Raw genomic sequence first — 50,307 nt, forward strand, 5'->3', positions numbered from 1 at the left:
GCGAGGCCGGCGAGGCCCGCGCCCGCGCCGCGCGGCTGGCGCTCAAGCACGCCGGCCGCTTCACCCCCGACGGCGCGTCGGTGATCCGCGACGCCGTCGCACTGATGCCGGCCGGAGAAGGGGTGGAGCTCGCCCAGGTGTTCGGCGGGGACCCGGTGCCCGCCTTGCCGGACCCGGCCCGGTTCATCCCACCCTCACTGCCTCCGGCTCCAAGGCCGGCCCGCATGCCGCCGCCGGTGACGGCGCCCGACGCGTTGACCGGCTTCACGTCGAGCGAGTACGACTGGCTCGCGCCGGAGCGCTGGCTGGACGCGTTCGTCCGGCTGGCCGCGAGCGACCGGCGGGGCCTGACCGAGGCCCTCGCCCCCGTGGCCGCCCGCTTCCGCACCCGGGTGCTCTGGGGACGCCCCTGGTGGCACGCCGACGAGTGGGTGATGGCCATGGCGAAGGAGCTGGCCGACCCTGGCACGGAGCGCAGGGCCGCGGAGCGGACCACGAGCTTCGGCGCGCCCGCCACGATCCGGGAGCGCGTCCCCGAGTCCGGGCACGCGAGGCTGAGCCGGCTCATGCCGCTGCGCCGCTACGCCGAGGTCTACGAGGCGCTGACGGCCGGCACTCTGCCGCCGTACCTGCTGGCCACGCCCACCTACGCCAGCGGCGTGCTCGACGCGGCGGAGCTGGTGGAGCGCCTGGAGGGCTACGAGCGCGACGGCGTCGAGCCGCTGCCCGTGGACCTGGAGCAGGCGCTGCTCCGGCTGTCGCGGACCGCGTCCGCCGAGGTCGCCGGGCGGGCCGCGCGACTGACCGGCGCGGCGGGCCGGACGGTCGCCCGCCTGCTGTCCGCCGACCGCGTCGACCCCCGCGTGGAGCTGCGCTGGGAAGACTCCCCGAACGGCCCGCTGATCGTGCCCGTCCTGTTCGCGGGCGGCTCGGGGATCACCGTGCTGGACGGGGAGATGACGCACTCGCGGCGCGACGAGGTGCTCGAACTGCTGCTGCCCGTGCTGGCCTCCCACCGGGATCTGGCCGCGGCCCACGCCGTTCACGGCCTGCTGTCGTACGCCCCGTACAGCAAGCCGGGGCTCGACGCCCTGACCGCGCTGGCCGCCGCCGAGGGCCCCGCCGGGGACGGAGTGGGCTTCCTCGTGGCGTACCACCTGTGCGAGAGCCCGGAGGAGGCGGTGCCGCGCCTGCTGGAGCTGGCCGCCTCCGGCGGGCTGCCGGGCGAGGGGACGGGCCGCGGGCTCGCCGCGCTGCTCCGGTATGACGAGACCCGGTGGGAGTACCGCTGCTACAGCCCCGCCGGGGTGCTGCGGGCCCTGGAGGAGCTGGCCCGGCGCGGCGCGCACCGGGAGGTGTGGGGGGTGCTGGCCGGGCTGCTGACCGGCTACCTGCCGGGGCCGGGCGAGCGGGCCACGAGCACGCACACCCGGATGATGACGCTCGCCGCCGACGTGGCCGGCTGGGCGGGGGCGCGCGGCGCGCTGGCGCCGGTCGCCGAGCTGGCCGCCCGCCCACGCGAGACCGGCCTGGTCCGCCAGGCCCGCCGCCTGCACGCCACTCTCACCGCTTAGCCGCCAGGCCCGCCGGCCCGGCTCACGCACGCTCCTTACGAGTCCGGTTCACCGCTGGGCGAGCTCCCACGGGTCGTGGGCGGAGAACACGTCCACCCCGTGCTCGTGGGCCAGCGTGCGCAGCCGGGCCTGGTTGGCGATCCGGAGCTCGGCGTCCACCTGAGCCAGTTGCTGGACGAGGTCCATCAGCGGGTGCGCGACGGGCTCCGGTTCGAGCTCGCGGTGGTAGAAGTAGGCGTCGCCGGCGTGCAGCAGCCAGCGCTCGCCGTCCCTGACGGCCACGCCCGCGTGTCCCCGCGAGTGCCCGCCGAGCGGCACGAGCAGCAGGTCGTCCAGCCCCTCCAGGGGCCGCGCGCCCTCCATCCCGAACCAGGTCTCGCCGCCCTCGCCGTAGGTGACCCAGCGCGGGCCGTGCGCCCAGTGGCCGGGCCGGTAGCGCCGGCTCGGCGCCTGCTCCGCGGCGGCCTCCAGCTCGGCCGCCATGACGTGGACGGCGGCACCGGGGAAGTCGGGCAGCCCGCCGCTGTGGTCCACGTCCAGGTGGGTGAGCACGATGTGCCGCACGTCCGCGGGGTCGTACCCGAGCGCGGGGAGCCGCCGGGCGGCGGTCTCGGCGGGGGCGAGCGCGGGCGTCACCTGCTCCACCCACTCGGTGTCGAGCAGCTCTCCGGGGCGGGTGATGTCGTCGAGCCCGAGGCCGCTCTCGACGAGCACGAGGCCCGACGCGGGCGTCTCGATGAGCAGGGCGTGGCAGACCGCCGGGGCGGAGGGCAGGCCGGTGGTGGACTCGATCTCACGCATCGAGCCGAGGTTGAGGTGGTGAATCTTCATGCGCCTACAATGCGACTTGAAGCGCGGTTCAAGTCAAGCGCGCGAAATGAAGGGCGTCGTTGATGGAAGAGACACTGCTCGACATCGGTGAGGTGGCGCGGCGGTCCGGCCTGGCCCCGTCGGCGCTGCGGTTCTACGAGCGCAAGGGCCTCATCGAGTCGGCGGCGCGCAACGGCCTGCGCCGCGCGTACCGGCCGGAGACGCTCGACCGGCTGGGGCTGATCGGCTGCGCCCGCGACGCGGGGTTCACGCTGGCGGAGATCGGCGCGTTCCTGGGGGCCCGGCCGTCCGACACGGCGCTGCGCGAGCGCATGGCGGTCAAGGAGCGGGAGGTGGACGCGCGGGTGCGTCAGCTCACCCGGCTGCGCGACAGCCTGCGCCACGCCGCCGTCTGCGCCCACGACCCGCTCGTCGAGTGCCCCGACTTCAAGCGAGCCATCCGGAACGTCAGCGCCCCCTGAGGAGGGTTCAGCCGGCGCTGACGTACTGGCGGGGCCGCAGCGCGTGGCCGCGCAGCGCGGCCAGGGCCGCGAAGTGGCCCACCCGCGACATGCGTACGGCCAGCTCGTCGCCGAACGCGAGCCCGAGCGCCGTGAGCCGCTCCACCAGGTCGTCGACCGGCTTGGCGACGTCGCCCGGCTCCGTGGCCGGATGCCAGCCCTCGTCGCCCACCACCTCGGCCACCCGGCGGCGCAGCTCGGCCGGCGAGATGAGCGACCCGTCGGCCAGCAGCATGAGCGCCGCCTCCCGGGCCGACAGCTCGAACTCCTGCTCGCCCTTCGGCAGCAGCAGCCGCGTGACCGCCTCCCACATGGTGTCGGGGGAGAGCAGCAGCCGCCTGCCCACGGCGGTGATGGACAGCCTGGCGCCGTCGCGGCGCAGCGCGCTCAGCTCCCGCTCGGCCAGGTCGCGCAGCCGCAGCGCCTCCGGCGACGGCGCGAGCCGCATCGGCAGGCTCTCCTCCGAGGCCGCCAGCGACAGCAGCCGGTGGAGCTGGGGGACCGGCTGGGCCGGCACCGGCGCGTGCAGCCGCACCTCGAACGGCTGCGCCAGCTCCCGGCGGGCCGGACCGCGGCCCAGCACCCACCGGTTGAGCCGCTCGCCGTGGACGCGGTTGAGCCAGCTGTCGCCGCCCAGGTCGGCCCGGGGCTCGGTGAGCCAGCGCCGGGTCAGCGCGACCCGGTCGACCTCCTCACCGGCCAGGATGGCCAGCTCCAGCGCAGCGGAGCAGGCCACGTGCGCGCCCAGCTCCTCCGGCCCCATGATCGTGCTCCACTGGAGGTCCGGCACGTCGGGCGGCAGCACCCCCGTGGCCTCCAGGGCCTCCTGGTAGGCGACGGTGCCCGCGTCCTCGCCCTCGCGCGCGTACGTGCGCAGGATGTCCAGGGTGGTCGGGGAGACGCACAGCGCGGCGTAACGCCGCAGGCCGCCGAGGTGGAGCAGGCGGCCGAGCGAGCGGGCCAGCCGCTCGTGGTCGCCGCCGACCTTCAGCGGGAGCGTGTACCAGAGGAACTCGCAGACATCGAGCTGCGTCACCGTCTCCAGCGGCTCGCCGCCGGTCAGCCACTCGACGGCCGTTCTGGCCTCCTCGGCCAGATCCGGCTCGGAGCGCTCCAACTCGGCGAGGAGCGCGGCGACGTCTGGTGCACTCATGCCTCGAAGTTTGCCGTATCGACCCCGGGCCTGACGATGCCCGAAGCCGGTGCGTATTGGGTCGTGCACGGATCTACCCTACGAAACAACTGGTAAGTGGGCCGCCACTGTCAGATCCACCGTTTGTCGAAGAGCATGCGGGCCTTCCATTCGGTGTAGGGGATGAGCTCGCCGGACAGGATCGGGTGCAGCCACCAGAAGTTGATGAGAGCCAGCAGCGCGAACGCCCCGACCACCGCCGCGCCGATCGTGCGCCTCATCGGCAGCGCGCCGGTGGCGGTGCGCGTGGCCGGCCCGATCAGCCACCCCGCGCACAACGTGATGGCCAGCACCATGAACGGCACCATGGGGATCGCGTAGAACAGGAACATCGTCCGGTTCTGGGCGATGGCGAAGTAGAACCAGGGCAGCCAGCCCATGGCGTAGGCCAGCAGCACCGCCCCGGCCCGCCAGTCGCGGGAGGCGACGTACCAGGCGATGAGGGCGACCAGCGCGAGCAGCGCGCCGAACCAGATCACCGGCGTGCCCACGCCCAGCACGGCCTCGGAGCAGTCGCGCGTGCCGCAGACGTTCTGCCTGCCCTCGTAGTAGAAGGCGACCGGGCGCAGCAGCAGCGGCCACTGCCACGGCTCCGACATGTACGGGTGGGACGTCTCCAGCCCGCTGTGGAAGGTGAAGACCTGCCACTGGTACTTCACCCACGACCGCATCGAGTCGAACACGAAGTAGAACGGCCCCGCCGAGGTGGCCTGGTCCCAGTTGCGGCCGTAACCGCCGGCCGTGACGAACCAGCCCGTCCACGTCGCCATGTACGTGACGAACGGCACCACCCCGAAGGCCGCCACCGCGGGCGGCACGTCCTTGGTGAAGGCCCCCGCGTACGGCCGGCGCAGCCCGACCGCCCGGCGCGCCCCGAAGTCCCACAGCACCGCCATGACGGCGAACGCGGCCAGGAAGAAGATCCCCGACCACTTCACCGCGCAGGCGGCCGCCAGGCAGGCGCCCGCGGCGATCCGCCACGGCCGCAGCCCCAGCGACGGGCCCTCCGGCGACAGGGGGCCGTTCTCGTACCACTCGACCAGCCGCCGCCGCGCCCAGTCGCGGTCGGCGACCAGGCAGGCGAACCCGGCCAGCACCCAGAACATCAGGAAGATGTCGAGCAGCGCGGCCCGGGACAGCACGAAGTGCAGCCCGTCCAGCGCGAGCAGCAGACCGGCGAAGCAGCCGAGCAGGGTGGAGCGGGTCATCCGGCGCGCCACCCGGGCCAGCACCAGGATCGACAGCGTGCCGACGACCGCGGCGGCGAAGCGCCAGCCGAACGGCGTCATCCCGAACATGTACTCGCCGGCGCCGATCATCCACTTGCCGAGCGGCGGGTGGACCACGTAGGAGGCGCACTTGTCGAGCTGGTCGGGGGCGCACTTCTGCCAGATGTCGAGATTGCCGGCGAGGATCGCCTTGTCGGCGTCCTTGACCGTGACCCGCTCCACCAGCCACGAGATCAGCGAGTAGGAGTCCTTGGCGTAGTAGGTCTCGTCGAAGACCACGGCCTTCGGATGGGCCAGGCCGATGAAGCGCAGCGCCCCGCCGAAGGCCGCGACGAGCAGCGGCCCGAGCCACCCCCACAGCGGGTTCGAGGGCATGGGCGGGACCATCCGCTCGCGCACGGAACGCGCCGGGGGACTGCTCTCGTCGGCCTTCGGCTCACCAAAGGCGTGGTACGCGAAATCGGTCACCGCCATTCGGACATCGTACGGGCCTCAAGCCGGTGTTTACCCGTGAACACGGTCCGATCGGGAGGTCCTGCCACAATGGCCGGGTGAGAGAAGACGGCAGGCTGGTACTGGCGGGAGCCCCGATAGGCCAGGCGGGCGACGTCTCGCCACGGCTGCGCGACGTGCTGCGGAGCGCCGACGTGGTGGCCGCCGAGGACACCCGGCGGCTGCGCAGGCTGGCCGCCGACCTCGGGGTGGAGATCGGCGGCCGGATCGTCTCCTACTACGACGCCAACGAGGCCGGCCGCGCCCAGGAGCTCATCGAGACGCTCAAGGAGGGCCGCACGGTCGTCGTCATCACCGACGCGGGCATGCCGGGCGTGTCGGACCCCGGCTACCGGCTGACCCGCCTGGCGGTCGAGGAGGGCGTCACGGTCACCGCGCTGCCCGGCCCGAGCGCCGTCACGACCGCCCTGGCCGTCTCCGGGCTGCCCAGCGACCGCTTCTGCTTCGAGGGGTTCCCGCCGCGCAAGCAGGGCGAGCGCGCCCGCCGCCTGACGTCGCTGGCCGGCGAGGAGCGCACGATGGTGTTCTTCGAGGCGCCCCACCGGCTGCGCGAGTCGCTGGAGGCGATGGCCGGGGCGTTCGGCCCCGACCGGAGCGCGGCCGTCTGCCGGGAGCTGACCAAGACCTACGAGGAGGTGCGCCGCGGCGGCCTGGCCGAGCTGGCCGCGTGGGCGGCCGGCGGGGTCAAGGGCGAGATCACCGTCGTGGTCGCGGGCCACGTGCCCGACGAGGGGCCGCCCGACGTGGAGGCGCTGGTCGCGGAGGTCGATCGCCGCGTGGCCGCCGGCGAGCAGCGCAAGGCCGCCGTCGCCGACGTCGCCAAGGCCGCCGGGATGCCCAAGCGGGACCTCTACGACGCGGTACACAAAAGATCTACCACGCCTTAGGGTGCAGTCCGTGAAGGACTGGGGGAGCTCACCGCGCAGGCTCGTGCCGCCGATGCAGGGAGCCCCCCTGTGGGGCTGGCTCGGCCCCGTCCTCGTCGCCGTCTTCGGCGGGATCCTGCGCTTCGTCCGCCTGGGCGAGCCCCGCTCGATCGTCTTCGACGAGACCTACTACATCAAGGACGCCTACTCCCTGCTCACCTTCGGCGTCGAGCGCACCACCCTGGGCGACGCCAAGAACCCCATCGCCGACCGGCGCATCATGACCGGCGACCTGGACATCTGGCAGCACTGCCCGGACCCCGCCGACTGCGCCGCGTTCGTCGCCCACCCGCCGCTCGGCAAGTGGATGATCGGCGCCGGCGAGTGGATGTTCGGGATGACGCCGTTCGGCTGGCGCTTCGCCGCCGCGGTCGTCGGCACGCTGTCGATCCTGGTGCTGGCCCGGGTGGCGCGCCGGATGACCCGCTCCACCCTGCTCGGCTGCCTGGCCGGTCTGCTGCTCGCCCTCGACGGCCTGCACCTCGTGCTCTCCCGCACGGCGCTGCTCGACATCTTCCTCATGTTCTGGGTGCTGGCCGGGTTCGCCTGCCTGGTCGCCGACCGCGACTGGGCGCGCGGCCGGCTCGCCGCCCGGTACGAGACCTCGCCGCTGACCTCGTACGGCCCCCGGCTCGGGTTACGGCCGTGGCGGGTCGCCGCCGGGGTGTGCCTGGGCGCCGCCTGCGCGGTGAAGTGGTCCGGGATCTTCTTCCTGGTCGCGTTCGCCCTGATGAGCTTCGCGTGGGACATGGGCGCCAGGCGCGCCGCCGGGCTTCGCGAGCCGTACAAGGGGGCCTTCTCGCTGGACCTGCCGGCCGCGAGCGCGGCGCTCGGGCTCGCGCCCGCGCTGACCTTCCTCGCCTCGTGGGGGAGCTGGTTCGCCCACGACGGCGGGTACGGGCGCGACTGGGAGCGGGCGACCTCCTCCGGGCCGCTGTTCTTCGTCGTCGACTCGGTGCGGTCGTGGCTGAAGTACCAGCTGCAGGTCCTCGGCTTCCACACCGAGCTCGACGCCTACCACGAGTACATGTCGGAGCCGTGGACGTGGCCGGTGCTGTTCAGGCCCGTCACCTTCCACTACGTGGGCGGCAGGGCCGGCTGCGGCGCCTCCGCGTGCTCCGAGGCCGTGATCGGCGCCGGCACGCCCGCCCTCTGGTTCGCCGCCTGGCTGGCCCTGCTGGGGCTCGTCGTGCGGTACTCCGCGGCCCGCGACTGGCGGGCCGGGGCGGTGCTGCTCGCGGTGGCCGCCGGCTGGCTGCCCTGGTTCTACTACGCGATCGCCGACAACCGCACGATGTACCTGTTCTACATGATCCCCGTCGTGCCGTTCATGGTGCTGGGGCTCACGCTGGTCGCCGGACTGGTGCTCGGCCGGGAGGACGCCCGGCCCGCGCGGCGGGCCGTCGGCGCCGCCGCCGTGGGCGCGCTCGCGCTCGTCGTGCTGATCGACTTCTGGTGGTTGTCGCCCGTGCTGACCGGCGAGCTGCTCACGCAGGCACAGTGGTGGGCTCGGATGCTGACGCGCTCGTGGGTCGAGGTCGCCCCCAAGTGATGCCGCGGCGCAGCGTGATGGCCGCCGCCACGCACGCCAGCGGCACCGCGGGCAGCACGTAGCGGTAGTCGAACTCCGCCGTCGCCGCCGGCGCCAGCAGCAGCCCGAACGCCCCCAGCCACGGCAGCGCCACCGGCCCCCCGAACCTGCGCCAGCGCACCGCCACGCCGTACAGGCCGACCAGCATGATGCCGCCCAGCAGGATGCCCCGCAGGTAGAACACCTTCTGGTAGCCGCTCATGATGTCGGCCCACGGCGAGACGATGCGCGTCTCGGGCGGCCCCTGCTCGTAGGCGAACGCGTCGGTGTCGGTACGCCCCTGGTAGGACGGCCAGTTGGGCAGCCGCTTCGGCCGGCCGTAGGCGTCGAGTTGCCAGTCGGCGAGATAGGGCTGGAACTCGTACATGAGGTACGTCTGCTCGTCCGGGAAGCGCGGCCGGCCCCAGTGGAAGGCGCGGAAGAAGTCGCGCGCCACCACCTCGAGGTAGTCGCCCGGCTGCGACAGGATCGCCCGCGTGGCGAACGCGCTGGCCGCCTCGTTGGTGATCTCGGTGAACTTCTTGCCGGCGCCCCACCGGTGCAGCACCTCACCGGTGCCCGTGCCACCGCCGCCCTGGCCCCACAGGTACCACTGGGCGTACTGCTTGCGCTGATCGACCGGGTCGTTGATGCACAGCAGGAGGAGCTGGAGCTCCTTATATTTGTCGATGTGCATCTTCGAGCAGTCGGCGAAGATGGCCGTGCGCATGTAGAGGATCAGCCCGTCGCTGTTGGTCATGGCGAACTTGCCCATGCTGGCGGAGAACCAGCCCATGTAGCTGAGGATCGGCACCGCGCAGGTCAGCACGACCGCCACGATCGCCTTCCAGCTCGTGCGCTTGACCACCAGGTACGCCACCACGAGCGCGAGGATGGGCAGCCCGATCGAGCGGGTCAGCCAGGTCAGCGCGAGCAGCAGGCCGACCAGCGCCCCGACCTGCCACGACATCCGCCGGTGCCACAGGACCAGCGTCACCACGCCCACGACCAGCAGGATGAACATCGAGTCGGACATGATGAGCTGTTCGAGCTGGATCTGGTAGGCGTCGAAGAGCACCGGCGCCGCCGCGAGCGCCGCTCCCCACTTCGGCAGCGCGAACCTGCACCGCAGCAGCGCGTAGATCAGCACCGCCGTGGCCAGCCCCATCAGGTGCTGCGTGAGCACGACCAGCGTGAAGCTGTGGAACGGCTTGAGCGCGAGCAGCCAGAACCCGTAGCCGTCCGGCCTGATCGGGTGCGGTCGCGGATGCAGCGCCACCGAGACGTACTCGTACGAGTCGTTGAACCACATCGCCGGGCCGTATCCCAGCATGGTGACAATCCGCAGCACTCCACCCAGGGCGAAGGCCACGGCGAACACCCGATGACGGCGGAGAAAGCCCAGCGCACGCGCCGTCCGGCCAGGGGCGGAGTGGTCCACAGGAGTAATCTCCGCGACGCTCACCATGCTGTAAAGAATGCCAGCCGTTTCTAGGACTTGCCCCGACCAAGTCTGGGCAGAGGGCATGATGGTGTGCCTGAAGTGTCCTAACTGAAGGGTTGAGACGTGGAACTGACGGTGGTCATGCCCTGCCTCAACGAGGCCGAGACCGTGGAAGTCTGTGTGCGCAAGGCTTTGGCGTGCATGGAGGAGCACGGCATCGAGGGCGAGGTGCTGATCGCCGACAACGGCAGCACGGACGGCTCCCAGCAACTCGCCCGAGACGCCGGCGCCCGCGTGGTCCACGTCGACGAGAAGGGCTACGGCAACGCCCTCATGGGCGGCATCCGGGCCGCCCGCGGCAAGTACGTCATCATGGGCGACGCCGACGACTCCTATGACTTCACCGCGTTGCTGCCGTTCGTGGAGCAGCTCCGCGACGGAGCCGACCTGGTGATGGGCAACCGGTTCAAGGGCGGCATCTCGCCCGGCGCCATGCCCCCGCTCCACCGCTACCTGGGCAACCCGGTGCTGTCGTTCGTCGGCCGGCTGTTCTTCCCCTCGGCCATCGGCGACTTCCACTGCGGCCTGCGCGGCTTCCGGCGCGACTCGATCCTGCGCCTGCAGCTGCAGACCGGCGGCATGGAGTTCGCCTCCGAGATGGTGGTCCGCTCCACGCTGTCCGGCCTGGACGTGCGCGAGGTGCCCACCACGCTGTCGCCCGACGGCCGCTCCCGCCCGCCGCACCTGCGCTCCTGGCGCGACGGCTGGCGTCACCTGCGGTTCCTGCTGCTCTACAGCCCCAAGTGGCTGTTCTTCTACCCCGGCCTCGTCATGATGGCGATCGGCCTGGTCGCCGGCACCGCGCTGACCTTCGGCCCGGTGGAGATCGGCGAGCTGGCCTTCGACATCGACACCCTGGTCGGCGCGTCGGCGGCGGTGGTGATCGGGTTCCAGGCGGTCCTGTTCGCCGTGTTCACCAAGGTCTACGCGGCCGAGGAGGGATTCCTGCCGGAGTCGCCCCGCATCCGCAAGCTCATCGACATCGTCAGCCTGGAGAAGGGCCTGGTCGTCGGCGGGGCGCTCGCCCTGGCCGGCCTCGTCGGCCTGGTGATGTCGCTGGTGCACTGGCAGGTCCGCAGCTTCGGCGAGCTCGACCCGCGCGAGTCGCTGCGCATCGTCGTGCCCTCGGCGACGGCGCTCATCATGAGCTTCCAGACCATCTTCGCCGCGCTGTTCGTCAGCATCCTCGGCATCCGCCGCACCCGCGAGACCCCCGTCGACGTGGCCGCCAAGGCCGCCGAGGAGGCCGCCGAGGCCGTGTCCCGCGAGCAGGCCGAGAAGGCCGGGAAGGCCGTGGAGAAGACCGTCGAGCAGGCCGCGGACAAGCCGGCCGAGGCGGCGCCGCGCGAGGACACCACCACCCGCTGACCCGAGGGGCGGGGAATCGGTTCGAGCCGCCCGCCCCCGACCCGTAGTCTTGGAACCATGTCCCAGCACATCTTGACCGCCGTCGCGTGGCCGTACGCTAACGGACCTCGCCACATCGGGCACGTCTCCGGATTCGGCGTGCCGTCCGACGTCTTCAGCCGCTACCAGCGGATGGCGGGCAACAAGGTGCTGATGGTCTCCGGCACCGACGAGCACGGCACGCCCATCCAGGTCCAGGCCGACAAGGAGGGCGTGAGCGCCAAGGAGCTCGCCGACCGCTACAACCGCGTCATCGCCGAGGACCTCACCGGGCTGGGCCTGTCCTACGACCTGTTCACGCGCACCTCCACCCGCAACCACTACGCGATCGCGCAGGAGATCTTCAAGGGCCTGTACGACAACGGCTACATCTTCCCCAAGACCACGATGGGGGCGATCTCGCCGACCACCGGGCGCACCCTGCCCGACCGCTACATCGAGGGCACCTGCCCCATCTGCGGCTACGACGGCGCGCGCGGCGACCAGTGCGACAACTGCGGCAACCAGCTCGACCCGATCCAGCTCATCAACCCCAAGAGCCGCATCAACGGCGAGACCCCGGTCTTCACCGAGACCGAGCACTTCATGCTCGACCTGCCCGCCTTCGCCGAGGTGCTCGGCTCCTACCTGCAGGCCAAGCAGGGCGAGTGGCGGCCCAACGTGCTGAAGTTCGCCCTCAACCTGCTCGGCGACCTCCAGCCGCGGGCGATCAGCCGCGACCTCGACTGGGGCGTGCCCATCCCGCTCGACGGCTGGCGCGACCAGCCCAACAAGCGGCTGTACGTGTGGTTCGACGCGGTCGTCGGCTACCTGTCCGCCTCGATCGAGTGGGCCAGGCGCTCCGGCGACCCCGAGGCGTGGCGCCAGTGGTGGCAGAACCCCGACGCCCGCGGCTACTACTTCATGGGCAAGGACAACATCGTCTTCCACGCCGAGATCTGGCCGGCGATGCTGTTCGGCTACAACGGCCAGGGCGCCCGCGACGGCAAGCCCGGGTCGCTGGGCACGCTCGACGTGCCGTCCGAAGTGGTGTCCAGCGAGTTCCTGACCATGGAGGGGCGCAAGTTCTCCTCCTCGCGCCAGGTCGTCATCTACGTGCGCGACTTCCTGGAGCGCTACGACGCCGACGCCCTGCGCTACTACATCGCCGTGGCGGGCCCGGAGAGCCAGGACACCGACTTCACCTGGCAGGAGTTCGTCAACCGCAACAACGGCGAGCTGGTCGCCGCCTGGGGCAACCTCGTCAACCGGTCGATCTCGATGGCCGCCAAGAACTTCGGCCAGGTGCCCGAGGCCGGCGACCTCACCGACGCCGACCGGCGGCTGCTGCAGCGCTCGCGCGAGGCGTTCGGACCCGTGGGCGCCGAGCTCAACCGCTCCCGGTTCAAGAACGCCATCACCGAGGCCCTCGACGTGGTCCGCGACGCCAACCGCTACCTCGCCGAGCAGGAGCCGTGGAAGCTCAAGGACGACCCGGACCGGCAGAAGTCGATCCTGCACGTCGCCCTCCAGGTCGTCGACGACGCCAAGACCATGCTGACGCCGTTCCTGCCCGGCTCGTCCAACAAGGTCCACGCCATGCTCGGCGGCGAGGGCGTGTGGTCCGGCATGCCGGAGATCCGTGAGGTCGACGAGGACGGCGGCGCCCCGTACCCGGTGATCACCGGCGACTACGACGGCGCGGCCCGCTGGGAGCACCAGCCGATCAAGCCGGGCGTCCCGCTGGCGCCGCCGGTGCCGCTGTTCAAGAAGCTCGACCCGAAGGTGGTCGACGAGGAGCTGGCCCGGCTGGGCCAGTGACGGTGAGCACGCCGCCCGCCGCACCGGAGCCGCTGCCCGCTCCGGTGTTCGACAGTCACTGTCACCTCGACATCATGGTGGGCGACCGGCAGGCGTCCTCGGGCGACCCGGTCGCCCAGGCGGCGCAGGCCGCGTCGGCCACCGTGAGCGGCATCCTCGACGACGCCCGCGCCGTCGGGGTGACGCGGCTCGTCACGATCGGCTACGACCTGCCGTCCTCCCGGTGGAACGCCGAGGTGGCGGCCGCCCACGCCGACGTCCACGCCGGGGTGGCGATCCACCCCAACGAGGCGCACGCCGCCACCCCCGAGGCGCTGGCCGAGATCGAGGCGCTGGCCGGGCGGCCGGAGGTGCGCGCGGTCGGCGAGACCGGGCTCGACTACTTCCGTGACTGGGCGAGCCGCGACGACCAGCACGCCTCCTTCCGGGCGCACATCGAGATCGCCAAGCGCACCGGCAAGGCGCTGGTCATCCATGACCGCGAGGCGCACGGCGACGTGCTGAAGGTGCTGGCGGAGGAGGGGGCGCCGCCGGTCGTGGTGTTCCACAGCTTCTCGGGCGACGCCGGGATGGCCGCGGAGTGCGCGGCGGCGGGCTACCACATGTCGTTCTCCGGGCCCGTCACGTACAAGAACGCCGGCTACCTGCGCGAGGCGGCCCGGGTGGCGCCGGTCGAGCTGATGCTCGTCGAGACCGACGCCCCCTACCTGCCGCCGGTGCCGCACCGCGGCAAGCCCAACGCGCCCTACCTGATCCCGCTGACGCTGCGCTGCCTGGCGGAGGTCAGGGGCGTCGACCCGGGCTCGCTGTGCGAGGCCATCAGCGCCAACGGCGTCGCCGTCTTCGGCGCATGGTGACCTGGCTCGAATCTGCTCGGGCCTGGCTCCGGCCTAGCTCCCGAGCGACATCCCGAAGTCGGCCCCCTTGAGGGGCCGCACCTCCTGCGGGTCCTCGGCGTTGCGGCCGGTCACCGCGACCTTCCCGTACGGCGCGGCGTCCGGGCGGCCCACGAACAGCTTGTTGCCGGCGAAGGCCACGGCGTACCCCGTCAGATCGTCGCCCGTGCCGGGCAGCATGCGATCTTCTCCCGGGTTCCTGAACGGCATCACGCGGACGCCGCCGCCGTACGGGGCGCCGATGGCCAGCCGGCCGTCGGCGGAGGCGGCCAGGGCGAAGCCGAACGCCTGCTTGCCGTCCTGCCGTACGGTCCTGAAGGGGGTGAGCTCGGGGTTGAGGAGCTGCACGTAGCCGGCTCCGGGCGCGCCCACCGCGAGGCCCACGCCCTCGGCGTACGCCACCGCGTAGCCGTACCTGTCGCCGTCGGCGTCGGAGGGCGAGTCGATCTTCGCGCCCGACAGGTCGGGCGCGAGCGGGTCGGCGATGGCCACGACCGAGCCCGAGTCGATCTTGCCTGAGCCGACCTGCCGGCCCGCGCCGTCGTCGTTCTCGTACGGCACGCCGACGATCAGCTGGTCGCCCGCCCCGAAGGCCAGCGACCAGCCGAACTGGTCGCCCACCTCGCCGTTGCCCGGGACCTCCGGCGACTCCTGGCTGATCCGGCGCGGCCGGCCTTCGCCCTTGGTCACGTAGACGGCGCCCGTGTCGGTCACCCGCGCCTCGTCCTCGTACGGGGCGCCGATCGCCACCAGGTCACCCCTGCCGGCCACGGACCAGCCGAAGTGGGCGTCACGCTGCGGCTCGGACGCGGTGAGCTGCCTGGGCGGCGCCGCGCCACCGCCGTACACGACGTAGGCGGCGCCGGCGTCCTCGCTGCCGCGCACGTCCGTGAACGGCGCGCCGACGACCAGGTCCGCGCACGAGTCGGCGTTGACCTTGGCCAGCCGCACCGACCAGCCGAACCCGTCACCACGCGCCAGGCCGGGCACCGGGACGGGCACGACCTTCTGCCCGGAGACGACCTGAACGGCACCCTTGTCGTCATCGGCGAACGGGTCACCCACGGCCACGTCGTCCACGCCGTCACCGTCGAAGTCACTCGGACTCGTACAGGCCACTGCCCGTGTCCGGGTGGACAGCGTGGTCGTGTGAGGGGCCGTCGCGGACAGCGCCACCGCCAGGGCGACCGTCGCCCGCAGGATCATCACAGCCTGACCTCCACCTGGCGGCCGCCCTTGAGCAGGGTCGCCGTGAGCCGGACGGGCGTGCGGTAGAGCGGCAGGTCGAAGACGTAGGCCCGGTCCAGCCGGCCACCCGGCGCGATCACGTCAGGAAGCCGGACCGGCACCGGGTCGTGCCGGCCGCCCTTGTCGTCCAGGATCGACACGGCGGGGCTGCCGATCTCCCGCGGCGCACCCCCCGGGTTGATCATCGACCAGCGCACCACGCAGAGCTGCCCCTGGGTCTGCCGCGTGCCCTCGTACTCCTTCAGCCCGCACGTCGGCGCCGTGGCGACCACCAGCACCGGATCGTCGAACGCCGTGCCCAGCGCGAACCTGCGGCCCAGGTCGCCCGGCTCCCATTGCGCCGTGGGGGAGGCGGTGCGCGTCCGGGTGGGGGAGGCGACGTTGCGGCTGGAGGTGACGATGAGGACGGCGGCGGTGACGGCGATGGCCAGGACGGCGGCGGCCGCGGCGATGAGCCACCGGGTGCCACGCGGACGCCGCCCGTGCTGATCCTGCGGCGGGGTCGTGTCGGACGCCTCCACGGGCCGGGCGGCCCGCCCTGGCACCACCCCAGCCCCGATCCCGGCCTGGGCCTGTCGGACCTCCTGGCCCTTCCCCCTGTCCTCGGCCGGGGCCTTCCCGGCCGAGGCCTTCGCCCTGGCCTGGGCCTCGGCCTCCGCGTGGGCCCGCGCCTGGCTTTCGACCTGAGCCTGCGCCTCGGCCTCCCAGCGGGCCAGCTCCTCCCTGGCGGCCAGCTCCTCGCGCCGCGCCAGCTCCTCCTCCGACAGCCCGCCCATCCCCTCCTTGCCCGACCTCTCGGCGTGCGCCGTCGAGGGCGAGGGCGAGGGCGGCACGGTGGGGGCTTCCACCGCCGTTCGGCTCGTCAGGGTGTCGGCGGGCGGGGGAGTGGCGAACGTCGCGGTGACGTCGGGCTCGTCCACCACGTTCTGCGGCGCCTGCCACTCGCTCATCAGCTCGGTCGCCACGAGCGTCGGCGGGTCCACCGCCGGGGCGGCCTTGGCGGTCGCACCGGGAGCGGGCAGCGCGCCGCCGACCAGGGCGATCACCAGATCCTGCGCCGAGGGCCGCTGGGCGGGGTCCATCGAGGTCGCCTGCCGTACGAGATCGTTGAGCGGTGCGGGCAGCGTGCCGAGCTCAGGCGTCGTGTGCAGCACCCGGGAGGCCAGCGTGATGACGTCACCGCGTCCGAACGGGTGACGGCCGTTGCCCGCGTAGGCGACCAGACAGCCCCAGGCGAAGATGTCCACGGCCGGGGTGATCGCCTCACCGCGTACCTGCTCGGGAGCCCACCAGCCCGGGCTGCCGATCAGCTCGCCGGAGAGGGTGAACCCGGTCTCGCGGTCCAGCGCCCGCGCGATGCCGAAGTCGATCACGCGCGGGCCGGACAGCGACAGGATGACGTTCGCCGGCTTGAGGTCGCGGTGGACCAGCCCCGCCACGTGGATGGCGGCCAGCGCCGCCGCGACGCCGAGCGCGACGCCGTGCAGCGGACCGGGGTCGAGCGCGCCGTACTGGGAGATCTGCGCCGACAGGGGGGTGCCCGCGATGTACTCCGTCACCATGTACGGGCGGCCGTCGCCGGTGTTGCCGTTGTCGAGGACCTGGGCGGTGCAGAACGACGCCACCTTGCGCGCGTTCTCCACCTCGGCGTGGAAGCGGACCGCGAACCCCTCCTGGTTGGCGAACTCCACCTTCACCACCTTGACCGCCACGAACCGCCCCGTAGGAGCGCGGGCCAGGAACACCGTGCCCATGCCGCCCTCCCCGAGGCGGCCGAGTAACCGGTATGGACCGATTTCCCGCAGATCCGTCGGGCGGAGCGGCGCGGCGCCCGTTGGCTCCATGAGGGATGTCCCTTCCTGTTCCACGCCATCCTCCCCTGTGGTCCCCCCGTACGCCATCGCACGTTCTTCGATGCGGGAGACTGGTTGGATGATGAGGCTGTTGGGCCCAACAGAGATACGTATTTTGGCGGATAAGCTCGATCTTCGTCCTACGAAAAGGCTAGGACAGAACTTCGTCATCGACGGGGGGACCGTCCGGCGCATCGTACGGGCAGCGGACCTGTCGCCGGAAGACGTGGTGATCGAAGTGGGACCGGGCCTCGGGTCGCTCACGCTGGCGCTGCTGCCCTCGGCCCGGCATGTCGTGGCCGTCGAGATCGACCCCGTGCTGGCCGCCCAGCTCCCCGTCACCGTGGGGGAGCGCGGCCTCGGCGACAAGCTGACCGTGATCCCGGCCGACGCCATGCGCGTCGCCCCCGCCGACCTCGGCGGTCACACTCCTACGGCGCTGGTGGCCAACCTGCCGTACAACGTGGCGGTGCCGGTGGTGCTGCACCTGCTGGAGGCGCTGCCGTCACTGGCCAAGGGCCTGGTCATGGTCCAGTCGGAGGTGGCCGACCGGCTCGCGGCGGGGCCGGGTTCCAAGGTGTACGGGGTGCCGTCGGTGAAGGCCGCCTGGTACGCCGACGTCCGGAGGGCCGGGCCGGTGGGCCGCACGGTCTTCTGGCCGGTACCGAACGTGGACTCGGGCCTCGTCTCGCTGGTCCGGCGTGACCCACCGCCCACCAGCGCGACGCGGCGGGAGGTCTTCGCGGTGATCGACGCCGCGTTCGCCCAGCGCCGCAAGACCCTGCGGGCGGCTCTGTCGTCATGGGCGGGCAGCTCGGCGGCGTCGGAGACGGCACTCAGGGAGGCCGGCGTCGACCCGTCGGCGCGCGGCGAACAACTGGACATCCACGCCTTCGCCCGCATAGCCGAACACAAGCCCCAGCCGTAAGGCGCACCGCAGCCACTTCCGCGGCCACTTTTCCACAGCCACGCCCCCCGGCCGGTCGCTCTTCCACAGAACCCCGCTCGGCTCCCCGCCCCCACGGCCGCCCGGACGATCCTGGGGCCTCCATCCCGCAACGGCACTGGAGGCCTCATGCACCCCCACCCCGTGTCCCTGCTCTGCCGCGCCTCGCTCACGATCGGCGGCGGCCTGTTCGCCGGCCTCACGGTCCTGCCCGGCCCGGCATCCGCCACGGCCCCTGGCCCCTGCTTCGGCACCGTCACCCTCTCCAAGACGTACGCGCGGCTCCTGAACGACGGCCACCTCGCCCACCTCACCGGCGGCCTGGCGCGGAGACCCGGTCGCCCCGGGGGCACCGATCAGCCGATCCTCTTCGCCGCCCGTCCCGGCAGCCCCGCAAGGGCCCAGGTACGCGTCATCGTCGCCCTGCCTCCCCAGGCATGCGCGCGGCGCGCGCCCCTGACGGACGCACTCGCCCACGCGGGCATCACCCTCACGCATCCCCTGTCCACACTCGTCAGGCCCACCTGGTGGCCTCTGTGGCCCTACACCACCCCGTTCGCAAGCCACCCCTCACCCGCCTCGGCCGCCGCCCTCACCACACCGTGGAAGCCCTACGGACAGAGGGGGCAGGAGCCCTTCCCGAGGTCGTCAGCACCCACAGACCCCCTCGGCAGGCCCCACTGGAGCCCCCTCCGGAACCCACGAACCGCCACCCCACCACCCACGCGGCCCAAGACCCATCCCCCCACGCCTCCCATCCCCCCGAACCCCGCCGCAACCGACCCCACCCTGACCCTGCCTCCAGACCCGCCCGCCACCTCCCTGACCCTCCCGCCCCCTCTCGATGAGCCGATCACCACGCCGATCCCTCAACCCCGTACTTCCACAGCCCCGGATCACCGGGGAGACGACAGGAGGGACGGCGCCACCCCCGCGAGCAAGCGGGACGGCGCCTCGCCCACCGACAGCAAGGAGGCCCGAGGGGATCTCGCCGTGGCGGCCGCCCTCGACCAGCTCGGCACCCCGTTCTCCTGGGGCGGAGGCTCCTCCTCAGGCCCGACCAGAGGTGTCGGGAGAGGCGCGGGAACCACGGGCTTCGACTGCAGCGGCCTGACCCTCTACGCCTGGTCCAAGGCGGGGGTGAAGCTGGGTCACTACACCGGCTCCCAGTTCCGCCAGGGCCGCCGCGTCTCCCTCGCCGACCTGCGCAGGGGCGATCTGGTCTTCTTCGGCGGCGGCGCCGGCGACCCCACCCACGTGGGCCTCTACCTGGGCGAGGGCATCATGATCCACGCCCCCAGGACGGGAGACGTGGTACGCAGGACCAGCTTCCTCCAGTCCAGCCACTACCGCCCCCTCTACCGAGGCGCCGTCCGCCCCGGCTGACCACCCCAATGCCGCAAACGTGAGATCGGGTGTCTCCATTCTTGGAGTCTCCTGGCCGGGTTCATGCCAGGGATCCGGAGCGGCCTTCGGTTCCCGGGCTCCGTCGGCCGGTCGATGCGCGCGATCGCCGTTCCCGCGATAATCGGCGGGTGCCCTTGCTCGTCGAACCTTCGTTGCCCCCGGGCAGGATGGCGACGCTCTCGCAGCCCATGCTCGACGCCGACGGCATCCTGCTGCGGCCGTGGCAGCGGTCGGACCGGCCCGCCGTTCTCGCCGGTTACGCCGATCCGGCCATCCAGCGCTGGCACTGCCGGTCCATGACCGCCGACGAGGCCGACGACTGGATCGGTTCCTGGGCCGGGCGGTGGCGTCAGGAGACCGGTGCGGGATGGGCCGTGGTGGACGCGTCGGAGGTGGTCGGCCAGGTCAGCCTGCGCCGGCTGGACTTCCGGGATGGTTGGGCGGAGGTGTCGTACTGGGTGCTGCCCGCCGCGCGGGGTCGTCGCATCGCCACGCGGGCCCTGTCGGCCGTGACAGCGTGGTCGTTCGTCGCGATCGGACTCCACCGTGTGGAGCTGAACCACTCGACGGCCAACATGGCGTCGTGCCGGGTGGCGCAAGCCGCCGGTTTCGCCATGGAGGGAACGAAACGCCGCGAGGCGCTCCACGCCGACGGCTGGCATGACATGCACCTGCACGCCCGCCTCGACACCGACGACTGACCTCGGGTGGCGCGTCCGGAGCCGCACGCGGCGCGGCGCCGCTCTGTGCGGAGGTTGTCCGGCCACGGGAGACGACAAAGGCAAGGAGTTTCCGCACTCCTTGCCACTCTCAATCTATAGCGCCCCCAGGGGCTTGCGGCAAGACCCGGGTCGTGCTGCAGAATCTCCCACCGAAGCCGGCACCTGCGAAATTAAGGGATGTACGACGTAGGCGGGCGTGGTTCTTGTCGACGGCCGCGGCTCGCTGAACGTCGAACCGATGGTGGGACTCGCGATGCGGTTCCGGACATGCAGCCCGAAGGCACGGAGGCGCGCGTCGCCTGGGCGCGCGAGGGCACGGAGGCGCGCGTCGCCGGGCTGCGCGAAGGCACGGAGCGCACGTCGCGGGCTGCGCGGAGGTGCGGAGGTCCGCGCAGTCGGACTGCGCGGAGTGGGTGGCCGAAAATGCGACTTTGTTCAATGGGGGGTTCATGTTCGACGTGATCATTGTCGGCGGCGGACCGACCGGCGTGATGCTGGCCGGCGAGTTGCGGTTGCATGGCGTGCACGCGCTCGTGCTGGAGAAGGAGGCGGAGCCGACCAAGGTCGTCCGCGCGCTCGGCCTGCACGCCCGCAGCATCGAGGTGATGGACCAGCGCGGCCTGCTGGAGCGGTTCCTCGCGCTCGGCAAGCAGTACCCGGTCAGTGGTTTCTTTGCCGGCATCAGCAAGCCGCGGCCGGACCGGCTCGACACCGCGCACCCGTACGTTCTCGGCATCCCGCAGCCCATCACCGAGCGCCTGCTGACCGAGCATGCCACCGGGCTCGGCGCCGAGATCCGGCGCGGCTGCGAAGTGGTCCGGCTGAGCCAGGACGAGGACGGGGTGACCGTCGAGCTGGCCGACGGCACGGAGCTGCGCTCGCGTTACCTCGTCGGCTGCGACGGCGGCCGCAGCACGGTGCGCAAGCTGCTCGGCGTCGGCTTCCCCGGTGAGCCCGCCCGGGTCGAGTGGGTGCTGGGCGAGGTGGAGGTGACGATGCCGCCGGAGGAGTTGGCGGCCCTGGTGGCCGAACTCGGCAAGACCCACAAGGGGTTCGGCGCCGTACCCCTCGGGGACGGGGTGTATCGCGTCCTCGCGCGCGCCCAAGGGGTGGCCGAGGACCGTGCGGTCCCGCCGACCCTGGATGAGCTGAAGCAGGGGGTACGGGCGATCGCCGGCACCGACTTCGGCGTGCACTCACCGCGCTGGCTCTCCCGCTTCGGCGACGCCACCCGGCAGGCCGAGCGCTACCGGGTCGGGCGGGTGCTGCTGGCCGGCGACGCGGCGCACGTCCATCCGCCGACCGGCGGGCAGGGGCTGAACCTCGGCGTCCAGGACGCGTTCAACCTGGGCTGGAAGCTGGCCGCCGAGGTCGGCGGCTGGGCACCGGAGGGGCTGCTGGGCAGCTACCACACCGAACGGCATCCGGTGGCCGCCGACGTGCTGAACACCACCCGCGCGATGGTCGAGTTGACGTCCGTCGAGCCCGGTCCCCAGGCAGTGCGCCGGCTGGTGTCGGAACTGATGGACTTCGAGGACGTGAACCGGCATCTGATCGAGAAGATCACCGCGATCGGCGTCCGCTACGACTTCGGCGAGGGGCACGAACTGCTCGGCCGGCGGCTGCGGGACGTGGGGCTGAAGCGGGGCCGCCTCTACGAGCTGATGCACGGTGGCCGCGGGCTGCTGCTCGACCAGACCGGCCGGCTTTCGGTGGCGGGGTGGGCGGATCGGATCGACCACGTCGTCGACGTCAGCGAGGAGCTGGACGTGCCTGCCGTGCTGCTGCGGCCGGACGGCCACGTGGCGTGGGTCGGCGAAGATCGGACGGATCTGCTCAGCCACCTGCCCAAGTGGTTCGGCGCGCCCGTCAACTGAAGGGCGGTCTGGCCCGAGAGGGCGGGCCGTTGTGACGGGATACGCGACCCGTTGTGACGGGATACGCGACGTCGCGGCGACGATCCGGGCAGAGCAGGGCGAGATCATCCTTCTTCGATCACCTCGGGGTGCTGGTGACCGAGGACGGCCCAGGCGCAGGGAGCAGAGCGAAAGAGGGTTGCACGGGTAGCCCAGGATGAGCCGGCTCCCCGTCCGTGGCCTGGAGTTCGGTGATGGTTTCTTGCCTCAGGGGCGTGCGCACGCCTCCACCAGCGCCTTGACCAGAGGCGCGAGGAGCGCCTGGTCCTCTGGACGGGAGGGTTCGTACTCCGTGATGCCGAGCCCCGCCGTCTCGAAACGATCCGCTGTCGCCCTGACCATGGCGAGAAGCTGGTCCGGCTGAAGTCCGCCGGGGGCAGGCGAGCCGACGCTGGCGAAGGTCTCGGGGTCGAGCACGTCCAGGTCGATGTGGATGTACACGGCCGCGCGCTCACCCGGATCGCCCTCGTCGCGGACGGCTGACGCGATCGCCGCCGTCAGCGCCTCCGGGGCTGCCAGCGAAGCCGGGACCGCCGCCGAGGCTGCGGCCGTCAGGTCGGCCGGGACTGCGGGGGAGATTGCGGTGGTCAGGGGAGCTGGGACGGTGGGAGAGGTTGCGGTGCTCGGGGGAGCTGGGACGGTGGGAGAGGTTGCGGTGCTCGGGGGAGCTGGGACGGTCGGCGAGGTTGCGGTGGTCGGGGGAACCGGGATCGTCGGCGAGGTTGCGGTCGTTGGCGGCGCTGAGGACGTCGGTCCTGCCGGGGTAGGGGGCGGTGCGCCGACGTGCTGGATGCCGCTGCTCCGGATGAAGACCGTCTCGCCCGGGTCGAGATCCCGGGCTCCGGCGAGGACGATGCGGCGTGGGTCCAGCGGGCGGTCCGGTACCAGGCCCGTGGGGCCCTCGCCGGTCAGGGCGCGGAGGACCATGCCGTGGAAGGCGCCTGAGGGTGACGTGGCCGGGGTGTTGAGGTCTCCGTGCGCGTCGAACCAGACGACCACCAACCGGTCCCCGTACCGGCGCAGCGCCTCTGCCACGGGTTCCAGCTCGACCCCGCAGTCGCCTCCGGCCGTGACCACGAACCCACTGGCCTCCGACACCGCCGACCGCACCCGCGCCGCCGTCGCCGGCAGGTCGTCGTCATCGACGTCGACGCGTACGCGGTGGGTCGCGGGCACCATGCCGGCCAGCAGCCGCGCCCCTTCGCGCAGCCGCTCGGCCGTGGGCGCCCCGGAGCCACGCCACTGCGGCACTTCCACCACCGTGACCTCGGTGCTCGCCGCGATGGTCGCACCGGCCTTTGCGACGGCCCTCGCGTCGAGGGTCGCCCTGGCCGGAGCTGCGGATTCATCGGCGGTGTTCGTCGTCGCCCTGGCCGTCTCGTCCACTCTGCCCCCTCGCCGATCCGAGCGACATGATTGCACGGTCACAGGCATTGCCGGCGTGCCGGGTCACCACTCCCATGGGCGTCCGCCCCGTCAGCCCGACCGGTGTCCACGCCGTACGACCGGCAGGCGTCCGCCCCGTCAGGTGGACCGGTGTCCACGCGTACGACCGGCAGGCGTCCGCCCCGTCAGCCCGACCGGTGTCCACGCCGTACGACCGGCAGGCGTTCACGTGGTCAGCCGGACAGATCGGCCGCGCGTACGGTCAGTAGGCGTCCAAGCCGTACGACCGGTGGGCGTCTACCCCGTAACCGGGTCAGGCGGGGCGGGGCATCGCTGCCGTTCGGGTGACAAAAGGCCAGGCCAGTCCAGAACCGTGCATTGCCGCACCCTCATAAGGGATGACCCCGGCCACTTCCCGGAGAACCGCGTGACAGGGCTACGGGCCGTATACCATCGGGTGTCCTTCCCGGCAGGCGATGAGAGTGGCAGAAGATTCATGAGTTCGGTGACCGTACGGGTGCCCGCGAAGGTCAACGTCCAGTTGTCCGTGGGGCCGCTGCGTGAGGACGGCTACCACGACCTGGTCAACGTCTTCCATGCCGTGTCCGTCTTCGACGAGGTCGTCGCCAAGGAGTCCGACTCCATCACCGTGTCGGTGGCGGGCGAGTGGGCCGACCAGGTGCCGGTCGACGACGGCAACCTCGCCATCCAGGCCGCCCGCGCCCTGGCCAAGCACGCCGGGCGTACGTACGGGGCCGAGCTGATCATCCACAAGTCCATTCCGGTGGCGGGTGGCATGGCCGGAGGCAGTGCCGACGCGGCGGGCGCGCTGGTGGCGTGCAACGAGCTGTGGGGCTTGGGCCTGCCGGTCGAGGATCTCATGGAGATCGCCGCCGACCTGGGCAGTGACGTGCCGTTCTCGCTGCTGGGGGGAACGGCGGTCGGCACCGGGCGGGGCGAGCGGCTGAGCGACGCGCCGACGGGCGGTGAGTTCCACTGGGCGTTCGCCGTGGCGCACGGAGGGCTGTCCACGGCCAAGGTGTACGCGGAGTGCGACCGGCTGCGCGAGTCGTCCGGCGCGGAGGTGCCGTGGCCGCAGCTCAGCGAGCCGCTGCTGGCGGCGCTGCGCACCGGTGACGCCGAGGCGCTGGGGGCCCGGCTCGGCAACGACCTCCAGGCCGCCGCGCTGTCCCTGCGCCCCGATCTGAGCCAGACCCTGGACGCCGGTCGCGAGGCCGGAGCCCTGGGCGCCCTGGTCTCCGGCTCGGGTCCCACCTGCGCCTTCCTCGCCACGGATGCCGACCACGCCCAGCGCCTGGCCGACACGCTGACCGCCCTCCCGACCTGCCGCACCGCCCTCGCCGCCCACGGCCCGGTCCCGGGCCCCCGCCCGGTCTGAGGGCAGACGGCCGGGTCGTCGGCCCCGCGCCCGGTCTGAGGCGAGACGGTCGGGTCACCGGCTCGCGCCCACGTCTGAGGACAGCCGGTCAGGTCGCCGGCCCGCGCCCGGTCTGAGGGCAGACGGTCGGGTCCCGCGCCCGCGCCCGCTCCGAGGCGCGACGGTCGGGTCCCGCCCGCGGTTAGCCTGGCGCGTGGGAGTTGCGTGAGGATCGGAACGCCGGGGCCGCAGGCAGGGCCGGGCGTGGGCGAGGTGACAAGCCCGCCGATCTCCTTGAGATCACGTCGGCTGACGTTATGATGAGCCCATGCATCTTTCGTCATGTCTGAGCTGGTGGCGCTCCTCTTAGGAGCGGCCGCCTCTCACGCATGACAAGGGCCGTTCGGACGGACGGCCCTTCTGTGTTCCCTGGATCAGGGGTCGCGTCGTCCTGGCGGCGATACCGACCCACTCACCAGGAGACGCTCATGAACACCACCGCAGAGCCCGAGACCCTCCCCTCCGACTCCCTCGGGGTGTCCGCCGCGCAGGCTCGCAGCACGGAGCTGGAAGAGCTCATCCGCAAGGACCCGGGGCAGTTCCGGGTGCTGACCGGCGACCGCCCCACCGGACAGCTGCATCTGGGCCACTACTTCGGCACCCTCCACAACCGGGTACGTCTGCAGAACCTCGGCGTGGAGATGTTCGTGGTCATCGCGGACTATCAGGTCCTGACCGACCGCGACGTGGCGAGCAACCTGACCGGGTACGTCGAGGAGCTCGTACTGGACTACCTCGCCATCGGCGTGGACCCGGCACGCAGCACGATCTTCACGCACAGCGCCGTCCCCGCCCTCAACCAGTTGCTGCTGCCCTTCCTCAGCCTTGTCTCCACCGCCGAGCTCAGCCGCAATCCCACGGTCAAGGACGAGATCGCCCACTCGCGGCAGTCCTCCGTCAGCGGGCTGATGTTCACCTACCCCGCCCACCAGGCCGCCGACATCCTCTTCTGCAAGGCGAACCTGGTCCCGGTCGGACGGGACCAGCTTCCCCACCTGGAGCTGACCCGGACCATCGCCCGCCGCTTCAACGACCGCTACGGCGCCGGCACCGCCGTGTTCCCCCAGCCTGACGCACTGCTGTCGAACGCGCCGCTCCTGCTCGGCACGGACGGCACCAAGATGAGCAAGAGCCGGGGCAACGCCATCACCCTGGCCGCCGACGCCGACGAGACCGCCCGCCTGCTCAAGGGGGCCAAGACGGACTCCGAGCGCCACATCACCTACGACCCGGCCGCTCGCCCGGAGGTGGCCTCCCTCCTGCTGCTGGCAGCCCTCTGCCAGGGCCGGACCCCCGAGCAGGTCGCCGCCGAGATCGGCGCCGCGGGAGCGGCAGCGCTGAAGAGGACCGTGACCGAGGCGGTCAACGAGTACCTGGCTCCGATCCGGGCCCGCCGGGCCGAGTACGCGCGGGACCGTGCCCACCTCCGCCAGGTGCTGCGTGAAGGCAACGAGCGGGCCGTGGCCGTGGCCGATGTCACCCTCGCCGAGGTGCGTACCGCCATGAACAGCCACTACTGACGCCCTCGCCGGGCAGCGCGGGGGCTCGGCCGGGCGGTTGGGGCCGATACGCTGGTGTAGCCATGAATCTGGTCAATCTTGAGTCTGTCTCCCATGCCTACGGGCCCAAGCCGCTGCTCGCCGACGTCTCCCTCGGGGTCGAGGCCGGTGAGCGCATCGGTGTCGTCGGCCGCAACGGCGGTGGCAAGACCACGCTGCTGTCGGTCATCGCCGGTGACGTGCAGCCCGACACCGGCCGTGTCACGCACACGCGCGGCCTGCGCGTCGGGTTCCTGTCCCAGCGCGACGACCTCGACCCGAGCCTGCCCGTGCGCGAGCTCGTGCTCGGCGGGCGCGCGGAGCACGAATGGGCCGGTGACCAGTCCGTACGCGAGATCCTGACCAACCTCATCGGCGACCTCGACCTCGACGCCAAGGCGGGCGAGCTGTCCGGCGGCGAGCGGCGGCGTACGGCGCTGGCCCGGCTGCTCATCGACGAGCATGACCTGATCATGCTCGACGAGCCCACCAACCACCTCGACATCGAGGCGATCGCTTGGCTGGCGGCGCACCTGTCCGGCCGCAGGAGCGCGCTCGTGGTCGTGACGCACGACCGGTGGTTCCTCGACGCCGTGTCCACCCGTACGTGGGAGGTCGTGGACGGCCGGGTCGAGCGCTACGAGGGCGGATACGCCGCGTACGTGCTGGCCAAGGCCGAGCGGGCGCGCATCGCGCAGGCCGCCGAGGAGCGCCGCCAGAATCTCATGCGCAAGGAGATCGCCTGGCTGCGGCGCGGCCCGCCCGCCCGTACGTCGAAGCCGAAGTTCCGCATCGACGCCGCCCAGGCGCTGATCGCGAACGAGCCGCCGCCGCGGGAGAGCGTCGAGCTGGTGAAGTTCGCCACGGCGCGGCTCGGCAAGACCGTGTACGACCTGGAGGACGTGACGCTCCATGCCGGCGGCCCCGGCGACGGTCCGCTGGTGCTCGACCGCACCACGTGGCAGTTCGGGCCGGGTGACCGCATCGGTCTGATCGGCGTGAACGGCTCGGGCAAGTCCTCGGTGCTGCGCCTGCTGGCCGGCACGGTCGAGCCCGACTCGGGCCGGCTCGTGCGGGGCAAGACGGTGCGGCTGGCGCACCTGTCCCAGGAGCTGGCCGAGCTGGACCCGGGGCGGCGCGTGCTGGAGACGGTCGAGGAGATCCGCAAGTACGTGCAGGTCGGCAAGAAGGAGTGGACGGCCTCGCAGCTCCTCGAACGCCTCGGGTTCAAGGGCGACGCCCAGTGGAAGGTCGTCGGCGACCTGTCGGGCGGCGAGCGGCGGCGCCTGCAGCTGCTGCGGCTGCTCATGGACGACCCGAACGTGCTGCTGCTCGACGAGCCGACCAACGACCTCGACATCGAGACGCTGAACGAGCTGGAGGACCTGCTCGACGGCTGGCCGGGCACGCTGATCCTGGTCAGCCACGACCGCTACTTCCTGGAGCGCGTCACCGACCGCTCGGTGGCCCTGCTGGGCGACGGCCGGCTGTCTCTGCTGCCGGGCGGCGTGGACGAGTACCTGGAGCGGCGGGCGTCGGGCGTGGCCCTCACGGCCCGGACCGGCGCGGGCACCTCCGGCGGCCCCGCGAAGAACACGCTGAACGGTCCCGCCAAAGAGGCGAGAGAGGCGGCGACGGCCGAGGGCGAGGCGGCGCCGGGCGGGCTGTCCGCCAAGGAGGAGCGGGAGCTGCGCAAGGAGCTCAACCGCCTCGAACGCCAGCTCGACAGGCTCGGCGAGCAGGAGGCCAAGCTGCACGCGGCGATGGCGGACGCGGCCAGCGACTACGCCCGGCTCGGCTCCCTCGACGCCGAGCTGCGCGACGTGCTGGCCCAGAAGGATACGGTCGAAGGCGCCTGGCTGGAGCTGGCCGACCGCCTCGGCGACTGACCCGTCCGAGCCGGGCGGTCAGGAGTCGAACGGCGTGAGGAGGGTGCGGAGGAGGGCGGCCAGGGCCCGCTGGTCCTCCGCGCTCAGCCCCGCCAGCAGCTCGTGCTCCCTGCGCAGCAGCCCCGCGAACGCCGCGTCCACCCGGTCGAGCCCGGCCGGGGTGAGCGACACGAGCACGCCCCGCCGGTCCTCCGGGTCGGGCCGCCGCACCACGAGCCCGGCCTGCGCCAGCCGGTCGATGCGGTTGGTCATCGTGCCGGAGGTGACCAGCGTGGCCCGCAGCAGCGCGCCGGGACTCAGCTCGTACGGCTTGCCGGCGCGTCGTAGCGCCGTCAGCACGTCGAACTCCCACGGTTCGAGGTGGTGCTCGTCGAAAGCGGCACGTCTTGCCCGGTCGAGGTGTTTGGCAAGCCTCGATACGCGGGAGAGCACCTGGAGGGGCTCGACGTCGAGGTCGGGCCGTTCGGCCCGCCAGGCCGCGACGAGCCGGTCCACCTCGTCCTGCGCATCCTGCGTCATGACATTCAGTCTACTATCTTGACATCGAGATATGTGTCTCGATATCAATTATCTTTATGTCGAGAGATATCTGGGACCCCGCGACCTACGCAAGGTTCGCCGACGAGCGGTCGCGCCCCTTCCACGAGTTGCTCGCCCGCGTCGGCGCCGACGAGCCGGACTACGTCGTGGACGCGGGATGTGGCACCGGAGAGCTCACGCTGGAGCTGGCCCGCCGCTGGCCCGGGGCGACCGTGGAGGGCTTCGACTCGTCCCCGGCGATGATCACCAAGGCGCGGGAGCTGAACGCGACGCCGAGGTTCGCGGTGGCCGACATGACCATGTGGCGGCCCGACCGCCCGGTGGACGTCATCGTCTCCAACGCCGCCCTCCAGTGGGTGCCCTCGCACCGCGACGTGCTCGAACACTGGGTGGAGGCGCTCGACGACGGCGGCTGGCTGGCCTTCCAGGTGCCGGGGAACTTCGACGCGCCCAGCCACGCGGCGATCCGCGAGGTGTGCGCCTCGCCCCGCTGGGCGGACCGGCTCGGCGACTTCGACCGCGGCAGCCCGGTGGGCGACCCGGTGGAGTATCTGGACCTGCTGGACTCCTGCGGCTGCCAGGTCGACGCCTGGGAGACCACGTACATCCACGTGCTCCAGGGCGAGAACGCCGTCCTCGACTGGATCTCCGGCACGGCCCTGCGGCCCATCCTCGACCGGCTGTACGTGGACGAGCACTTCTCCTTCAAGGAGGACCTCGCGGCCCGGCTCGACGAGGCCTATCCGGCCAGGGAGTACGGCACCCCGTTCCCGTTCCGCCGGATCTTCGTGGTCGCCCACAAGGGGGCACCCGTCGAGCAGGGCGGTGGCGACCGGTAATCGATTTGGGCTTATGTGATTGTTCGCCGCACAGTGGCATGATTGTCCATATATGGACCTTGTGAGGTGTGGTGGGCATCGAGATCGAGGACAAGTTCGACGTTCCCCCCGATTACGCGATTCCGGACCTGAGCCGGGTCGGACAGGTCGTGGGGCCCAAGAGCCACACGCTCGTGGCGATCTACTACGACACGCCTGACCTGCGGCTGGCCGCCCACGGCATCACGCTCAGGCGCCGCAGGGGCGGCGACGACGCCGGCTGGCACCTCAAGCTGCCCAGAGCCAAGGGCGCCCGCCAGGAGATCGGCCGGCCCCTGACCCGTAGCGTCAGGGTGGTGCCGGACGACCTGGCCGAGCTCGTCCGCGGCCACACGCGGGGCGCGCCGCTGCAGGCGGTGGCCGAGCTGGAGACCCGCAGGAGCGTCACGGTCGTCCGTGAGGGCGACAGGCGGCTCGTGGAGGTCGCCGACGACCGCGTCAAGGGGACGGTCTTCGGCGAGGAGCTGCGGATCGTGCGCTGGCGGGAGGTCGAGGCGGAGCTGCTCGACGGCGACGCCGCGGTGCTCGCCAAGGTCGGCAAACGGCTCAGGAAGGCGGGCGCGACCCCCTCCGGCGCGGCCAGCAAGCTCGCCCGGCTCCTCGACGTGCCCGCCCCGCCCGCGCCGCCGACCGAGCCGGGCAGCGCCGGCGAGGTGGTGACCGGATACCTCTCCGGCCAGGTCCGTGCCCTGCTCGCCCAGGACCCCCAGGTACGGCTGGCGGAGAAGGACGCCGTTCACCAGATGCGGGTCGCCTCCCGGCGGCTGCGCAGCGCGCTCAAGGCGTTCAAGAAGATCGTCAAGAACACCGGCCACGTCCAGGACGAGCTCAAGTGGCTCGGCAGCGTGCTCGGAGAGGCCCGCGACCTGGAGGTGATCCGGGGCAGGTTCGCCGAGGAGCTGGCGGAGCTCGCGCCCGAGCTGGTCACCGGCCCCGTCCGGCACAGGCTCGGCGACGGCCTGCGCGCCCGCGAGGCCGAGGCGTACGGGCGGATCCGCGAGGCGCTGAGCGGCGAGCGCTACTACCGGCTGCTCGACGCCCTGGAGCAGCTGGCGGCCGAGCCGGAGCAGGGCAAGCGCGCCGTCCGGCCGGCAGGGGAGGAGCTGGCCGCCGTGGCCGCCGCGAACTGGGAGCGGGTGGCCCGGAAGTACGACGCCGCCCAGGCGATCGACGAGCCGCAGCGCCACGAGACGGCCATGCATGAGGTCCGCAAGGCCGCCAAGCGCGCCCGCTACACCGCCGAGGCGGTCAGAGCCGTCCTCGGCCCCGGGACGCCACGGCTGGCCAAGCTGGCCGAGGGCGTCCAGGACGCGCTGGGCGCCCACCAGGACGCCGTGGTGGCCCAGGAGACGCTGGTCAAGGAGGCGGAGAGCGCCCGCGAGGCGGGGGAGGACACCTTCACCTACGGGCTGCTGATCGGGCTGGAGCGCGCCGTCGCGGACCGCGCCCTGGAGGACTTCCCCCGGACGTGGGCCCGCACGGCCACGGCGGCCGGCAAGGCGCTCAGCAGGCTGAACCCCTAGGAACGGCCGGCGTCAGGTGGGGTAGCGCTCCACGCCGACGACCCGCCCGTCCACCCGGTGCAGCACCGCGAACTCCCCCTTCTCCAGCCGGACGTCGTCGCCGCTGAGCCGCATGATCAGGTGGGGCAGCACCTTGCCGTGGCTGCACACGACCGCCGGCCCGCGCAGCATGGCCACCAGCGCGGGGGTCTTGTCCGGGTCCTGGCTCTCCTCGCTCAGCAGCGGCTCCAGCCGCACCGGGGCGCCGTACGGCTCGACCGTCTGCACGCAGCGCAGGCTGGGCGAGCTGACCACCTCCTCGGGCCGGTAGGCGGGGAGCACCGCGGCCAGCGTCGCCGCCTGGGCCACGCCGTCGGCGTCGAGCGGGCGCAACGTGTCGTCCCCGTCCCATTCCCGCCGGGACCCGGCGAAGCCATGCCGTACGAGGACGAGCGGGGTGGTCGTGAGCGGCGCGGCCATGAACGCGTCGGTCAGATCCGCGTCCCACGCGTGGGTGAGCAGGGCGCGGGCCTCCTCCGCCGGCAGCCAGCGCAGCTCGTCCACCTCGTCGCCGGGCGCGAAGCCGTCGTCCCCCACGACCCGGGCCGTCCAGTAGTCGACCCGCTTGAGCCGGTCCTTGTACGGATAGTGGACGGGCGGCAGGGCGCGGCCGAGCGCGACCCTGAGCCCCGTCTCCTCGCGCACCTCGCGCAGGGCGGCGGCCACCGGGTGCTCGCCGGCCTTGAGCTTGCCCTTGGGGTACGTCCAGTCGTCGTAGCGGGGGCGGTGGATGAGGGCGACCTCCGGCGCGGCCGCGTCGCCGCGCCAGACGACGGCTCCGGCCGCGCGCAGCGGGTCGTCAGTCGTCGTCAACGGTCCTCCAGCGGCGCGTGGCGATCAGATGGTTCTGCAGGTCCTCGCCGGGGTGGTGGACCCACTTGCCGTCGCCGTCGAGCCACCAGGCGTTGGTGGTCTCGGCCATGACCCGGTCCATGAGGTCGATCAGGTACGCCCGGTGCTGCGACGAGGTGACCTTGACCAGGGCCTCGACCCGGCGGTCCAGGTTGCGGCGCATCAGGTCGGCACTGCCGATCCACACCTCGGGGCGCCGGCCGAGCCCGAACTCGTACACCCGCGAATGCTCCAGGAACCTGCCCAGAACCGACCGGACCCGGATGTTCTCGGACAGGTCGGGCACGCCGGGCCGCAGGATGCACACGCCCCGCACCCACAGGTCCACGGGCACGCCCGCCCGTGAGGCGCGGTAGAGCGCGTCGATGAGCGGCTCGTCCACCAGGGAGTTCGTCTTGATCCTGATGCGCGCGGGCCGCCCGGCCCGCTGGTGGGCGATCTCCCGCTCGATCCGGGCCAGCAGCCCGCCGCGCAGGGAGTGCGGGGCGACCAGCAGCCGGCGGTAGGCCGAGTGGTTGGAGTAGCCGGTCAGGTGGATGAACAGGTCGGTGACGTCCTCGCCGACCAGCGGGTCCGCGGTGAGCAGGCCGAAGTCCTCGTACTGCCGGGCGGTCTTGTTGTTGTAGTTGCCGGTGCCGATGTGGCAGTAGCTGCGCAGCTCCCCGGAGGGCTCCTGCCGCACGACGAGGGCGAGCTTGCAGTGGGTCTTGAGCCCGACGACGCCGTAGACGACGTGGCAGCCGGCGCGCTCCAGCTTGCGGGCCCACGAGATGTTGGCGTGCTCGTCGAAGCGGGCCTTGATCTCGACCACGACGACGACCTGCTTGCCCGCCTCGGCCGCGTCGATGAGGGCGTCCACGATGGGGGAGTCGCCGCTGGTCCGGTAGAGGGTCTGCTTGATGGCCAGCACCCTCGGATCGGCGGCGGCCATCTCGATGAAGCGCTGCACGCTGGTGGAGAACGAGTCGTACGGGTGGTGCAACAGCACGTCGCGCTCGCGCAGCACGCTGAAGATGTCGTCGTCGGCGCTGACCACCTCGGCCGGCACGAACGGCCGGTAGCTGAGGTCGCCGCGGTCGAGGTCGGCGATGGCGTGCAGGCCGGTCAGGTCCAGCGGCCCGGCGATGCGGTAGATCTCGTGGGGCGCCACCCCCAGCTCGTCCACCAGCAGCTCCAGCACCTCGGGCGTGATGGTGTCCTCGACCTCCAGCCGGACGGGCGGGCCGAAGCGGCGCTTGAGCAGCTCCTTCTCCAGGGCCTGCATGAGGTTCTCGGTGACGTCCTCGTCGACGTCGAGGTCCTCGTTCCTGGTGACGCGGAAGACGTGGTGCTGGACGATCTCCATGCCCTTGAACAGCTGCCCGAGGTGGGCCGCGATCACGTCCTCCAGCGGCACGAACCGGCTCGGCGACGCCTGCACGAACCGGGGGAGCTGGGACGGCACCTTGACCCGGGCGAAGACGGTGTGGTCGGTGGACGGGTTGCGCACCACGACGGCCAGGTTGAGGCTGAGGCCCGAGATGTACGGAAAGGGGTGGGCGGGGTCCACGGCCAGCGGCGTGAGGACGGGCCTGATCCGCTCCCGGAACAGCTTGCGCAGCTCGGTGCGCTCGTCGCGGCCCAGGTCCTCCCAGCGGGCGATCTCGATGCCCTCCGCCGCGAGCTTCGGCACGATCGTCTCGTGGAACACGGCCGCGTGCCGTCTGGCCAGGTCCTCGGCGATGGTGGCGATCCGGGCCAGCTCCTCGCTGGGTTTCAGCCCGCTCTTCGTTCTCAGCAGCAGGCCGGTGGCCATGCGTCGTTTCAGGCCGGCCACCCGCACCCTGAAGAACTCGTCGAGGTTGCTCGCGAAGATGGCCAGGAAGCGCACCCGCTCCAGGAGGGGGAGCGACGAGTCCTCGGCCAGCTCGAGGACCCGCTCGTTGAACTGGAGCCAACTCTCCTCGCGGTTGAGGAACCTCTCCTGGGGCAAGGGCAGGTCACTTCCAGGATGCAGCAGTTCCACGGACATAGGTGAAATATGCCCCACAAGTCTGAACGGAACGTTAACTAACTCGCAATGACTTAATCCTGCTGGTCAACCGGCCCAGAATCGCTCTGCCCGAGCCGCGCGGCCCGCTCCGCGAGACGGGCCTCGCGCAGGCGCAGCTTCTCCTCGCGCTCGCGAACCTTCTCCGCCTCCTTCAGCAGCCGCTCCTGCTCCTTCTCGGCCTCCTTGAGCAGGCGCTCGCGCTCCTTCAGCTCGCGGACGCGGGCCTTCTCGGCCTCACGCAGCTCCCGCAGCCGGGCCTTCTCCGCCTCCATCAGCTCCCGCTCGCGCGCCTTGTCCGGCACCCCCTTGTCCACGGGCCGCGGCGGCTTGGCCAGGCTCGGGTGCGACCGGGTCGTCACCGTGATCGACGGGTCCGGGTTGAGGCCGGTCAGACCGTTCCAGGCGAGGTTGACCAGGTGCGCGGCGACCTCCTCGCGGCCGGGCTTGCGCACGTCCAGCCACCACTGACCGGTCAGGGCCACCATGCCGACCAGCATCTGGGCGTACATGGGGGCGAGCTTCGGGTCGTAGCCCCGCGAGGAGAACTCGTCGGCGAGCACGTCCTCGACCTGGCTCGCGATCTCGCTGATCAGGCTCGCGAACGTGCCCGTGCCGGAGGCGGCGTGGGAGTCGCGAACGAGGATGCGGAACCCCTCACTGCTCTCCTCGATGTACTGGAGCAGGGCCAGGGCGGCCCGCTCCAGCTTGATCAGCGAGTGGGAGGCGGAGAGCGCCCCGGTGATCATCGTGAGCAGCTTCTGCATCTCACGGTCCACGACCACCGCGTAGACGCCCTCCTTGCCGCCGAAATGCTCGTAGACGACAGGCTTGGAGACCTGGGCCGTGGCCGCGATCTCCTCGATGGAGGTCCCGTCGAACCCCTTCTCGGCGAACAGCGTGCGGCTGATGTTGATCAGCTGCTCGCGTCGCTCTCTTCCGGACATGCGCCTGCGAGATCGGGGTTCGGTCACGGGTTCCATCATGGCGGTGCCGGACGTGCGACCGGTCACCACGGCTTGACTGTCAGGCAAGCCTCTTCGCCGCCAGCCGCTCAGGAGTCGGCCAGCGCACGTCGGACACCCAGCCGAGGCGCTCGAAGCCGCGGATGACCTCGGCGCTCAGGTCGATCTGGCCCTTCAGCGCGCCGTGCCGCGCGCAGGTCGGGTCGGAGTGGTGCAGGTTGTGCCACGACTCGCCGAAGGACGGGATCGCCAGCCACCACACGTTGCGGGACTTGTCGCGGACCTGGAAGTCCTCCTCGCCGAACACGTGACAGATCGAGTTGATCGACCAGGTGACGTGGTGCAGCAGGCCGATGCGGACCAGCGAGCCCCAGAACAGCGCGGTCAGCGCGCCCTGCCAGGACCAGGTGAGCAGCCCGCCGAGGACGCCCGGGAGCAGGAGCGAGGTGAGCGCCAGCGCGGGGAACCACTTGTGCAGCTTGCGCACGTCCGGGTCCTTGCACAGGTCGGGGGCGTACTTCTCGCGGTTGGTGCGCTCGGCGTCGAACATCCAGCCCATGTGCGCGTACAGCAGGCCCTTGGCCATCGACCTGAAGCCGGGGCCGAAGCGCCACGGCGAGTGCGGGTCGCCCTCCTTGTCGGAGAACTTGTGGTGCTTGCGGTGGGTGGCCACCCAGTCGAGCACGGACATCTCCAGCGAGAGGCTGCCGGCGATGCCGAGGGCGATCTTCAGGGGACGCTTGGCCTTGAACGAGCCGTGCGTGAAGTAGCGGTGCAGCCCGACGGTGACGCCGAGTCCCGAGACGGCGTAGAAGACGAACATGATCACGATGTCCGTCCAGCCGAGGCCCCATCCCCATGCCAGCGGCACGGCGGCCACGAACGCGATCAGCGGCAGCCCGACCACCAGGGCGAAGGTGACGAGCTCTGCCTTGCTTCGCGGTTCGGGTTCGGCGTCGGGCTTCGGTCCGGGGGTGGGACGTTCGGCGAGAACTGTCATGGGCTACCTCTCACGACCTGTATGACAATGAATGTCCGAGCTACGCAACCGTAACCTACGCCATCGTAAGTAAGGAAGTCCTAAGCCGCGAATGTGTGATGGGCAACGGTTCGTCGCCCGAGGTGAGTGGATTCCGTGGCTTGCGCGTTTTCGGTACATCTGCTAGCCCCACGCCCTACCCGGGGCGGGTGGCCTCAATCGGGCGAGCGTGATCCAGGCGTTGCCCATGCGGGCGCGCGACGGGGGGCGGGCTCGGTATCGTAGGTGTGTCGGATGCCACGCGCGTCCGATTAATCCCGGATCGTCTAATCGGCAGGACAAGTGGTTTTGGTCCACTTTGTAGGGGTTCGAGTCCTCTTCCGGGAGCATTGAGGCACGCCCCTGCGCGGTGGACCGGGAGGCGGGCAGGTATCCTCGCGGTGTCGGGAGGGTAGCGGTGCGGTAGCCGCATCCAGCCCTGATCCGTCCAGCCACAGGGAGCCTCAGTCCGTGAGTGTGCCGCGCCCGGCAGCCGTCATCGTCCTCGCCGCAGGCGAGGGCACCCGGATGAAGAGCCAGACCCCGAAAGTCCTCCACGAGGTGTGCGGCCGAGCCCTGCTCGACCACATGCTCACCGCCGCCCGGGACCTCGGTCCCGAGCGCCTGATCGTCGTCATCGGCCACGCGCGCGAGCGCGTCGGCGCCCACCTCGCCGAGACCAGCCCCGACGCGCTGGCCGTCGTCCAGCGCGAGCAGCGCGGCACCGGCCACGCCGTCCGCACCGTGCTCGACGAGGTCGGCGCGATCGACGGCACGGTCCTCGTCACCTACGGCGACGTGCCGCTGCTGCGCGCCGAGACCCTCGCCGCGCTGCTGACGCGCCACGCCGCCGACCGCAACGCCGTCACCGTCCTCACCGCCGAGGTGCCCGACCCGACCGGGTACGGCCGCATCGTCCGCGACCCGGCGGGCGCCGTCCTCGCGATCGTCGAGGAGAAGGACGCCACCGACGAGCAGCGCGCCATCAGGGAGATGAACTCCGGCATCTACGCCTTCGACGGAGCCCTCCTGACCGACGCCGTCAAGCGGGTGTCCACCGACAACGCCCAGGGCGAGGAGTACCTCACCGACGTGCTGTCCATCCTCCGCGAGGACGGCCACCGGGTGGGCGCCCACACCGCCGCGGACTTCGCCGAGGTCGAGGGCGTCAACGACCGCGTCCAGCTCGCCCAGGTCCGCAAGCTGCTCAACCAGCGGCTGCTGGAGCGGCACATGCGCGCCGGCGTCACCGTCGTGGACCCGGCCAGCACCTGGATCGACGCGGACGTGGAGATCGAGCCCGACACGGTCGTCCACCCCGGCACCCAGCTCCACGGCCGCACCGTCATCGAGTCCGGCGCGGAGGTCGGTCCCGCCACCACGCTGACCTCCACCCGGGTCGGCGCGGGAGCCGTCGTGCGCAACGCCGTCTGCGACTCCGCGGTCGTCGGCCCGGGGGCCAGCGTCGGGCCGTACGCCTACCTGCGCCCCGGCACGGTCCTCGGCCGCGGCTCCAAGGCCGGCACGTTCGTGGAGATGAAGAACACCCAGGTCGGCGAGCGCTCCAAGGTGCCCCACCTGTCCTACGCGGGCGACGCCACGATCGGCGACGACGTCAACATCGGCGCCGCCGTGGTGTTCGTCAACTACGACGGCGTCAACAAGCACCGCAGCACCGTGCGCGACGGCGCGTTCGTCGGCTGCGACAGCATGCTCGTGGCGCCGGTGACCATCGGCGACGGCGCCTACACGGCGGCGGGCTCGGTGATCGACGGCGACGTCCCGCCGGGCGCGATCGGCGTGGCCCGCGCCCGCCAGCGCAACATCGAGGGATGGGTCCTGCGCAGGCGCGCGGGCACGAAGTCGGCCGCGGCGGCACAGCGCGCCCTGGCCGAGCAGGAGCAGGCCGGCCGGGCGCCGGGCGACCAGCAGCATCAGCAGGAGAGTGGGGCATGACCGAGCTTGTCGAGGTCATCAACGAACACAGCACCGTGGTCATGAGACCGACGAAGGAGAGCTCGTGACCAGCATCAAGCAGCCCGGCGAGAAGAACCTCATGCTCTTCTCCGGCCGGGCCTACCCGGAGCTGGCCGAGGAGGTCGCCGAGCACGTCGGCGTCTCGCTCACGCCGACCAAGCTGATCGACTTCGCCAACGGCGAGATCTACGCCCGCTACCTCGAATCCGTCCGCGGCTGCGACGCCTTCGTGATCCAGAGCCACACCGGCCCGATCAACAAGTGGATCATGGAACAGCTCATCATGGTCGACGCGCTCAAGCGGGCCTCCGCCAAGCGCATCACCGTGGTCATGCCGTTCTTCGGCTACGCGCGCCAGGACAAGAAGGGCCGCGGGCGCGAGCCCATCACCGCGCGCCTGATGGCCGACCTGTTCAAGACCGCGGGCGCCGACCGGCTCATGTCGATCGACCTGCACACCTCGCAGATCCAGGGCTTCTTCGACGGCCCGGTGGACCACCTGTTCGCCATGCCCGTCCTGGAGAGCTACCTGAAGAACAAGCTCGACCTGGCCACCACCACGGTCGTCTCGCCCGACACCGGCCGCGTCCGGCTGTCGGAACGCTGGGCCGACACGCTGGGCACGCCGCTCGCGTTCATCCACAAGCGGCGCGACCTCGACGTGGCCAACTCCGTGAAGGTCAACGAGGTCGTCGGCAAGGTCCGCGGCCGCACCTGCGTGCTCATCGACGACATGATCGACACCGCCGGCACGATCTGCAAGGCGGCCGACGCCCTCTACGAGCAGGGCGCCACCAACGTGATCGTCGCCGCCACTCACGCGGTCTTCTCCGACCCGGCCGTCGACCGGCTGAAGAACTCCCGCATCAGCGAGGTCATCGTGAGCAACACGCTCCCGCTGTCGCAGGCCGCCCGTTTCGACAAGCTCACCGTGCTGTCCATCGCGCCGCTCATCGCACGGGCCATCACCGAGGTCTTCACCGACGGCTCGGTCACCAGCCTGTTCGAGGGCGACACCTGAGGTGCCCCGCCCGGCCACGGCCGCCGGGCGGAGCCCGGCCTGTTTGCCGTGATGGATCCGCAGCGGAGCGAGGACATCCATCACGGCCCGCCGGGCGGAGCCCGGCCTGTTTCAACACGGTAAGCTGAGTCGGTCGCGCTCGTAACGCCTTCCGCTAGGGCGGGTGAGGGTGAGCGCCACAGATCCGATTCCCATGCATCCCTAGGAGATGTCGTGTCCGAAGTACGTATCGCCGCCGAGCAGCGCTCCACGTTCGGCAAGGGCGCCGCCCGCAAGATCCGCCGCGCCGCCAAGGTGCCGGCCGTCCTCTACGGGCACGGCATCGAGCCCAAGCACCTGACCCTGCCCGGTCACGAGGTCCTCCTCGCCCTGCGCACGCCCAACGTGCTGATCCGCCTCCACGGCGAGGGCGTGGACGAGCTGGCCCTGCCCAAGGGCGTGCAGCGCGACCCGATCAAGGGCTTCGTCGAGCACGTCGACCTTCTGCTGGTCAAGCGCGGCGAGAAGGTCACCGTCGAGATCCCGGTCACCACGATCGGCGACGTCAACTCCGAGGGCATCCTGGACCTCCAGATGACCTCCGTCGCCGTCGAGGCCGAGGCCACCCACATCCCGACCGGTGTCGACGTCGACATCGAGGGCCTGCAGGTCGGCACCGCCATCACCGCCGGTGAGCTGAAGCTGCCCAAGGGCGCCACGCTGATCGCCGACCCGGAGGCCGTCATCCTCCAGGTCAGCGCCAAGCAGGCCGAGGCCCCCGCCGAGGGCGAGGGCGCCGAGGGCGAGGGCGCCGAGGGCGAGAGCGCCGAAGCCGCCGAGTAGTCGCCGGTCGGCGGGGCGGCCGGCGCGTCCGGCCGCCCCGTCCCGCGCCTCGACCCCGATCCCCGAGCCCTGAGCCGGGGGCGTCCCCGCGCCCGCAAGCCGTGTTCGCGCCTGAGGAGACTTCATGGACCGCTGGCTCATCGCCGGGCTGGGCAATCCCGGCGCCGAATACGCGGGCAACCGGCACAACGCCGGCTTCATGGTGCTCGACGAGCTGGCCGCACGGGCCGGCGGCAGGTTCAAGGCGCACAAGAGCCGGGCCGAGGTGCTGGAGACCCGCGCCGCGATCCTCGCCAAGCCGCTCACGTACATGAACCTGTCGGGCGGCCCTGTCAAGGCGCTGTGCGACTTCTACAAGATCGGCCCTGACCGGCTGATCGTCGTCCACGACGAGCTGGACGTGCCCTACGGCGCGCTGCGCGCCAAGCTCGGCGGCGGCGACAACGGCCACAACGGCCTCAAGTCCATCACCAAGTCGCTGGCCACCCGCGACTACCTGCGCGTCCGCTTCGGCATCGGCCGCCCGCCGGGCCGCATGGACGCCGCCGCCTTCGTCCTCCGCGACTTCGCCACCGCCGAGCGCAAGGACCTCCCCTTCCTCGTGGACCGCGCCGCCGACGTGGTCGAGTCGCTCATGGAACGCGGGCTCGAAGTCACCCAGAACGAGTTTCATCGGGCAGATCTCAAGATTTCCGGCCCTCCACGCTGATCCCCACATAGGTCCGTTCGCGACACTGCCCAGGTGCCTGGCGCTACTATCTGGTGACTGTCGGTTACGGACGCATCACGGGGAGGCGCGAGGTGAGCGACGGCGAGGGGCTGCTGACCGTCGTCGGGTTCGGGCCTGACTCCTCGTGGAGGGTGAGCCCGCGGCTGCCCGCATGGGTGCGGGCCTACCGCGCGCGGGCCTTCGCGGCCGACCTGCTGGGCGCCGCCGCGGGCTCGGCCGGGGCCTTCTTCCTGCGCTTCGGCGAGCTGACCCCCTACGCCGCGCCCTACCTCCTCGTCAGCGCGCTGCTGCCCGGACTGTGGATCTGCGCGGTCGCGCTCAACCGGGCGTACGAGCCGCGCATGATCGGCATCGGCTCCGACGAGTTCCGCCGCGTCGTGCAGTGCGGCGTCGCGCTGACCGCCGCCACGGCCATCGGCTCCTACCTCACCAAGACCGACATCGCCCGCGGCTACGTCGTCCTCGCGCTGCCCCTGGTCACGCTGTTCACGCTGCTGCTCAGGTACGGCCTGCGCCGCTCGCTGCACCGTCGCCGGGCCCGCGGCTCCTGCATGCGCAGGGTCGTCGCCGTGGGCCACGCCGCCTCGGTCGCCGAGCTGGTGCAGCTCTTCCGGCGCGAGCGCTACCACGGCATGGAGATCGTCGCCGCCTGCCTGCCGGCCGAGGTGCCGGGTGGGCGGGTGGCCGGGGTGCCCGTCGCCGGCGACTTCAGCGACGTGCCCATCGTCGTCGACCAGGCCGCCGCCGACACGGTGGCCGTACTGGCGTGCCCCGAGATGGACGGGGTGGCGCTGCGCCGGCTGGCCTGGCGGCTGGAGCGCACCCACACCGAGCTGGTGGTCGCGCCCGCGCTGATGGAGGTGGCCGGGCCGCGCACCACGATCAGGCCCGCCGCCGGGCTTCCGCTGCTGCACGTCGAGCATCCGGAGCTCACCGGCGCCCGCCAGCTCGTCAAGAACGTCTTCGACCGGCTGGTGGCCGCGGCGCTGCTCGTCCTGCTGTCCCCGCTGCTGCTCACGCTGGCCGTGGCGGTCCGCGCCACCAGCCCGGGCCCGGCGCTGTTCCGGCAGACCCGCGTCGGCAGGGACGGCAGGCCGTTCACGATTGTGAAGTTCCGCACGATGCGGCGCGGCTCCGAGCGCCAGAAGATCACCCTCGTCAGCGACGCCGACGGCGTGCTGTTCAAGATCCGCAACGATCCGCGGGTCACCACGCTGGGCTCCCTCATGCGCCGCCACTCCCTCGACGAGCTGCCCCAGCTCGTCAACGTGGTCCTCGGGCACATGTCGCTCGTCGGCCCCCGTCCGCCCCTCCCCGAAGAGGTCGACCGTTACGGCGACGACGTGCGTCGCCGGCTGCTCGTCCGCCCCGGACTCACGGGCCTGTGGCAGGTGAGCGGCAGATCCGACCTGTCGTGGGAGGAATCCGTCCGCCTCGACCTGCGTTACGTGGAGAACTGGTCCCTCATGCTCGACCTCCAGATCCTGTGGAAGACTTGGTCGGCCGTCGCCCGCGGGCAAGGAGCTTACTGATGACGATTCGCGACGACCACGCCCTCGCCGCTGACCTGGCCACCGAGGCGGGCGAGCGGCTGCTGGCGCTCCGCGCCCGCGAGGGCTTCGCCGACCCCGCGGGGTTGCGCGCCCTCGGCGACCGGGCCTCCCACGTGTTCCTCATGGAGTCGCTGGCGCGGCTGCGCCCGAGCGACTGCGTGCTGTCGGAGGAGTCCAGCCGCGAGGACCGGCTCGACCCGCGCCGGCTGAGCGCGCCCCGCGTGTGGATCGTGGACCCGCTGGACGGGACAAGGGAGTTCTCGGAGCGGCGAGCCGGCCCCGAAAGAGGCAGCTTGCGTGACCAGGACGGGGCCGAAGGGAGCGCGACCACAAGCACGGAGGAGGGCAGGTCCGACTGGGCCGTGCACGTCGCCCTGTGGGAGGGCGACCGGCTCACCGCCGGCGCCGTGGCGCTGCCCGCCCAGGGCCGCACGCTCAGCACCGCCGAGCCGCCCAAGCTGCCCACCCTGGAGCGCGGCAGGTTCCGCATCGCGGTCAGCCGCACCCGCCCTCCGGAGTTCGTCCAGAAGCTCGCCTACCTCGTCGGCGCCGACCTCGTGCCCATCGGCTCGGCCGGGGCGAAGATCTCCGCGGTGCTCACCGGCGACGTCGAGGCGTACGTCCACGCGGGCGGTCAGTACGAGTGGGACTCCGCCGCTCCGGTGGCCGTCGCACAGGCCGCAGGAGCGCACACCAGCCGCATCGACGGCACGCCGCTCACCTACAACAGGGCGGACCCCTCACTACCGGATATTCTTGTTTCCCTACCGGACTTGGCGTCAACCCTGCTCGCCGGGATCCGGGACCTGCACCGCTAACCGCCGGAGGAAGCTCCCATGCTCCAGCGCGACTACACGACGTCGCAGCTCGACGTGCTCGAGGCCGAAGCCATCCACATCATGCGCGAAGTCGCGGCGGAGTTCGAGCGTCCCTGTCTGCTCTTCTCCGGCGGCAAGGACTCCATCGTCATGCTGCGCATCGCCGAGAAGGCGTTCTGGCCGGCGGCGATCCCGTTCCCGCTCATGCACGTCGACACCGGTCACAACTTCGACGAGGTCATCGAGTTCCGCGACCGCCGGTCCCAGGAGCTCGGCGCGCGGCTCATCGTGGCCAGCGTGCAGGACTCGATCGACGCGGGCCGCGTGGTCGAGGACACCGGCCGGCGCGCCTCGCGCAACCGGCTGCAGACCACCACGCTGCTCGACGCCATCGAGGAGCACGAGTTCGACGCGGTCTTCGGCGGCGCCCGGCGCGACGAGGAGAAGGCCCGGGCCAAGGAGCGGGTGTTCTCCTTCCGCGACGACTTCGGTCAGTGGGACCCGAAGAACCAGCGCCCCGAGCTGTGGAACCTCTACAACTCCCGCATCCGCAAGGGCGAGCACATCCGCGTCTTCCCGCTGTCCAACTGGACCGAGCTCGACATCTGGGACTACATCCGGCGCGAGGGCATCGAGATCCCGTCGATCTACTTCGCCCACACCCGCAAGGTGTTCGAGCGCGACGGCATGCTGCTGCCCGACGCCGACGTCGTCCAGCGCGGCGACGACGAGGCGCTGTTCGAGGCCGTGGTGCGCTACCGCACCGTCGGCGACATGACCTGCACCGGAGCGGTGCAGTCCACGGCCGCCACGGTCGAGGAGATCATCGAAGAGATCGCGGCCACCCGGATCACCGAGCGCGGGGCCACCAGGGCCGACGACCGCGCTTCGGAGGCCGCCATGGAGGATCGCAAGCGGGAAGGCTACTTCTAGACCGATGGACATTCTGCGTTTCGCCACGGCGGGAAGCGTCGACGACGGCAAGTCCACCCTGATCGGGCGCCTGCTCTTCGACTCCAAGGCCATCTTCGAGGACCAGCTGGAGGCCGTCGAGCGCACCTCGCGCGACCGCGGCACCGAGTACACCGACCTGTCGCTGCTCACCGACGGCCTGCGGGCCGAGCGCGAGCAGGGCATCACGATCGACGTGGCCTACCGCTACTTCGCCACGCCGCGCCGCAAGTTCATCATCGCCGACACGCCCGGGCACATCCAGTACACCCGGAACATGGTCACCGGCGCCTCCACCGCCGACCTGGCGATCATCCTCATCGACGCCCGCAAGGGCGTGCTGGAGCAGTCGCGCCGGCACGCCTTCCTGACCTCGCTGCTGCGGGTGCCGCACCTGGTGCTGGCCGTCAACAAGATGGACCTGGTCGACTACTCCGAGGAGCGGTTCGACGAGATTCGCGAGGAGTTCACCGCGTTCGCCTCCAAGCTCAACGTGAACGACCTGACGTTCATCCCGATCTCCGCGCTCAACGGCGACAACGTCGTCTCCCGGTCGGAGAACATGCCCTGGTACAACGGCTCGTCGCTGCTGCACCACCTGGAGAACGTGCACATCGCCTCCGACCGCAACCTCGTCGACGTGCGCTTCCCCGTCCAGTACGTCATCCGCCCGCAGCGGGCCACCGACCACGCCTTCCACGACTACCGGGGCTACGCCGGCCAGGTCGCGGGCGGCGTGCTCAAGCCGGGCGACGAGGTCGTGCACCTGCCCTCGGGCCTGAGCACCCGGATCGCCTCCATCGACACCTTCGACGGTCCGGTGGAGGAGGCGTTCCCTCCGATGTCGGTCACGCTGCGCTTCGAGGACGACCTCGACATCTCGCGCGGCGACATGATCGCCCGCCCGAACAACCAGCCGCACGCGGCCCAGGACCTCGAAGCCATGGTCTGCTGGATGGCCGACACCGCCAAGCTGGCGCCCCGCAGCAAGCTCACCATCAAGCACACCACCCGCACAGCGCGGGCGCTCGTGCGCGACCTGCACTACCGGCTCGACGTCAACACGCTGCACCGCGACGAGGAGGCCACCTCGCTCGGCCTCAACGAGATCGGCCGCGTGACCCTGCGGGTGACGCAGCCGCTGTTCGTCGACGACTACGCGCGCAACCGGCTGACCGGCGGCTTCATCCTGGTGGACGAGGCCACCAACGGCACGGTGGCCGCCGGCATGATCATCGACGCCCACTGATCCACCGGCTGCTTCCGGCCCCCGCCCGCACGGGCGGGGGCCGGTGCCGTCTCCGGGCCCGGTTAGATCTTTTGGGCTTTCACTGACGCTCCCGTTACTCTCCGCGCTAGTCTCGCCACGTTCCGTGTAACGACTAGTACAGGAAAGCCCATTCCCCCGTGACTCACCCTTCGACAGCCCCCCGGGTGGTCTTCCTGGGAGGCCTCGGCCGTAGCGGCACCACGCTCCTGGAGAGGCTGCTGGGAGAGCTGCCCGGCGTGGCGCCCCTCGGTGAGGTGGTCCACCTCTGGGCCCGTGGCGTCCTGGCCGGCGAGCTGTGCGGCTGCGGCCGGCCGTTCGGCGCCTGCCCGTTCTGGACGGCCGTCGGCGACCGGGCCTTCGGCGGCTGGACGCGACCGCTCGCCGAGCGGGTGCTCTCCCTGCGCCACCGCATCGACCGCACCCGCCGCGTCCTCAGCATCGGCCACCCCGACCTCGACGAGTACGTCCGCGCCTACCGCCGCGTCCACGACGCCGCCGCGCAGGTCGCCGGCGCGAGCGTCGTCATCGACTCCAGCAAGCACGCCTCCCTGGCCCACTGCCTGGCCGAGGGCGGGGCGCGCATCCACGTCGTCCACGTGGTGCGCGACCCCCGGGCCGTCGCCCACTCCTGGCGCAGGGCCGTACGCCGGCCCGAGGACGGGCGACCGATGACCCGCTGGGGCCCCGCCCGCACCGCCTTCCACTGGACCGCCCAGAACATCGCCCTGGACCTTCTCGCCCGCCGGGGCGAGCCGGCCGTCCAGGTCACCCGGCTGCGCTACGAGGACCTCGTCGCCGCGCCGGAGGCCACGCTGAAGGGACTCGCGCAGCGGCTCGGCCTGCCGGCGGAGTTCCCGTTCGTCACCGGGTCCACGGCGCACATCACGACGGCCCACACGGTGTCGGGCAACCCCATGCGGTTCGCCGTGGGGCCGGTCGGGCTGGCGTTCGACGACTCGTGGCGCTCCGGCGCCCACCGCGGGCTGGTCGCCGCCCTCACCTGGCCCCTGCGATCCCGGTACGGCTACCACGGGGTGACCGCGTGACCCGGCCGCCCGCTCCCGGCGGGACCCGCGCCGGGACGCCGTCGGTCGGCGTGGTGATCCCCACGCGCGGCGACCGGCCCGGACACCTGTTCGCCGCCGTACGCGCGGCACTGGCGCAGGACCACCCGGGGCGGATCTCGGTGGTCGTGGTGGCCGACGGCGCGAACCCCGGGGCGGTCCTCGACGGACTCGCCGGCCTTCGCGACGCTCACGACCTCCGGGTGCTGTCCAACGGCCTCACTCCTGGCCTGCCCGGCGCCCGCAACACCGGCATCGCCGCCTCCGACACCGATCTCGTCGCCTTCTGCGACGACGACGACCAGTGGCTGCCCGGCAAGCTCACCGCCCAGATCCGCGTCCTCGCCGAGACGGGGGCCGAGTTCGCGAGCTGCGGCATCGAGGTCGAGCACGGCGGGCACCGGGTGCCGCGGCTGGCCGGCACCACCACCGTGACCGAGGCCGACCTGCTCCGCTCCCGCATGGTGATGGTGCACTCCTCCACGTTCCTGTTCAGGCGGGGCGGCCTGTGGGTGGACGAGAGCGCCCCCGGCGGCCAGAACGAGGACTGGGACCTCGCCCTGCGCGCCGCCCGCCGTCATCCCATCGCCCACGTCGACCGTCCCCTCGTCCGCGTCCACTGGGGCGCGTCCCACTACGTGGCCCGGTGGAGCGAGCGCATCGCCGGGCTGGAGTGGATGCTGGCCCGGCACGCCGGCCTGTCCGCCGACCCGCGCGGCGCGGCCCGGGTCTACGGGCAGCTCGCCTTCCACCACGCCGCCCTGGGTCACCGGCGCGAGGCCGGGCGCTGGGCCATGCGGGCGTTCGGCGCCCGGCCGGCCGAGCCGCGTGCTCCCATCGCCCTCGCGGTGGCGGCCGGGCTCATCCCGGCGGCGACGGTGCTGACCCTGCTGCACGGCCGGGGGCACGGCATTTGACGGGCGGTGACGGCGTACCGCGGGTGCCCGGCAGGGTGGCCGTCGGAGGGGTCACGGTGGACGCCCTCAGCGAGTCGCAGGTCGTCGCCAGGGTGGTGGCCGGGCTGGCGGCGGGGCGGGGCGGGCGCATCGTCACGCCCAACGTCGACATCTGCCGCTCCGCCGCCGCCGACCCCGCGCTGAGGGACCTCGTCAACAGCGCCGACCTAGTCGTGGCCGACGGGATGCCCCTGGTGTGGGCGGCCCGGCTGCTGGGCACCCCGCTGCCCGAGCGGGTCACGGGGGCCGACCTGATCTGGTCGCTGAGCGGGCCGGCCGCCGAGCACGGGTGGCCTGTGTACCTGCTCGGAGGGCCGCCGGGCGTCGCCGTGTCGGCGGCGCGCGCCCTCGTGCGCCGCCTTCCCCGGCTGCGGGTCTGCGGGGTGGAGTCCCCGCCGTACGCCTTCGACCGCACCGCCGCCGGGCGGGCCCGCGTGCTGCGCAGGGTGGTGGCGGCGCGGCCCCGGATCGTGTTCGTGGGGCTCGGCTTCCCGCGCCAGGACCGGCTCGTCTCGCTGCTGCGCGAGCGGCTCCCGGACGCGTGGTTCGTCGGGTGCGGGGCGGCCATCGCGTTCGCGGCGGGCGCGGTGCCGCGGGCGCCGGGCTGGATGCGGACCGCCGGGCTGGAGTGGACGTTCCGCCTGCTGACGGAGCCGGGCCGGCTGGCGCGCCGCTACCTGGTCGACGACCTGCCCTTCGCCGCCCGCCTTCTCGCGGGGAGCCTCCTCGCCCGCCGCACGCCCGCCTCCGCGCCGGCAGCGCCTTCGCCGGCGGGGTCCTCGCCGGCCGCCTGACGACCCGGCACGCCTGGCGGGCGGGGTCGTCAGGCGGTGGTGAGGGCGCGGACGCGGGTCACGTCCTCCGGCGTCAGCCCCTGGGCGGCCCTGGACAGCGCCTGACGGGAGTCCATCCTGCGGTACGCCGTCCTCGACAGCCCCGACCAGGCGAACCCCCGCTCCGGGCCGCCGCCCCCGGTGCAGGCCCGCGCCACCCGGCGCTCCACGGCCGGCGACCAGGTCAGGCCCGCGTGCCCGTACAGGCGCCGGAAGCCCGCCACGGGATCGGCGGCCAGCGACTCGTACGTGACGACCAGGATGCCCGGCGTGCGGGCGAGGATCCGATGCGTCGCCCGCCACAGCGCGGCGGCCTGGGCGACCCGGTCCCGCGAGCCGGCGAGCGGGCCGAGCTCCAGCAGCTCGGGATGGTCGCGGACGAGGAGCGGCTGGCCGAGGAGCTCATGGAAGGAGACCGTCCAGCCGAGCCGCTGCCAGCTCGCCACGAAGGAGACCGGGTCGCGTTCGAGTGCCACCACCGTGCAGCCGAGCCGCGCGGCGAACCAGGCCGCCGACAGCACCGCGAACGGGTCGTCGAGCAGCGCCCGCCGCCCTGCCAGGCGGCCCAGCGTGAACGCCGTGCCGTACTTGAGCATCCGGGCCAGGTCGTACGGCGAGCGGTTGGCGCGCAGTTCGGCGCCGAACCGGTAGCGCAGGGCGACCGTGTCGCGGAAGGCGGGCAGCCAGTCGTGTGCGTTGTCGTCGCAGATGTACTGGAACCGGTGCGTGACCGTGGCCCGCAGGACGCCGGGGGAGTGGCCGGGCGGGTGCTGGGGGTTGAGCGGCTCGTTGACGTAGACCGCCCCGCGACCGGCCGTGAGCATCTTGCCCGTCCAGCTCGTGCCGCTTCTCGGCAAGCCGGTGACGAGGATCGGCGGCCCGGCCGTCACGCGGCGGCCCAGGAGCGTACCCGCAGGGCGGTCAGGGTGTGGCGGCCGAAGGGGTGCAGGCCGTAGCGGCGGTGGAGTCGCCACAGCGGCAGGAGGTTCTTCACCAGCGTGCCGCCCGACCAGCCGAGGGCCGCCCCGAGCGCACCGTGACCGGGGATCAGCGCCACGTCGAGGGCGATCGTCACGGCCGTCGCGGCGACCAGGTTGACCAGGCTGGCCGTGGTGTGCCCGGCGGCGGTCAGCACCACGTCCACCATGCCGCAGGCCGTCGCCACCATCATCGTGGCGGCCAGCACGAGCGCGACCGGCACCGCCGAGGAGTACGCGGGGCCGAACAGGCCGAGCGCCCACGGCGCGAGCGCCGCGTACCCCAGCCAGACCGGCCACGTCACCAGCACCAGCCACGCCGTCGTCGCCTGGTACAGCTCCCGGGCGCGTGCCAGCTCGCCCTCGGCCATCGCCCGCACCAGCCGGGCCTGTACGGCCTGCGCCATGCCCTGGCCGGCGAGCTGGCCGACGACCTTGAACCGGGTGGCGGCGGTGTAGACGGCGGCCTGGGCGGGACCGCCGAGCAGGGCGACGACCACGATGTCGAGCCGCTGGAACACCGCCTGCACCGCCCCGGCCACCGCCCGCGGCGCCGTGTGCCGCCACAGGTCGCGGGCCGTGCCCGGCAGGTACGGGGTGCGTGGCGCCCGACCGCGCACCCCGAACGCGGACAGGACCAGCACGGGGGCGTACGGCAGCGCCCACGCGAGCGGCAGCCAGCCGGGAGCGGCGGCGAGGGCGGCGGCGGCCACCAGCGTGAGCTGGGCGACCGGCAGCATGAGGCCGTCGAGGAGCACGGTGGGCCGCATCGCGCCGAACCCGCGGGTGGCGGCCAGCAGCACGTCGCCCGCGACGATGACCGGGAGCGCCAGCGCGAGGAGCCCCAGCCGGGGGAGCAGGACGGCGGCGGCGAGAGCGGACACCACCGCGCACGGCACCAACGCCGCCCGGATATATCCGGATATGCCGCGGTAGTCGTAGGTCCCGGCCCGGGCGATGAAGAACACCAGCCCGTTGCCCGCGTCCAGCTTGGCCATCCCGGCCGCCATGAGGGCCAGCGCCGTGGCCGTGAAGAACGCCCCGGCCTGCTCGGCCGTGAACGCCCTGGTGACGATCACGACGAGCAGGAACTGGGCCAGCGCGCCCGCGGCGGCCCCGGCCAGGCCAACGTCACCATCCTGGAGCGGCTCTGACGGCTCTCCCACGGCCGAAAATGCCACTAGCAAATAGGAAACTTTCCTATTA

At 72.1% G+C, this 50,307-nt stretch carries 41 protein-coding genes and 1 tRNA gene; 28 read left to right on the forward strand and 14 right to left on the reverse strand.

Translation table 11 applies throughout. The features are described from left to right. On the forward strand, positions 1–1,574 hold a 1,574-nt coding region (locus ABZS51_RS29540; protein WP_355447647.1), incomplete at its 5' end, for a DUF6493 family protein. 48 nt (positions 1,575–1,622) lie between these two features. Here the strand turns inward: ABZS51_RS29540 and ABZS51_RS29545 are convergent. After that, a complete protein-coding gene (locus ABZS51_RS29545) occupies positions 1,623–2,405 on the reverse strand; it encodes an MBL fold metallo-hydrolase (RefSeq protein WP_355447650.1) in 783 nt (260 codons plus the stop codon). A gap of 62 nt (positions 2,406–2,467) precedes the next feature. Here ABZS51_RS29545 and ABZS51_RS29550 point away from each other — a divergent pair, with 62 nt between their 5' ends. After that, a complete protein-coding gene (locus ABZS51_RS29550) occupies positions 2,468–2,866 on the forward strand; it encodes a MerR family transcriptional regulator (protein WP_310709628.1) in 399 nt (132 codons plus the stop codon). 7 nt (positions 2,867–2,873) lie between these two features. On the opposite strand, the gene ABZS51_RS29555 is transcribed toward ABZS51_RS29550, so the two are convergent. Both ABZS51_RS29555 and ABZS51_RS29560 read right to left on the reverse strand, forming a co-directional pair. After that, positions 2,874–4,058, reverse strand: a complete 1,185-nt coding sequence (locus ABZS51_RS29555; protein WP_310709629.1) for a hypothetical protein — start codon at positions 4,056–4,058, stop codon at positions 2,874–2,876. A gap of 110 nt (positions 4,059–4,168) precedes the next feature. After that, positions 4,169–5,800: a phospholipid carrier-dependent glycosyltransferase gene (locus ABZS51_RS29560; protein ID WP_355447654.1), complete on the reverse strand. Its 1,632-nt coding sequence runs from the start codon at positions 5,798–5,800 to the stop codon at positions 4,169–4,171. Positions 5,801–5,877: 77 nt separating this feature from the next. Here ABZS51_RS29560 and rsmI point away from each other — a divergent pair, with 77 nt between their 5' ends. Continuing rightward, positions 5,878–6,726, forward strand: coding sequence for a 16S rRNA (cytidine(1402)-2'-O)-methyltransferase (rsmI, locus tag ABZS51_RS29565; RefSeq protein ID WP_355447657.1), 849 nt, complete (start codon positions 5,878–5,880; stop codon positions 6,724–6,726). A gap of 10 nt (positions 6,727–6,736) precedes the next feature. Continuing rightward, positions 6,737–8,317 (forward strand): phospholipid carrier-dependent glycosyltransferase, encoded by a 1,581-nt coding sequence (locus ABZS51_RS29570; RefSeq protein WP_355447660.1) that lies wholly within the window; start codon positions 6,737–6,739, stop codon positions 8,315–8,317. On the opposite strand, the gene ABZS51_RS29575 is transcribed toward ABZS51_RS29570, so the two are convergent. Beyond that, entirely contained in the window at positions 8,253–9,803 is a 1,551-nt protein-coding gene (locus ABZS51_RS29575) for a hypothetical protein (RefSeq protein ID WP_355447663.1), read from the reverse strand. The two genes, ABZS51_RS29570 and ABZS51_RS29575, sit on opposite strands and share 65 nt — an antisense overlap. Positions 9,804–9,902: 99 nt before the next feature. Here ABZS51_RS29575 and ABZS51_RS29580 point away from each other — a divergent pair, with 99 nt between their 5' ends. Genes ABZS51_RS29580 through ABZS51_RS29590 form a run of 3 tightly spaced genes read left to right on the forward strand, consistent with a single transcriptional unit; the run spans position 9,903 to position 13,903 of the window. Next, entirely contained in the window at positions 9,903–11,207 is a 1,305-nt protein-coding gene (locus tag ABZS51_RS29580; RefSeq protein ID WP_310709634.1) for a glycosyltransferase family 2 protein, read from the forward strand. A gap of 57 nt (positions 11,208–11,264) precedes the next feature. Next, positions 11,265–13,046 carry a methionine--tRNA ligase gene (gene metG / locus ABZS51_RS29585; RefSeq protein ID WP_310709635.1) on the forward strand — a complete coding sequence of 594 codons (1,782 nt, stop codon included), beginning with the start codon at positions 11,265–11,267 and terminating at the stop codon, positions 13,044–13,046. Beyond that, entirely contained in the window at positions 13,043–13,903 is an 861-nt protein-coding gene (locus tag ABZS51_RS29590) for a TatD family hydrolase (protein ID WP_355447668.1), read from the forward strand. Before metG ends, ABZS51_RS29590 begins: the two co-directional genes overlap by 4 nt. Positions 13,904–13,936: 33 nt before the next feature. Here ABZS51_RS29590 and ABZS51_RS29595 read toward each other — a convergent pair whose 3' ends face one another. Together ABZS51_RS29595 and ABZS51_RS29600 are read right to left on the reverse strand one after the other, a co-directional pair. After that, the gene (locus ABZS51_RS29595; protein ID WP_355447729.1) at positions 13,937–15,148 is read right to left on the reverse strand and encodes a hypothetical protein; all 1,212 of its coding nucleotides are present in this window, start codon (positions 15,146–15,148) and stop codon (positions 13,937–13,939) included. Then, a complete protein-coding gene (locus tag ABZS51_RS29600) occupies positions 15,148–17,034 on the reverse strand; it encodes a protein kinase (RefSeq protein ID WP_355447671.1) in 1,887 nt (628 codons plus the stop codon). Before ABZS51_RS29600 ends, ABZS51_RS29595 begins: the two co-directional genes overlap by 1 nt. A gap of 70 nt (positions 17,035–17,104) precedes the next feature. On the opposite strand from ABZS51_RS29600, the gene rsmA reads away from it, so the two are divergent. The 4 genes from rsmA (at position 17,105) to rox (ending at position 21,995) form a co-directional block, all read left to right on the forward strand. Then, on the forward strand, positions 17,105–17,971 hold the full coding sequence (rsmA, locus tag ABZS51_RS29605) for a 16S rRNA (adenine(1518)-N(6)/adenine(1519)-N(6))-dimethyltransferase RsmA (protein ID WP_355447673.1): 867 nt from the start codon (positions 17,105–17,107) through the stop codon (positions 17,969–17,971). A gap of 147 nt (positions 17,972–18,118) precedes the next feature. Further along, entirely contained in the window at positions 18,119–19,375 is a 1,257-nt protein-coding gene (locus ABZS51_RS29610; protein WP_355447676.1) for an NlpC/P60 family protein, read from the forward strand. Between the two features lie 149 nt (positions 19,376–19,524). Continuing rightward, a complete protein-coding gene (locus ABZS51_RS29615) occupies positions 19,525–20,097 on the forward strand; it encodes a GNAT family N-acetyltransferase (RefSeq protein WP_310709640.1) in 573 nt (190 codons plus the stop codon). Positions 20,098–20,567: 470 nt separating this feature from the next. Continuing rightward, positions 20,568–21,995 (forward strand): rifampin monooxygenase, encoded by a 1,428-nt coding sequence (gene rox, locus ABZS51_RS29620; RefSeq protein WP_355447680.1) that lies wholly within the window; start codon positions 20,568–20,570, stop codon positions 21,993–21,995. Between the two features lie 246 nt (positions 21,996–22,241). Here rox and ABZS51_RS29625 read toward each other — a convergent pair whose 3' ends face one another. Then, a complete protein-coding gene (locus tag ABZS51_RS29625; protein WP_355447683.1) occupies positions 22,242–23,420 on the reverse strand; it encodes an arginase family protein in 1,179 nt (392 codons plus the stop codon). Positions 23,421–23,916: 496 nt separating this feature from the next. Here ABZS51_RS29625 and ABZS51_RS29630 point away from each other — a divergent pair, with 496 nt between their 5' ends. The 3 genes from ABZS51_RS29630 (at position 23,917) to ABZS51_RS29640 (ending at position 28,285) form a co-directional block, all read left to right on the forward strand. After that, complete coding sequence (locus ABZS51_RS29630) at positions 23,917–24,819, forward strand: 4-(cytidine 5'-diphospho)-2-C-methyl-D-erythritol kinase (protein WP_355447685.1); 903 nt, start codon at positions 23,917–23,919, stop codon at positions 24,817–24,819. A 467-nt stretch (positions 24,820–25,286) separates the two neighbouring features. Beyond that, positions 25,287–26,378 carry a tryptophan--tRNA ligase gene (trpS, locus tag ABZS51_RS29635; RefSeq protein ID WP_355447688.1) on the forward strand — a complete coding sequence of 364 codons (1,092 nt, stop codon included), beginning with the start codon at positions 25,287–25,289 and terminating at the stop codon, positions 26,376–26,378. A 62-nt stretch (positions 26,379–26,440) separates the two neighbouring features. Beyond that, on the forward strand, positions 26,441–28,285 hold the full coding sequence (locus ABZS51_RS29640; protein ID WP_355447691.1) for an ABC-F family ATP-binding cassette domain-containing protein: 1,845 nt from the start codon (positions 26,441–26,443) through the stop codon (positions 28,283–28,285). Positions 28,286–28,303: 18 nt separating this feature from the next. Here the strand turns inward: ABZS51_RS29640 and ABZS51_RS29645 are convergent, their stop codons facing one another. Next, positions 28,304–28,804 (reverse strand): MarR family transcriptional regulator, encoded by a 501-nt coding sequence (locus ABZS51_RS29645; protein WP_310709646.1) that lies wholly within the window; start codon positions 28,802–28,804, stop codon positions 28,304–28,306. 56 nt (positions 28,805–28,860) lie between these two features. Here ABZS51_RS29645 and ABZS51_RS29650 point away from each other — a divergent pair, with 56 nt between their 5' ends. Further along, entirely contained in the window at positions 28,861–29,664 is an 804-nt protein-coding gene (locus ABZS51_RS29650) for a trans-aconitate 2-methyltransferase (RefSeq protein ID WP_355447694.1), read from the forward strand. Between the two features lie 71 nt (positions 29,665–29,735). Then, positions 29,736–31,226, forward strand: coding sequence for a CYTH and CHAD domain-containing protein (locus tag ABZS51_RS29655; protein WP_355447697.1), 1,491 nt, complete (start codon positions 29,736–29,738; stop codon positions 31,224–31,226). Between the two features lie 12 nt (positions 31,227–31,238). Here the strand turns inward: ABZS51_RS29655 and ABZS51_RS29660 are convergent, their stop codons facing one another. Genes ABZS51_RS29660 through ABZS51_RS29675 form a run of 4 tightly spaced genes read right to left on the reverse strand, consistent with a single transcriptional unit; the run spans position 31,239 to position 36,111 of the window. After that, on the reverse strand, positions 31,239–32,078 hold the full coding sequence (locus ABZS51_RS29660; protein ID WP_310709649.1) for an NUDIX hydrolase: 840 nt from the start codon (positions 32,076–32,078) through the stop codon (positions 31,239–31,241). Then, entirely contained in the window at positions 32,065–34,128 is a 2,064-nt protein-coding gene (locus ABZS51_RS29665) for an RNA degradosome polyphosphate kinase (RefSeq protein WP_310709650.1), read from the reverse strand. Before ABZS51_RS29665 ends, ABZS51_RS29660 begins: the two co-directional genes overlap by 14 nt. A gap of 53 nt (positions 34,129–34,181) precedes the next feature. Beyond that, positions 34,182–35,129 (reverse strand): TetR family transcriptional regulator, encoded by a 948-nt coding sequence (locus ABZS51_RS29670; RefSeq protein WP_310709767.1) that lies wholly within the window; start codon positions 35,127–35,129, stop codon positions 34,182–34,184. 43 nt (positions 35,130–35,172) lie between these two features. Next, the gene (locus ABZS51_RS29675; RefSeq protein ID WP_355447700.1) at positions 35,173–36,111 is read right to left on the reverse strand and encodes an acyl-CoA desaturase; all 939 of its coding nucleotides are present in this window, start codon (positions 36,109–36,111) and stop codon (positions 35,173–35,175) included. Between the two features lie 294 nt (positions 36,112–36,405). Between ABZS51_RS29675 and ABZS51_RS29680 the strand changes: the two genes are divergently transcribed. From ABZS51_RS29680 to ABZS51_RS29735, 12 genes are all read left to right on the forward strand, one after another. Further along, positions 36,406–36,477 (forward strand) — tRNA-Gln (locus ABZS51_RS29680). Between the two features lie 123 nt (positions 36,478–36,600). Further along, positions 36,601–38,085 carry a bifunctional UDP-N-acetylglucosamine diphosphorylase/glucosamine-1-phosphate N-acetyltransferase GlmU gene (gene glmU, locus ABZS51_RS29685; protein ID WP_355447703.1) on the forward strand — a complete coding sequence of 495 codons (1,485 nt, stop codon included), beginning with the start codon at positions 36,601–36,603 and terminating at the stop codon, positions 38,083–38,085. 64 nt (positions 38,086–38,149) lie between these two features. Continuing rightward, positions 38,150–39,127 (forward strand): ribose-phosphate diphosphokinase, encoded by a 978-nt coding sequence (locus ABZS51_RS29690; protein WP_310709653.1) that lies wholly within the window; start codon positions 38,150–38,152, stop codon positions 39,125–39,127. A 213-nt stretch (positions 39,128–39,340) separates the two neighbouring features. Beyond that, positions 39,341–39,949 carry a 50S ribosomal protein L25/general stress protein Ctc gene (locus ABZS51_RS29695; protein WP_355447706.1) on the forward strand — a complete coding sequence of 203 codons (609 nt, stop codon included), beginning with the start codon at positions 39,341–39,343 and terminating at the stop codon, positions 39,947–39,949. A gap of 124 nt (positions 39,950–40,073) precedes the next feature. Further along, the gene (pth, locus tag ABZS51_RS29700; protein WP_310709655.1) at positions 40,074–40,658 is read left to right on the forward strand and encodes an aminoacyl-tRNA hydrolase; all 585 of its coding nucleotides are present in this window, start codon (positions 40,074–40,076) and stop codon (positions 40,656–40,658) included. 92 nt (positions 40,659–40,750) lie between these two features. Beyond that, on the forward strand, positions 40,751–42,211 hold the full coding sequence (locus ABZS51_RS29705; RefSeq protein WP_355447709.1) for a sugar transferase: 1,461 nt from the start codon (positions 40,751–40,753) through the stop codon (positions 42,209–42,211). Further along, positions 42,211–43,050: a 3'(2'),5'-bisphosphate nucleotidase CysQ gene (locus tag ABZS51_RS29710; RefSeq protein ID WP_355447712.1), complete on the forward strand. Its 840-nt coding sequence runs from the start codon at positions 42,211–42,213 to the stop codon at positions 43,048–43,050. The genes ABZS51_RS29705 and ABZS51_RS29710 overlap by 1 nt, the downstream gene beginning before the upstream one ends. Positions 43,051–43,068: 18 nt before the next feature. Further along, positions 43,069–43,983, forward strand: coding sequence for a sulfate adenylyltransferase subunit CysD (cysD, locus tag ABZS51_RS29715; protein ID WP_310709658.1), 915 nt, complete (start codon positions 43,069–43,071; stop codon positions 43,981–43,983). A gap of 4 nt (positions 43,984–43,987) precedes the next feature. Next, positions 43,988–45,250 carry a sulfate adenylyltransferase subunit CysN gene (cysN, locus tag ABZS51_RS29720; RefSeq protein ID WP_310709659.1) on the forward strand — a complete coding sequence of 421 codons (1,263 nt, stop codon included), beginning with the start codon at positions 43,988–43,990 and terminating at the stop codon, positions 45,248–45,250. Between the two features lie 185 nt (positions 45,251–45,435). Beyond that, positions 45,436–46,317 (forward strand): sulfotransferase, encoded by an 882-nt coding sequence (locus ABZS51_RS29725; RefSeq protein ID WP_355447715.1) that lies wholly within the window; start codon positions 45,436–45,438, stop codon positions 46,315–46,317. Then, positions 46,314–47,252: a glycosyltransferase family 2 protein gene (locus ABZS51_RS29730; protein ID WP_355447718.1), complete on the forward strand. Its 939-nt coding sequence runs from the start codon at positions 46,314–46,316 to the stop codon at positions 47,250–47,252. The genes ABZS51_RS29725 and ABZS51_RS29730 overlap by 4 nt, the downstream gene beginning before the upstream one ends. Before the next feature lie 56 nt (positions 47,253–47,308). Then, positions 47,309–48,085, forward strand: coding sequence for a WecB/TagA/CpsF family glycosyltransferase (locus ABZS51_RS29735; RefSeq protein WP_355447721.1), 777 nt, complete (start codon positions 47,309–47,311; stop codon positions 48,083–48,085). A 29-nt stretch (positions 48,086–48,114) separates the two neighbouring features. Here the strand turns inward: ABZS51_RS29735 and ABZS51_RS29740 are convergent, their stop codons facing one another. After that, on the reverse strand, positions 48,115–49,014 hold the full coding sequence (locus ABZS51_RS29740; protein WP_355447724.1) for a sulfotransferase: 900 nt from the start codon (positions 49,012–49,014) through the stop codon (positions 48,115–48,117). Further along, positions 49,011–50,267, reverse strand: coding sequence for a lipopolysaccharide biosynthesis protein (locus ABZS51_RS29745; RefSeq protein WP_355447727.1), 1,257 nt, complete (start codon positions 50,265–50,267; stop codon positions 49,011–49,013). The genes ABZS51_RS29740 and ABZS51_RS29745 overlap by 4 nt, the downstream gene beginning before the upstream one ends. Positions 50,268–50,307: the final 40 nt, after the last annotated feature.

Source organism: Nonomuraea sp. NPDC005501 (assembly GCF_040605905.1).
GTDB lineage: Bacteria > Actinomycetota > Actinomycetes > Streptosporangiales > Streptosporangiaceae > Nonomuraea.

Excerpts from the sequence above, each read along its gene's own strand:
- ABZS51_RS29545 (WP_355447650.1), bottom strand. The coding sequence starts at position 2,405 with ATGAAGATTCACCACCTCAACCTCGGCTCGATGCGTGAGATCGAGTCC.
- ABZS51_RS29550 (WP_310709628.1), top strand. The coding sequence starts at position 2,468 with ATGGAAGAGACACTGCTCGACATCGGTGAGGTGGCGCGGCGGTCCGGC.
- ABZS51_RS29555 (WP_310709629.1), bottom strand. The coding sequence starts at position 4,058 with ATGAGTGCACCAGACGTCGCCGCGCTCCTCGCCGAGTTGGAGCGCTCC.
- ABZS51_RS29560 (WP_355447654.1), bottom strand. The coding sequence starts at position 5,800 with ATGGCGGTGACCGATTTCGCGTACCACGCCTTTGGTGAGCCGAAGGCC.
- ABZS51_RS29575 (WP_355447663.1), bottom strand. The coding sequence starts at position 9,803 with ATGGTGAGCGTCGCGGAGATTACTCCTGTGGACCACTCCGCCCCTGGC.
- metG (WP_310709635.1), top strand. The coding sequence starts at position 11,265 with ATGTCCCAGCACATCTTGACCGCCGTCGCGTGGCCGTACGCTAACGGA.
- ABZS51_RS29595 (WP_355447729.1), bottom strand. The coding sequence starts at position 15,148 with ATGATCCTGCGGGCGACGGTCGCCCTGGCGGTGGCGCTGTCCGCGACG.
- ABZS51_RS29600 (WP_355447671.1), bottom strand. The coding sequence starts at position 17,034 with ATGGAGCCAACGGGCGCCGCGCCGCTCCGCCCGACGGATCTGCGGGAA.
- rsmA (WP_355447673.1), top strand. The coding sequence starts at position 17,105 with ATGCGGGAGACTGGTTGGATGATGAGGCTGTTGGGCCCAACAGAGATA.
- ABZS51_RS29610 (WP_355447676.1), top strand. The coding sequence starts at position 18,119 with ATGCACCCCCACCCCGTGTCCCTGCTCTGCCGCGCCTCGCTCACGATC.
- rox (WP_355447680.1), top strand. The coding sequence starts at position 20,568 with ATGTTCGACGTGATCATTGTCGGCGGCGGACCGACCGGCGTGATGCTG.
- ABZS51_RS29630 (WP_355447685.1), top strand. The coding sequence starts at position 23,917 with ATGAGTTCGGTGACCGTACGGGTGCCCGCGAAGGTCAACGTCCAGTTG.
- trpS (WP_355447688.1), top strand. The coding sequence starts at position 25,287 with ATGAACACCACCGCAGAGCCCGAGACCCTCCCCTCCGACTCCCTCGGG.
- ABZS51_RS29640 (WP_355447691.1), top strand. The coding sequence starts at position 26,441 with ATGAATCTGGTCAATCTTGAGTCTGTCTCCCATGCCTACGGGCCCAAG.
- ABZS51_RS29645 (WP_310709646.1), bottom strand. The coding sequence starts at position 28,804 with ATGACGCAGGATGCGCAGGACGAGGTGGACCGGCTCGTCGCGGCCTGG.
- ABZS51_RS29650 (WP_355447694.1), top strand. The coding sequence starts at position 28,861 with ATGTCGAGAGATATCTGGGACCCCGCGACCTACGCAAGGTTCGCCGAC.
- ABZS51_RS29665 (WP_310709650.1), bottom strand. The coding sequence starts at position 34,128 with ATGTCCGTGGAACTGCTGCATCCTGGAAGTGACCTGCCCTTGCCCCAG.
- ABZS51_RS29670 (WP_310709767.1), bottom strand. The coding sequence starts at position 35,129 with ATGGAACCCGTGACCGAACCCCGATCTCGCAGGCGCATGTCCGGAAGA.
- ABZS51_RS29675 (WP_355447700.1), bottom strand. The coding sequence starts at position 36,111 with ATGACAGTTCTCGCCGAACGTCCCACCCCCGGACCGAAGCCCGACGCC.
- pth (WP_310709655.1), top strand. The coding sequence starts at position 40,074 with ATGGACCGCTGGCTCATCGCCGGGCTGGGCAATCCCGGCGCCGAATAC.
- ABZS51_RS29710 (WP_355447712.1), top strand. The coding sequence starts at position 42,211 with ATGACGATTCGCGACGACCACGCCCTCGCCGCTGACCTGGCCACCGAG.
- cysD (WP_310709658.1), top strand. The coding sequence starts at position 43,069 with ATGCTCCAGCGCGACTACACGACGTCGCAGCTCGACGTGCTCGAGGCC.
- cysN (WP_310709659.1), top strand. The coding sequence starts at position 43,988 with ATGGACATTCTGCGTTTCGCCACGGCGGGAAGCGTCGACGACGGCAAG.